Annotated in this window: 44 protein-coding genes and 1 pseudogene; 4 read left to right on the top strand and 41 right to left on the bottom strand. The window is 29.6% G+C overall.

What is annotated here, in order from left to right:
• From ACRDBA_RS07855 to ACRDBA_RS07835, 5 genes are all read right to left on the bottom strand, one after another.
• Nucleotides 1-111: 30S ribosomal protein S2 (locus tag ACRDBA_RS07855; protein ID WP_368260081.1), on the bottom strand; the 111-nt coding region annotated here is incomplete at its 3' end.
• A gap of 651 nt (nt 112-762) precedes the next feature.
• Entirely contained in the window at nt 763-1539 is a 777-nt protein-coding gene (gene codY, locus ACRDBA_RS07850; RefSeq protein ID WP_438572370.1) for a GTP-sensing pleiotropic transcriptional regulator CodY, read from the bottom strand.
• A gap of 182 nt (nt 1540-1721) precedes the next feature.
• A complete protein-coding gene (gene topA, locus ACRDBA_RS07845) occupies nt 1722-3836 on the bottom strand; it encodes a type I DNA topoisomerase (RefSeq protein WP_438572369.1) in 2115 nt (704 codons plus the stop codon).
• 45 nt (nt 3837-3881) lie between these two features.
• Entirely contained in the window at nt 3882-4937 is a 1056-nt protein-coding gene (gene dprA / locus ACRDBA_RS07840; RefSeq protein ID WP_438572368.1) for a DNA-processing protein DprA, read from the bottom strand.
• 13 nt (nt 4938-4950) lie between these two features.
• Nucleotides 4951-6480: a YifB family Mg chelatase-like AAA ATPase gene (locus ACRDBA_RS07835; protein WP_438572367.1), complete on the bottom strand. Its 1530-nt coding sequence runs from the start codon at nt 6478-6480 to the stop codon at nt 4951-4953.
• 128 nt (nt 6481-6608) lie between these two features.
• Here ACRDBA_RS07835 and ACRDBA_RS07830 point away from each other — a divergent pair, with 128 nt between their 5' ends.
• Entirely contained in the window at nt 6609-6980 is a 372-nt protein-coding gene (locus ACRDBA_RS07830) for a YraN family protein (RefSeq protein ID WP_438572366.1), read from the top strand.
• Here the strand turns inward: ACRDBA_RS07830 and ACRDBA_RS07825 are convergent, their stop codons facing one another.
• The 19 genes from ACRDBA_RS07825 to pta all read right to left on the bottom strand — a co-directional run bounded on the left by ACRDBA_RS07825 (nt 6981) and on the right by pta (nt 24171).
• Nucleotides 6981-7793, bottom strand: a complete 813-nt coding sequence (locus ACRDBA_RS07825; RefSeq protein WP_438572365.1) for a ribonuclease HII — start codon at nt 7791-7793, stop codon at nt 6981-6983.
• Entirely contained in the window at nt 7793-8677 is an 885-nt protein-coding gene (ylqF, locus tag ACRDBA_RS07820; protein WP_438572364.1) for a ribosome biogenesis GTPase YlqF, read from the bottom strand. The genes ACRDBA_RS07825 and ylqF overlap by 1 nt, the downstream gene beginning before the upstream one ends.
• A 193-nt stretch (nt 8678-8870) precedes the next feature.
• Complete coding sequence (rplS, locus tag ACRDBA_RS07815) at nt 8871-9221, bottom strand: 50S ribosomal protein L19 (RefSeq protein WP_438572363.1); 351 nt, start codon at nt 9219-9221, stop codon at nt 8871-8873.
• Between the two features lie 121 nt (nt 9222-9342).
• Nucleotides 9343-10056, bottom strand: coding sequence for a tRNA (guanosine(37)-N1)-methyltransferase TrmD (trmD, locus tag ACRDBA_RS07810; RefSeq protein ID WP_438572362.1), 714 nt, complete (start codon nt 10054-10056; stop codon nt 9343-9345).
• Entirely contained in the window at nt 10046-10543 is a 498-nt protein-coding gene (rimM, locus tag ACRDBA_RS07805; protein WP_438572361.1) for a ribosome maturation factor RimM, read from the bottom strand. The genes trmD and rimM overlap by 11 nt, the downstream gene beginning before the upstream one ends.
• A gap of 96 nt (nt 10544-10639) precedes the next feature.
• Complete coding sequence (locus ACRDBA_RS07800) at nt 10640-10879, bottom strand: KH domain-containing protein (protein WP_438572360.1); 240 nt, start codon at nt 10877-10879, stop codon at nt 10640-10642.
• Nucleotides 10880-10924: 45 nt separating this feature from the next.
• Nucleotides 10925-11170 (bottom strand): 30S ribosomal protein S16, encoded by a 246-nt coding sequence (gene rpsP / locus ACRDBA_RS07795; protein ID WP_438572359.1) that lies wholly within the window; start codon nt 11168-11170, stop codon nt 10925-10927.
• Nucleotides 11171-11208: 38 nt separating this feature from the next.
• A complete protein-coding gene (gene ffh / locus ACRDBA_RS07790; RefSeq protein WP_438572358.1) occupies nt 11209-12561 on the bottom strand; it encodes a signal recognition particle protein in 1353 nt (450 codons plus the stop codon).
• A gap of 16 nt (nt 12562-12577) precedes the next feature.
• A complete protein-coding gene (locus ACRDBA_RS07785) occupies nt 12578-12907 on the bottom strand; it encodes a putative DNA-binding protein (protein WP_438572357.1) in 330 nt (109 codons plus the stop codon).
• Nucleotides 12908-13146: 239 nt separating this feature from the next.
• Complete coding sequence (ftsY, locus tag ACRDBA_RS07780; protein WP_438572356.1) at nt 13147-14058, bottom strand: signal recognition particle-docking protein FtsY; 912 nt, start codon at nt 14056-14058, stop codon at nt 13147-13149.
• 13 nt (nt 14059-14071) lie between these two features.
• Nucleotides 14072-17635: a chromosome segregation protein SMC gene (gene smc / locus ACRDBA_RS07775; RefSeq protein ID WP_438572355.1), complete on the bottom strand. Its 3564-nt coding sequence runs from the start codon at nt 17633-17635 to the stop codon at nt 14072-14074.
• A 184-nt stretch (nt 17636-17819) separates the two neighbouring features.
• On the bottom strand, nt 17820-18857 hold the full coding sequence (locus ACRDBA_RS07770; RefSeq protein WP_438572354.1) for an elongator complex protein 3: 1038 nt from the start codon (nt 18855-18857) through the stop codon (nt 17820-17822).
• On the bottom strand, nt 18850-19548 hold the full coding sequence (gene rnc / locus ACRDBA_RS07765; protein ID WP_438572353.1) for a ribonuclease III: 699 nt from the start codon (nt 19546-19548) through the stop codon (nt 18850-18852). Before rnc ends, ACRDBA_RS07770 begins: the two co-directional genes overlap by 8 nt.
• Before the next feature lie 121 nt (nt 19549-19669).
• Entirely contained in the window at nt 19670-19900 is a 231-nt protein-coding gene (gene acpP, locus ACRDBA_RS07760; protein WP_438572352.1) for an acyl carrier protein, read from the bottom strand.
• Nucleotides 19901-19976: 76 nt separating this feature from the next.
• Entirely contained in the window at nt 19977-20978 is a 1002-nt protein-coding gene (plsX, locus tag ACRDBA_RS07755; protein ID WP_438572351.1) for a phosphate acyltransferase PlsX, read from the bottom strand.
• A gap of 56 nt (nt 20979-21034) precedes the next feature.
• Nucleotides 21035-21220 (bottom strand): 50S ribosomal protein L32, encoded by a 186-nt coding sequence (gene rpmF / locus ACRDBA_RS07750; RefSeq protein WP_021875537.1) that lies wholly within the window; start codon nt 21218-21220, stop codon nt 21035-21037.
• A gap of 2 nt (nt 21221-21222) precedes the next feature.
• The gene (locus ACRDBA_RS07745) at nt 21223-21732 is read right to left on the bottom strand and encodes a YceD family protein (protein WP_438572350.1); all 510 of its coding nucleotides are present in this window, start codon (nt 21730-21732) and stop codon (nt 21223-21225) included.
• A gap of 210 nt (nt 21733-21942) precedes the next feature.
• Nucleotides 21943-23142, bottom strand: coding sequence for an acetate kinase (locus ACRDBA_RS07740; RefSeq protein ID WP_438572349.1), 1200 nt, complete (start codon nt 23140-23142; stop codon nt 21943-21945).
• A 27-nt stretch (nt 23143-23169) separates the two neighbouring features.
• Entirely contained in the window at nt 23170-24171 is a 1002-nt protein-coding gene (gene pta / locus ACRDBA_RS07735) for a phosphate acetyltransferase (protein ID WP_438572348.1), read from the bottom strand.
• Between the two features lie 224 nt (nt 24172-24395).
• Between pta and ACRDBA_RS07730 the strand changes: the two genes are divergently transcribed.
• Together ACRDBA_RS07730 and ylbJ are read left to right on the top strand one after the other, a co-directional pair.
• Nucleotides 24396-25607 carry a nucleotidyltransferase gene (locus ACRDBA_RS07730; RefSeq protein ID WP_438572347.1) on the top strand — a complete coding sequence of 404 codons (1212 nt, stop codon included), beginning with the start codon at nt 24396-24398 and terminating at the stop codon, nt 25605-25607.
• 51 nt (nt 25608-25658) lie between these two features.
• Nucleotides 25659-26843 carry a sporulation integral membrane protein YlbJ gene (gene ylbJ / locus ACRDBA_RS07725; protein ID WP_438572346.1) on the top strand — a complete coding sequence of 395 codons (1185 nt, stop codon included), beginning with the start codon at nt 25659-25661 and terminating at the stop codon, nt 26841-26843.
• Here ylbJ and ACRDBA_RS07720 read toward each other — a convergent pair.
• From ACRDBA_RS07720 to ACRDBA_RS07695, 6 genes are all read right to left on the bottom strand, one after another.
• Entirely contained in the window at nt 26829-27365 is a 537-nt protein-coding gene (locus tag ACRDBA_RS07720) for an ATPase (RefSeq protein ID WP_438572345.1), read from the bottom strand. The genes ylbJ and ACRDBA_RS07720 overlap by 15 nt on opposite strands.
• A 12-nt stretch (nt 27366-27377) precedes the next feature.
• On the bottom strand, nt 27378-27857 hold the full coding sequence (coaD, locus tag ACRDBA_RS07715) for a pantetheine-phosphate adenylyltransferase (protein WP_438572344.1): 480 nt from the start codon (nt 27855-27857) through the stop codon (nt 27378-27380).
• Nucleotides 27858-27878: 21 nt separating this feature from the next.
• Nucleotides 27879-28430, bottom strand: a complete 552-nt coding sequence (gene rsmD, locus ACRDBA_RS07710; RefSeq protein ID WP_438572343.1) for a 16S rRNA (guanine(966)-N(2))-methyltransferase RsmD — start codon at nt 28428-28430, stop codon at nt 27879-27881.
• 65 nt (nt 28431-28495) lie between these two features.
• On the bottom strand, nt 28496-30526 hold the full coding sequence (gene recG, locus ACRDBA_RS07705; RefSeq protein ID WP_438572342.1) for an ATP-dependent DNA helicase RecG: 2031 nt from the start codon (nt 30524-30526) through the stop codon (nt 28496-28498).
• 85 nt (nt 30527-30611) lie between these two features.
• The gene (locus ACRDBA_RS07700; RefSeq protein ID WP_438572341.1) at nt 30612-32246 is read right to left on the bottom strand and encodes a DAK2 domain-containing protein; all 1635 of its coding nucleotides are present in this window, start codon (nt 32244-32246) and stop codon (nt 30612-30614) included.
• Between the two features lie 11 nt (nt 32247-32257).
• Nucleotides 32258-32608: an Asp23/Gls24 family envelope stress response protein gene (locus ACRDBA_RS07695; RefSeq protein WP_438572340.1), complete on the bottom strand. Its 351-nt coding sequence runs from the start codon at nt 32606-32608 to the stop codon at nt 32258-32260.
• A gap of 240 nt (nt 32609-32848) precedes the next feature.
• On the opposite strand from ACRDBA_RS07695, the gene rpmB reads away from it, so the two are divergent.
• A complete protein-coding gene (gene rpmB / locus ACRDBA_RS07690; RefSeq protein WP_008678335.1) occupies nt 32849-33040 on the top strand; it encodes a 50S ribosomal protein L28 in 192 nt (63 codons plus the stop codon).
• 260 nt (nt 33041-33300) lie between these two features.
• On the opposite strand, the gene ACRDBA_RS07685 is transcribed toward rpmB, so the two are convergent.
• From ACRDBA_RS07685 to priA, 11 genes and pseudogenes are all read right to left on the bottom strand, one after another.
• Nucleotides 33301-33936, bottom strand: a complete 636-nt coding sequence (locus ACRDBA_RS07685) for a thiamine diphosphokinase (protein WP_438572339.1) — start codon at nt 33934-33936, stop codon at nt 33301-33303.
• A gap of 4 nt (nt 33937-33940) precedes the next feature.
• A complete protein-coding gene (rpe, locus tag ACRDBA_RS07680) occupies nt 33941-34585 on the bottom strand; it encodes a ribulose-phosphate 3-epimerase (RefSeq protein WP_438572338.1) in 645 nt (214 codons plus the stop codon).
• Nucleotides 34579-35448, bottom strand: coding sequence for a ribosome small subunit-dependent GTPase A (gene rsgA / locus ACRDBA_RS07675; protein WP_438572337.1), 870 nt, complete (start codon nt 35446-35448; stop codon nt 34579-34581). The genes rpe and rsgA overlap by 7 nt, the downstream gene beginning before the upstream one ends.
• A gap of 144 nt (nt 35449-35592) precedes the next feature.
• Nucleotides 35593-37602 (bottom strand): Stk1 family PASTA domain-containing Ser/Thr kinase, encoded by a 2010-nt coding sequence (pknB, locus tag ACRDBA_RS07670; RefSeq protein ID WP_438572336.1) that lies wholly within the window; start codon nt 37600-37602, stop codon nt 35593-35595.
• Between the two features lies 1 nt (nt 37603).
• The gene (locus tag ACRDBA_RS07665; RefSeq protein WP_438572335.1) at nt 37604-38320 is read right to left on the bottom strand and encodes a Stp1/IreP family PP2C-type Ser/Thr phosphatase; all 717 of its coding nucleotides are present in this window, start codon (nt 38318-38320) and stop codon (nt 37604-37606) included.
• Nucleotides 38321-38333: 13 nt separating this feature from the next.
• A complete protein-coding gene (gene rlmN, locus ACRDBA_RS07660; protein WP_438572334.1) occupies nt 38334-39365 on the bottom strand; it encodes a 23S rRNA (adenine(2503)-C(2))-methyltransferase RlmN in 1032 nt (343 codons plus the stop codon).
• Between the two features lie 8 nt (nt 39366-39373).
• Complete coding sequence (gene rsmB / locus ACRDBA_RS07655) at nt 39374-40693, bottom strand: 16S rRNA (cytosine(967)-C(5))-methyltransferase RsmB (protein WP_438572333.1); 1320 nt, start codon at nt 40691-40693, stop codon at nt 39374-39376.
• A gap of 12 nt (nt 40694-40705) precedes the next feature.
• Nucleotides 40706-41392 (bottom strand): zinc metallopeptidase, encoded by a 687-nt coding sequence (locus ACRDBA_RS07650; RefSeq protein WP_438572371.1) that lies wholly within the window; start codon nt 41390-41392, stop codon nt 40706-40708.
• A gap of 28 nt (nt 41393-41420) precedes the next feature.
• Nucleotides 41421-42347, bottom strand: a complete 927-nt coding sequence (gene fmt / locus ACRDBA_RS07645) for a methionyl-tRNA formyltransferase (protein WP_438572332.1) — start codon at nt 42345-42347, stop codon at nt 41421-41423.
• Between the two features lie 16 nt (nt 42348-42363).
• Nucleotides 42364-42807: a peptide deformylase gene (def, locus tag ACRDBA_RS07640; protein WP_438572331.1), complete on the bottom strand. Its 444-nt coding sequence runs from the start codon at nt 42805-42807 to the stop codon at nt 42364-42366.
• Nucleotides 42808-42820: 13 nt separating this feature from the next.
• Nucleotides 42821-44556 (bottom strand): annotated as a pseudogene (priA, locus tag ACRDBA_RS07635) (primosomal protein N'); the annotation flags it as partial.

The following is a 44556-nucleotide window of genomic DNA, read 5'->3' as shown; positions in this document are numbered from 1 at the left end:
TCCGTTTCTTTCAGTGAATATATAAGGAGCCATCTTAGGGTTCCATCTTCTAGTTTGGTGACCAAAGTGTACACCTGCTTCTAATAATTGTTTCATTGATATTACTGACATTTTGTTACCTCCTGGTTTTTCCTCCACTATCTTTATCGCAAAAAGTTTCCTATTAAAGGCACCATCTTTTCACACAAGATAATGTGTGTATTTATTTACCTAGGTTAGTATAACATAAGGTTATTATCCTAGCAACATTTTTTTATATTTTTTTCTTACTTATTTTTATATTTTTATTTGCAATATTTTAATTTTTTTAAAAATACTTCATTATAATATTGATTTTAAAAACATTTATCTTTTTTATATTATGTATTAATTTATATTAAATCATTATTCAACAAGAATATATTAATCTCATATATATATTGAAAATAAAAAACATATTTTCACAAATATATCCTACTCTTTTTCTCATATTTCAACATGTTTTATTTATTACATTAATAAAACAACTTCTGAACTACTTTTAATTCTAATCAAAATACTCTTTGACGTATTTTTAGTATTATTAAATAACTTAATCATCTTTTAAATTCAAATCTCGTTTTATATAAAAATTATATCTCTCATATTAAATCTATTTTATACGTGCAATTATAACTTGCCCGTAATTTGAACAATTAAATTTTATATAAACTTACTTATAAAATTAAAACAAAAAAAATACACAATATATCCTTATAGAATATATTGTGTACAATTTTACATTTATTTAATCTTTTTTAATTCGTCTAGTAATTTTTCATTTAAAATTTTAATATGAGTTCCCTTCATTCCAAGAGATCTTGACTCAATTACTCCAGCACTTTCAAACTTTCTTAATGCATTTACTATTACACTTCTAGTTATTCCAACTTTATCTGCTATTTTAGATGCAACTAATAATCCTTCACTTCCATCTAATTCGTCAAAAATATGTTCAACAGCTTCTAGTTCTGAATATGATAAAGTTCCTATTGCTAATTGTACCACTGCTTTTTTTCTTGCTTCTTCTTCTATTTCATCTTGTTTAGCTCTTAAAACTTCCATTCCAACTATTGTTGCACTATATTCAGCTATAACTAAATCTTCATCAGTAAACTCTTGTCCAAATCTTGCTAATATAAGAGTTCCTAATCTTTCTCTATTTCCTATTATAGGTACAATTGTAGTGATTTTATCTTCCATCATGCAATCACCTTCACCATCGAAAACACATAATCCTTGATTATTTAAATTTGCAATAGTGTCTTGTACATTTAATAATCTTTCATTATATTCAGTTGGAAATCTTTTTTCACCTATTACATGTTTTCTCATTACATCGCATTCAAAGTTTTTTGAAAATGTATGTCCTAATATTTTTCCTCTTCTACTAGCGACATAAACATTACAAGAAAGAACATCACTTAATAATGAGCATACATCTTCAAACGCAACCGGGTCCGTTCCAGATTTTTGTAAAATTTTATTTAACATTCTTGTTTTATTTAATAATGATGACATATAATCATCCTCCTTGTTCAAACCTATGATAATTATTCTTATTTTTAGAATATTCACAATCAATTTAATTTTCCGAACTATCTGTACTACTTAATAAGTCTAACATAGAGTAAATTTATTTTCAATAAATTTTTTACGATTTTCGACATTTTATTTAACAAGAAGTTTTATTTATATTTTTATTAATTTGTAATTGGTTTCTGTGATTCATTTTCTGATTCTTCTGTCTTAATTTCTATCTTGTTCTTACATTCTGAGTTAGAACATTCTGCATAATTCCCCTTTGTTTTGCTATATTTTAGAAGCATGTAAGCTCCACATTCAGGACACTTTTCTTTTGCCGGTTCATTCCAACTTACAAAATCACATTCTGGATATCCAGAACAACCAAAGAATTTTTTACCCTTTTTGCTCTTTTTAACTACTATCTTTTTCCCACATTTAGGACAAGGAGTATCTATTTCCTCTACTATTGGTTTAGCGTTTTTACATTCTGGATATCCAGGACAAGCCAAGAAGTTTCCATATCGTCCATGTTTAATTACCATCATCTTTCCACATTTATCACAAGGAACATCACTAACCTTATCTTCTATAACCACTTTAGATATTTCTTTTTCTGCTTTTTCAATAGCAATCTGTAATGGCTTAAAGAATTCACCGACTACTCCTCTCCATTCTTCACTACCTTCTTCAATATGGTCTAAATTTCTTTCCATATCAGCAGTAAAGTCAACATCTACAATTTGTTTGAAGTATTCACTAACAATATTATTCACAATAAACCCAAGTTCTGTAGGTATTAGATTTTTCTTTTCTCTGTTAACATAATCCCTACTTAATAATGTTGAAATAGTCGGAACATAAGTACTTGGTCTTCCTATTCCCTTTTCTTCAAGCAATTTTACAAAAGAAGCTTCTGTATATCTAGCTGGTGGCTGAGTGAAATGTTGACTTCCTTCTATAGAAGCTGGTTCTAATATTTCATTTTCTTCTATCTTAGGTAAAGTAACATCTTCCGCATCCTCTTCCGTTGCATACTCATATAATTTCATAAATCCATCAAATTCTATAGTCGAACCACTTGCTCTTAACTTATAATCACCATTAAGTATTTCTATGCTATTAGTATTTAGCTCACATGATTCCATTTGACTAGCTACGAACCTCTTCCAAATTAATGAATATAATTTATATTGTTCTGGAGTTAATGAACCTTTTGCAACTTCTGGAGTTATTTCTACGACCGATGGCCTTATTGCTTCATGGGCATCTTGAATATTTTTCTTACCTTTATATACTCTAGGAGTAGATGGTATATATTTATCTCCATAGTTATCTTTTATAAATTCTAATGCCTTTCCTTGAGCTTCATCGGAAATTCTTACAGAGTCAGTTCTCATATAAGTAATTAACCCTACAGTTCCATGTCCTTTAACTTCCACACCTTCATAAAGTGCTTGAGCAATAGACATTGTTCTTTTAGTCATAAAGTTAAGCTTTTTAGATGCATCTTGTTGAAGAGTACTTGTTGTAAAAGGTGCTAAAGGCTTTCTAGTTTTTTTACCTTTTTTAACCTTAGAGACTCTAAATTCTCCTTTTTCTAAATCATCTATTATTTTATCAGCTTCTTCTTTTGATGTTAATTCGACTTTTTTTCCTTTGTAAGTCGATAATTTTATGTCAAATTTTTTTCTTTCTTTTTTTATTTTACAGTCTACAGTCCAATATTCTTTTGGAATAAAAGCTTTAACTTCAAGCTCCTTATCACAAATTAACTTTAATGCCGCTGATTGTACTCTACCTGCACTTAATCCCCACTTTACATTTTTCCATAAAATAGGACTTATTTCATATCCAACTAATCTGTCTAAAATTCTTCTAGCTTGTTGAGCATCAACTAAATTTTGATTTATAGTTCTTGCTTCCTTTATAGAAGATTTTACTGCTGTTTTAGTTATTTCATTAAAAACAATTCTACAATTATCATCTTCAGCTATTTTTAAAATATTAGCTAAATGCCATGATATTGCTTCGCCTTCACGATCGGGGTCGGTTGCAAGATATATTTTATCAGCTTTTTTTGCTGCTTTTTTTAACTTATCTAATAATTCACCTTTACCTCTAATTGTTATGTATTTAGGATTAAAATTATCTTCTATATCTACTCCTAATTTACTTTTAGGCAAGTCTCTTACATGCCCCATTGATGCTTCTACAATATAGTTTTTCCCTAGATACTTCCCAATAGTTTTAGCTTTAGCCGGTGACTCGACTATTACAAGTTTTTGTCCCATATATAAAACTCCAGCTTTTATTCTGGAGTCTACACCCCCTTAAATTCATGATAATTTCGCATAATAATTGCCTGATAGGCAAATAATCTCATTTCTATTTTGCATTTCAAATAATAACTCAAACAATACCTGTCTGTCAACATTTACACTTTTTATAATATCATCTAAATGAATTGGTTCCCTACTAATTAGGTTTAACAACAACACTTTATTTGAATTAATTCCCTTATTTTTTTTATATATTTTATTTAAATTAAAGTAAAACGTCAAATCTTCAAGTTCCGTAAAAACTTCTGCACCATCTTTAATAAGTTTATTACATCCAATGCTATATCTTTGAATTACAGAACCAGGTACTGCCATTATCTTTTTCCCTTGATCTAAAGCGTATGAAACTGTAATTAATGATCCACTTTTCAAAGATGCCTCTGAAACTATCACCCCTTCACTAATTCCACTAATAATTCTATTTCTCCTTGGAAAATTATAAGCAAATGGTGCTGTGTCAGGCATAAACTCTGATATTAAAAGACCGTTTTTTATAATTTCCCTATATAAATTTGCATTTATTTTTGGATAAACAATATTTATACCACACCCTAGTACCCCTATAGTTTTTCCACCTTCTTCTAATGCTATCTTATGAGAAACTGAATCTATACCACTTGCGACTCCACTTATTACTACAATATCACTTTCACACAATTCCTTTGTAATCACTTTAGTTACTTCTCTTCCATAATTAGTGCAATTTCTAGATCCCACTATTCCAATAGCTCTTTTATGTATTAAGCTTAAATCCCCTTTATAAAAAAGTACATACGGTGGTTCCTCTATTTTTGTTAAGCTTTCTGGATACTCACTAGAATTTAAAGTAATATATTTTATTCCTTCTCTTTGTAGGTATTTTTCAAAAATAATTATCTCATCATTTGAAATACTTTTAATCTCTTCTTTTTCCTTTATCGACAACATAAATCCATTCTTTATATCATCAATATTATTATATATACTTTTTTCATTCTTATACTTTTGTAATAAATAAACTTTACTTTTATTGCTGATTTTCAACATAATATACCATAAAATAAAATTTTTCATATTTTTTTACTCCTTATATTATTTCTCCATTAACATTTTTTCTATATCCAATAGCTTCAAAAACGTGATGCCCTTGAACTTCTTTAGATTGGTCTAAATCAGCAATAGTTCTAGCCACTTTAATTATCTTATTATATCCCCTCATAGAAAGGTTAAATTTATTATAATATACTTCTAGCATCTTTATACTACCCTTAGTTATATTAAATAAATCACTAATGTTATTTCCATTTACTTCTGAGTTATAACTATAATCTACATTCTTGTATCTCTCCTTTTGTATTAATCTTGCATTTAAAACTCTTTCTCTCATAACCTTGGAATTAACACCATTTTCCCTTTTACCAATATCATCGTATTGTAGTCTTGGAACAAAATTCAATAAATCAATTCTATCTAACAAAGCTCTAGATAGTTTATTTAAATATTTTCGCCTTTCTGCTTCTGTACAAATACAATTATCCTCTTCAAAATTACCTACATACAATCCACATGGACAAGGATTAAATGATCCTACTAATAAGAAATTCGATGGTAATTTATAATTACCTTTAAGTCTGTTAATATTTATTACTTTTTCTTCCAAAGGTTCCCTTAATATTTCTAAAACATCTCTTTTAAATTCTAGTATTTCATCTAAAAATAATATTCCATTGTGAGCTAATGTTATTTCTCCTGCCGCAACCTCTTTTCCCCCTCCAGCTAAAGCTGTTTTGGTAATTGTGTGATGTGGCGTCCTAAATGGCCTTGTTACTCCAGTTGAATTTTTAAACAAACCAGAAATACTATATATTTTTGCAATTTCCTTTTTCTCTTCATCCGTTAATGGTGGTAATATTGAAGGTAACGCCTTTGCAAGCATAGTTTTCCCTGCTCCTGGCGAACCGTATAATAGTATGTTATGTCTACCTGCTGCTGCAATTTCCATAGCCCTTTTTGAAGTAGTTTGACCTACTATTTCTCCATAATCTAAAAATTCACTATATGAATCATATACCAAATCTTCTTCTTCATTTGCATAAGGAAGTAAATCATTATTATTTATAAATGATATAACTTGCTTTAAGGTTTTAAATGGGTAGAAATTACCTAAATTAAAACATCTAATTTCTGTCAAATTTTCAAAAGGAAAAATAAAATTTATTTTTTTCTCTTTATCACCCTCAAATATAATAGGCAACGCTCCTTTAACTGCCTTCAATTCTCCTCCTAGAGATAGTTCTCCAAATACAACAAAATCTTTTAAATCCTTTGCCTTAACTTGATTAGATGCCATTAATATCCCTATTGCAATTGGTAAATCAAGTAATGATCCAATTTTCCTTCTATCTGCTGGAGCCAAATTAACAGTGATTCTTCCTAAAGGAAACTCATAACCACTATTTATTATTGCCGATCTAACTCTTTCTTTAGCTTCTCTTACTGAAGCATCTGCAAGGCCAACTATTGAAAAACTTGGTAAGCCTTTAATTATATCTACTTCTACATTTACTAAAATTCCGTCTAATCCATTATGGGTCGCACTTATTATTTCTATTGACATATAAATCACCCCTTAAGATTATTGACAAATATAAATATATAATAATCACTTTTTATAAAAATCCTTTTATTTATAATTAATTATGTCAATATTTATAATAAAGTTTATTTTTTATAAAGGAGTTTATTATGAAAGGTTTTAATAAGGATATTGGTAATTATGGTGAAACATTAGCTTTTAATTATTTAAGAAAAAATGGGTATTATATTTTAAAGAGAAATTTCAGAAATAGATTTGGCGAGATAGATTTGATTTGCAAAAAGAATGATATTATTATTTTTGTGGAAGTAAAAAGTAGGTATAGTTCTCTATATGGTACACCATTAGAGTCTATTACCTACTCAAAACAAAAACAAATAATTAATTTATGTAATTTTTACATTACCTTAAATAAACTTTATCAATATAACTGTCAATTTGACGTAATTGAAGTATTTCTAAATAAAGACAATAATTTATTTTTAATAAATCATATTCAAGATGCTTTTAGAGTATCTTAATTATAATATATTTCTTAAAAAAGATAATCTATGTATATCGCAAGGACCTACTGTTTTTAATCCTTCTATATGCTTATTAGTTCCATACCCTGCATTTTCCTCAAAAGCATAATCTGGATATTTTTTAGCATATTCCTTCATTAGTTTATCTCTATATACTTTAGCAACTATTGATGCCGCTGCTATTGCTGCAGACTTAGTATCACCTTTTATAACTGACTTATTTTCAATTCTAATATTTTTCACTAAATACCCATCTGAAAGTATTAAATCAGGAGTAATTCCTAGTGATGTACATGATTTAATGAAAATTTCATTATTGCAAAAAGCTATTCCCTTTGAATCAATCTCTTCACTTGAACACTCTGCAATGTGATAGGCTATAGCTTTTCTCTTTATTATTTCTGCTAATTCTTCTCTTTTTTTCTCTGATATTTTCTTCGAATCATTTAACCCTAAAATTAAATCATCATCTAAAACATCTCTATCAAGAATAACAGCACAAGCTACTATTGGTCCTGCTAAAGGTCCCCTTCCTACTTCATCTACTCCTGCTACATATTTATAATCTCCAAATGATTCATCAAAAGTATACATAGCCCTTACTCTTAAAATCTCTTTTTCCAACTTTTCCTTTTCTTTAAAAAGTTTACTTCCTAATGAAGAAACATTTTTTCTAGAATCAGAATTTAACTTTTCAATAACTTGAGGTAATTCATTAGATTTAAAATAATCTTTAACTATTATTTTATCTACTTTTTCTTTTATATCCTTATAGCTTAGAGTTTTTAAATCTATATCTAAAATAGACATTACTCTTCACCTTCTACAGTTTCATCCTCAAAAACATCATCTGGTCTTTCTAATGCTATATTTCCAATTTTTCCGCCTCTAAATTCATCTAATAAAATAACAGCTATTCTATTGTAATCAATTTCTCCACCTTTTACTAAACAGCCTCTTTTTCTTGCTATTGCATTTAAAGTTTCAAGTGGATCTTCGCTTATTTCTGTTATCTTATATCTCTCCATTAGCTTTTCACCATAATGACCTTGTAGTCTTTTAATTAGATTAAAAGCTAACTCTTCTATATCCATTATTTCATCCTTTATAGCTCCTGTAAATGCAAGACTTAATGCAGTGTTCTCATCTTCAAACTTTGGCCATAAAACTCCTGGAGTGTCCATCATCTCTATATCCATTTTAGTTTTAATCCATTGCTTACTCTTAGTAACACCAGGTCTATCCCCCGTCTTAGCAATATTATTTCTTGCCATCTTATTTATAAATGTTGATTTACCAACGTTAGGTATTCCTACAACCATTACTCTTATAGGAATCTTTACAAGACCTTTTGACTTTAATCTATCATGCTTTTCTTTTAATAAAGTCTCTAATGTCGGTCTTATTTGATTTAACCCCTTACCCGTTAAGCAATTTACTTCAATTACTTTTACTATATCCTCAGTTAAGTGATTAACCCAAGTTTTCATCACTCTTCCATCTATTAAATCACTTTTGTTTAATAAGATTATTCTTGGCTTTCCAGCACAAAGTTTGTCTATATCAGGGTTTGCAGAACTTCTAGGTATTCTTGCATCTCTAATTTCTATAACAGCATCTACTAACTTTAAGTTTTCTTTTATTTCCCTTTGTGTTTTTTTCATATGACCAGGGAACCAGTTTATTGCAGCCATTAATATTCCTCCTTTTAATCTATATGTAAATTTATTTTAATATTCATAGCTTATATTATATCCACTTTTTATACTATATATATAAATAATTCTTTTATCATTAATATAAAAATGTATTTTTATTTATTTTAATTTTCTAATACATAAAGAAAAAGGGACTTAAAAAAGCCCCTTAATATCAAGTAGATATATACTATCTAGTCTTTAATTCTTTAACCTTTGCAGCCTTACCAACTCTATCTCTTAAGTAGAATAACTTAGCTCTTCTTACTTTACCTCTTCTAGTTATTTCCATCTTTTCGATGATTGGTGAGTTAACTGGGAATGTTCTTTCTACTCCAGTTCCTAAAGCAACTCTTCTTACAGTGAAAGTTTCTCTTAATCCACCGTTTTGTTTCTTTATAACTGTTCCTTCGAACATTTGAACTCTTTCTCTGTTACCTTCTTTAATTTTCACGTAAACTTTAACAGTATCTCCTACGTGGAAGTTTGGAAGATCTTTTCTAATTTGTTCTGCTTCAATAGCTCTTAATATTTCGTTCATTGTGTAAGTCCCTCCTTGAATAATAAATTTTGACGTTCTTAACAAATCTTCTTTGACAGAGGACCGCCCGTACTAACACAAAAATTATTCTAACATAACTTATATTATAATGCAAGTTATCTTACTTTTTTTCTTTTAACAATTTTATATCCTCTTTTGTTAAATTTATCTTTTTAAACAAATCATTTCTTCTTTCCTTAGTAATTACTAAGGATTGTAGCCTTCTCCATTTACGGATATTTTCATGATGTCCAGATAAAAGTACATCTGGTACTCTTTCTCCTTCAAAAACCTCAGGTCTTGTATACTGAGGGTATTCTAATAATCCATCAGAAAATGATTCATCCATATGACTTTCTTCCTTACCTAGTACCCCTGGAACTAATCTAAGTATAGAATCAATTATAGGAATAGCAGCCATCTCTCCACCTGTTAAAATGAAGTCACCTAAAGATATTTCCATATCTATATGCTTATATACTCTATGGTCTATTCCTTCATAATGACCACAAATAAAAGTAACCTCTTCTTCTCTAGAAAGCTTACTTGCTAACTTTTGATTAAATTTTACCCCTCTAGGACCTAAGAAGATAACCTTACCCTTACTAGTTTCCTTGCATGACTTAATTGCATCTACTAGTGGTTGTGGCGTCATAACCATTCCAGCTCCACCACCATATGGATAATCGTCAACCTTTTTATGCTTATTCAATGTAAAATCTCTTATATTTATAGCCTTTACGTCTATAAGATTCTTTTCCTTTGCCTTTCCCATTATGCTATGATTAAAAATATCAAACATTTCAGGAAATAAGGTAAGAATATTAATCTTCATCTTGCCATTCTCCTACTGGTTTAATTGTTATCTTTCTATTTTCCATATCAATATCAAGAACAATCTCTAACAATACTGGTATTAGCAATTCTTTAGGCTCTCTTATCCAATAAACATCATTATTTTTAGTTTGAAGAACTTCATATATTTTACCTAAGTTTTTTCCTTCAGTATCTACAACTTCACAGCCTATTAAATCTGCAATAAAGTAGCAATCTTCCTCAAGCTCAACTGCATCTTCTCTATGTATTTCCATATATTTATTTTTATATCTTTCTGCTTCTTCTATAGAATCTACACCTTCTATTTTAACTATTACTCTATCCTTTTGGAATTTACATCCTAATATCTTTCTTTCAACTCCATCAATTAAGACAAACTCTAATTCTTTATATCTTTTAGGATCATCTGTTAGTGGAATTACTTTCATTTCACCTTTTAAACCATGAGTGTTTACTATTTTTCCTACTTTTAAAACATCTACCATTTTTTCACCTCATAATGTAATTCATCTATATTTATCAACTAAAATATATTTAGTTGCTATTAACTTTATATATGTGTAAAAAGAGTTAGGAATATCCTAACTCTTTACATCAATAATTTCTACTACTACTTTTTTATCTACTTTAACTGCTGCTGCTTTGATAACAGTTCTAATTGCCTTAGCAATTCTTCCCTGTTTACCAATGACTTTTCCCATATCCGCAGGAGCAACCTTTAGTTCCAGAATAATTGATTGCTCTCCATGAATTTCATTTACATAAACTTCGTTTGGATTATCCACAAGGGATTTCGCTATAGTTTCAATTAATTCCTTCATAAACAACTGTAATTATGTAAAACTACAGAGTTCACCTCCTAAAAATTACTTGTTTAATCCTGCTTGAACAAAAAGTCTCTTAACTACATCTGTAGGTTGAGCACCGTTTTGTACCCATTTAGTAGCTTTTTCTTCATTGATTTTGATTTCAGCTGGTTCTGTTAATGGGTTGTAGTAACCTATTTCTTCGATGAATCTACCATCTCTTGGTGATCTTGAATCTGCAACTACTACTCTGTAGAAAGGAGATTTCTTTGATCCCATTCTTCTTAATCTAATCTTTACTGCCATGTTAATTTCACCTCCTTTAAAGGATAAGTTAATTTATATTAACTCATAAAAGGTAATTTCCCTAAGAATCCTTTTTTAGACTTCTTTTGTAATGATTTTACTTGTTTCATTTGCTTTCTCATCATATCAAAGCCTTTAATGAGTTTGTTAACTTCTTGTAATGACGTTCCTGACCCTTTAGCTATTCTCTTCTTTCTTGAAGATGAACCAGATAATAACTTTGGATTTTTTCTTTCCTTTGGAGTCATTGAATATATAATAGATTTAGTTCTACCCAGTTGCTTTTCACCAGCATCAAAGTCTATATCCTTTAATTCTTTAGGCATACCAGGCATCATTTCCATTATTTTGCTAAGAGAACCTAGCTTTTTCATTTGCTCCATAGCACTTAAATAATCATCAAAGTTAAAGTCATTTTCTAACATCTTTGCACTTAACTCTTGAGTTTCTTTTTCATCAAAAGCTTCTTGTGCTTTTTCTATTAATGAAAGTACATCTCCCATTCCTAGAATTCTTGAAGACATTCTATCTGGATAGAATACTTCAAAATCATTCATTTTTTCTCCTACCCCAATAAACTTAATTGGCTTTTCAGTCATATGTCTAATGGATAGTGCAGCTCCACCTCTAGTATCACCGTCTAGCTTTGTTAAAACTACACCTGTAACATCTAATGAATTATTAAAGGTTTCTGCTACATTTACTGCATCTTGCCCCGTCATTGAATCAACTACAAGTAATATTTCTTGTGGCTTAACAGCCTCTTTTACATCTTGTAATTCTCCCATTAAGGCTTCATCTATATGAAGTCTACCTGCAGTATCTATAATTATTACATTATTACCATTTTCTCTTGCATGATTAATACCTGCTTTTGCTATATCCACAGGATTTACTTTATCACCCATTTGGAATACTGGAATATCAATTTGCTTACCAACAACTTCTAATTGTTTTATTGCTGCTGGTCTATATATATCACAAGCCACTAATAACGGCTTTTTATTTTGCTTTCTTAATTGAAGTGCTAGCTTACCACTCATTGTAGTTTTACCAGCCCCTTGTAGCCCTACCATCATAATAATTGTAGGTCCTACAGAAGAAAAGTTTATTTTACTTTCACTTCCACCCATAAGTTCAGTTAATTCGTCGTTAACGATTTTTATTACTTGCTGAGCTGGTGTTAAGCTTTCTAAAACATCACTACCAACACATTTTTCACTAACTCGTGAAATGAAGCTCTTAACTACTTTAAAGTTAACGTCTGCTTCTAATAATGCAAGCTTTACTTCCCTCATAGCTTCCTTTATATCTTTTTCAGTTAGCCTTCCTTTACCCTTAAGTTTTTTGAAAGCTTCTTGTAACTTATCTGCTAAACCTTCAAAAGCCATGTTAACCCTCCTATGATTACAAATCTTCTAATATGTTTTTATAAGAGTTATAGTCCTCTTCAGATAAAGAATACTTACTCTTTATATCACATAAAAGATCTTTAAGAATTTTTTCTTTTTCTAAACTTCTTTTAAGCAAGTTAAGCTTACTTTCATAGGATAGAAATTGTTTATAGCATCTCTTTATCAGATCGTGGATTGCTTGGCGGCTTGTGTTATTTAATTCTGCAATTTCGCCTAAAGAAAAATCCTCATTATAATAAAGTTGCATAATGTTATGTTGTTTTTCTGTTAACAAGGCACCGTAGAGATCCATCAAAATTGAAATCTCAACTCTATCTTCCATAAATATCACCTTACCCACAACATAGATTTTATCAAAACAATTTATACCTGTCAAGTATTTTTACTTAACACTTAAAATTTTATTTTATTTTGTCGAAATCTGCTTAAGGTCACAGTTTTTTTAAGGTTCATTCAAAGTCTACAACCTATTTTAATCTTTACCTTAATATAATTTCAACAAGTAATATTTTACTTTATTAATTTATATTGCTTTTTTTATAATTTATCTATACTTAATTTTTAGAATAATGCTTCAGCAAAGCTTGCAGCATCAAATTCTTGAAGGTCATCTATCCCTTCTCCAACCCCTATATATCTTACAGGAATCTTTAATGTATTTTTAATAGAAATAACTACTCCACCTTTTGCTGTTCCATCAAGCTTAGTAAGAATTATACCATCTATAGGACACACTTCCATAAACTGCTTTGCTTGTATTACAGCATTTTGTCCTGTTGTAGCATCTAAAACTAATAATGTTTCTTTAGAAGCCTCTCCATATTCTTTATCTATTATTCTTCCTATTTTCCCTAGTTCATCCATAAGATTTTTCTTATTATGAAGTCTTCCTGCAGTATCACATATTAATAAATCTGCCTTTCTTGCCTTTGCTGCTGTTACTGCATCAAAAACTACTGCCGCTGGATCTGAACCTTCTTGATGTTTTACTATATCTACTCCAGCTCTTTCACTCCATACTACAAGCTGATCTATTGCTGCCGCTCTAAATGTATCTGCTGCTGCTAATAAAACCTTTCTTCCTTCAGCCTTATTTTTAGCAGCTAATTTTCCTATAGATGTAGTTTTACCTACTCCATTAACTCCAATAACTAACATAATGTCCTTAGGCTCATTTGTTACTGCTTCTTCTGTTCCTTCTACAAGCATTTCTTTTATAACAGATTTTAAAGCTGGGTAAACTTCACTTGTATCATTTATTTTTTCTTTTCTTATTTTAGCCTTTAATCTATCTATTATTTCCATAGTAGTATCCATACCTATATCTGACATTATAAGTATTTCCTCTAACTCTTCATATAAATCCTCATCAATAGTTATAGCTAACTTTAAGGTTTCATTAATTTTATCTGTTAGTGCATCTCTTGTTTTTGTTAACCCTGATTTTAAATTATCGAAAAATTTTCCAAACATTATTTTTTTCCTCCTAATTGTTTTTTGTTAAATCAACTGAAACTACTTTAGATATTCCTTTTTCCTCCATAGTTACTCCATACATTACATCACTTGCTTCCATAGTTCCCTTTCTATGAGTGATTACTATAAACTGTATGTTTTCTGAGAACTTCTTTAAAAACTCTGCATATCTATAAACATTAGCATCATCTAGTGCTGCCTCTATTTCATCCAAAATACAAAACGGTGTAGGTTTCATTTTTAATATACCAAATAATAAAGCTATTGCTGAAAGCACCTTTTCTCCACCTGACATAAGATTTATATTTTGAAGTTTCTTACCTGGCGGCTGAACTTGTATATCTATATTAGCTGTTAATTCATCACCCTCTGATAAAATAAGTTCAGCATTTCCACCTTTAAATAACTCCTTAAAGGTTTCATTAAAGTTCTCATTTAGTATTTTAAAGTTTTCTATAAATAATTTTTGCATCTTACTTGTCATTTCAGTTATTACACTCATAAGTTCAGCTTTTGCTTTATTTAAATCTTCTTCTTGCGTAGACATGAATTCATATTTTTCACATACTTCTTCATATTCTACTATAGAGGCTAAATTTACTGTACCTAAAGCTGTAATTCTTGACTTTAATTTAAATATCTCATCTTTTATTTTAGATATACTTTCAATTTCTATTGAAATTTCAATTGCTTCAGCTAAAGTTAAGTTTAATTCTTCATTTAACTTCTTATAATATCCTTCAACTTCACTTTCTGATTTAGCCCTTTGAATTTCCCTTTTATTAAGTTCCATTTCTGCTAATCTTATTATTTCAACAAGCTCATTTGTTAATCCTTCTCTGATTTTAAGCTTATCCTTTAATGAAATTCTTTTAACTTCATCTGTTTTAAATATTTGCTCTAGCTTAAGTATTCTCTCTTCCTTTTGTGATATTAAATTTTCTTTTTCTTTTATTTGATTTTCTAAATAAATAATATTTTCGCTTTTTTCACTACTTTCCTCTTTTAGCATATTTATTTTTTCTTCTTTTTCTAATATATCCTTAGCTTTTCTTTTAATATCAGAATGCTTGCTTTGAAGAATTTCATCTAAGCTTGCCTTATTTATTTTTATTTTTACTATATGTTCCTTTAACTCTTCAATAGATTTCTTTTCAGATTCTAAATATCTACTAATTTCACTAATCCTATTTTTATTCTGCTGATTTTTTTCTTCTATTGAAGTTAAAATATTTTTTTTATTTATTAACTCTTCTTTATATTTCTTTAACACATCTCTATTATAAACCAATTGGCTTCTAGAAACATCTAAAGAATTTCTTAGTTTTTGCCCTTCACTTTCTAAAGCTCTAACTTCACTTTCAAATTTAGTAATATCAATATTTTTACTATGAATATCATCACTTTTATTTAAGTTTTCTTCATCTAGTATCTTAATATCCTTTTTTAAATTTTCTAAGTTTAAAACTTCTTCTTTATAATCGTTTTTCTTTTTATTTATAGAAACTTCTAATTCTTGAAGCTCTCTTCTTCTCCCCAAAATACTTGAATTATTCTTTTTGTAAAAGCTTCCCCCTGTTAATGCTCCTCCAGGACTTATAACTTCTCCATCAATTGTAACTATTCTAAGCTTATAATTTCCAAGCTTAGATATTTTTAACGCAGCATCCATATCCCTTGCTATTATAGTCTTACCTAATGAATAATCCATAATATTTTTTAAAACCTCTGGATACTTAATTAAATCTGATGCAATACCTAAAAACCCATCTACATTTTGTATTTCTTTTTGAAGATTAACTCTATTGCCCTTAATTATATTTAAAGGTAAAAATGTTGCTCTACCTAAATTATTTTGTTTTAAATACTGAATTAAAAACTTTGCAATATTTTCATCCTTAGTGATTATATTAGAGATAGCTCCACCTAATGCAATTTCTATAGCTGTTTCATATCTTTTTTCTACTGTAAAGGTTTCTCCTAATACTTTAGTTCCATTAGCATCCTTTATAGCACCTTTTTCAATTCTCTCCATCAGCCTTTTAACAGACATTTGATACCCTTCATAACTTTTTTCTAAGTCATTTAATGTAGTCAGTTTACCTTCTAGGGTATTTATTTCTCTAGTTATTTGCTTTACTATATTTTCTTTCTTAAATGCACTACTATTTAAAGATGAAATTTCTCTTTTATTTTCTGCTATTTCTTTTTTAATTTCTTCTCTATATTTTTTAGTTTCTGAAATCTTATTGTTTAAACCAGTTATAGTACCTAAATTAATACTAATATTACCTTCAATAGTTTCAATATTGCTTTGTCCTGTCTTTTCAAGTTCTTCTTTACTCAATATATCCTTATTTAATACAGCAATATTATTTTTTATTTCTGATGACTTTCTTAGTAATTCAAATTCATCATCCTTTAACTTTACTAATTCTTCTTCTAAGTCCTTAATTTCATCTGTTAATCCTTTAACTTTTTTCTCTAAATCCCTTAATTCTTCCTCTTTTCCACTTTGATCTTTAGTCTTTTTTTCAAGTTCTTCTTCTATAACAGACTTTTCATTTGTTAAAACATTAACTTCATTTTCTAATACACTGATTTCTTCAGTGTTCTTTTTTATAATTCCTCTTATATTATTTATTCTTTCTTTAAAAATTTGAATATCATTTTTACTTTTAACAACTTCTTCTTTGCTACCATAATATTCTCTTTTTTCTTCCTCATTTTTCTTTTCTAATTCTTCAATGCTTTTTTCTAAATCTTTAATAATACTCTTATCTTTATCTAACTTATTTCTTTTTTCATTAATTTCATTTTTTCTATTTTGTATATCAATATTTAATTCTTTTATTTCTTCTTCTATTTTACTTATATAGTTAACTAATATAGATACTTCTTTTATTTTTAATTCTTCAGCTAATGTTCTATACTCTAAAGCCTTTTCTCTCTCTTCCTTTAAAGGTCCTATTCTTTCTTCATATGTAGCAATAATATCTCTAATTCTAACTAAATTATTTTCTGTATTAGAAAGTTTTTTTTCAGCTTCTTCTTTTCTTGACTTAAACTTTACAATACCAGCTGCTTCCTCTAATAAGTTTCTTCTTTCCTCAGGTTTACCACTTAATATTGCTTCAATCTTTCCCTGACCTATTAAAGAATATCCTTCCTTACCTATTCCAGTATCCATAAATAAATTGTTTATATCTTTTAATCTACACTTTTGATTATTTATTAAATATTCCGTTTCTCCAGATCTAAAAATTCTTCTAGTAATTGTTACTTCAGAATAATCAGTATCTAATTGGTTATTAGTATTATCTAGGGTTAATGATACTTGTGCAAGCCCTACTGGTTTTCTAAATTGAGTTCCAGCAAAAATTACATCATCCATTTTCCCCCCTCTTAAAGTTTTTACACTTTGTTCACCTAAGACCCATCTAACAGAATCTGATATATTACTTTTTCCACTTCCATTTGGTCCAACTACTGCAGTTACTCCTGTTTTAAACTTTAACTGAGTCTTATCTGCAAAAGATTTGAACCCCCTAATCTCTAGAGATTTTAAAAACATAGGTCCACCCCTTATCTATAAAAAAGCTACTAATATACTCATACAAAACATAACTATTAAAATTATTGTAATGGTATATATCATTTTTTCTTTTGTTTTCTTTCTCATAATAACACTCCTATTTACATTTAGTTTATAGTAAACTTAATAAAATATCAATATAAGGTAGACTTTATTGCCTACCTTATATTATTATCTCTTCTATTTTTTCAACTATTATAACTTTAAATGTTCCTCTTTTAAGTTTATCATAAGTTTTAACTACTATTTTTCCATTATGACTTTCTTTAAGCTTATTAAAATATACTTTTTTATTTGCATATAACTTACTTAAATCCTTAGAGTTTATTTCAATTATAATATCATTTTCAAATCCATCTATTTTAGCCTTAATTTCATCGCAAATCAAGCTTCCTTCAACTAATTCTCTAAAAGCTGGGTGGAATGGTCCATCTACAATATCCTTTCCCCATGTAATAGTTTCTGTTGGTTGAAGTCCAACTCTAATTATTTGAACCTTATTATTTGTGTATAACTTATACATCTTTTTTGAAATATGTACTGCCTCTTCTAATGTATAAGGCTTATAATCACCTCTTTTATACATTTCCTCCATTGGTGTATCCTTTATTACTAACGAAGGATATATTCTACAAATATCAGGTTTCATTTTTATTGACTCCATAGTAGTCTTTATATCCCTTTCAAATGTATCACCTGGAAGTCCCGGCATTATTTGATGTCCTAATGTAAAACCGTATTCCTTAATTAAATTAGAAGCAACTCTAACATCTTCTACACTATGTCCTCTACCAGAAAGCTTAAGCACCTCATCATCTAGTGATTGAACCCCTAATTCAATAATATCAGCCTTATATTCCTTTAAATAATCTAATATGTATCTATTTATAGCATCTGGACGAGTAGACATTCTCACCTTGTTTATTAAACCTTTTTCTTTGTATTCCCTTGATACAGATAAGAGTTCCTTTTGCTTATTTACGTCAATGGCTGTAAATGTTCCTCCAAAGAATGAAACTTCTACAGTTGCATTTTTATAATCTATAGTTTCTAAATACTCATCTATAGTATTTCTTACATCTTCTGCTGTAACTTCCTTTTCAACAACCTTAGCTATTCTATCCTGATTACAAAATACGCATTGATGAGGACATCCTTGATGTGAAATGAATATAGGAATAATATAATGTTTATTACTCATTTGATCCCTCCATTTTTTTTAATGCTTCCTTTGCTGCATTTTGCTCTGATTCCTTTTTACTATAACCTTCTCCTTGACCAAATTCCTTATTATCAATTATTACTGCTGTAAAGAATTTTCTTCTATGAGGAGGTCCTTCATGCTTTATAAGTTCATATACTATTGAAACTTCTCCTGATTTTTGAAGTTCTTCTTGTAACTTAGTTTTATAATCTAAAACAATATCATTATTAATTGCCATTTTTATAACTGTTTCAAAATGACCTATAATAAAGTCCTTTACAAATTCTAATCCCTTGTCAAGATATATCCCTGCTAATAAGGCTTCTACAGCATCTGCAATTATAGATGTTCTTTCTCTTCCACCTGTTAGCTCTTCACCTCTACTTATTCTTATAAAAGATCCTAGGTCTAATTTCCTACCTATTTCATAAAGAGAGTTTTCACAAACAATTAAACTTCTTATTTTTGTTAATTCCCCTTCACTTTTGTCCTTATAATTTAAAAACAAATATTCTGTTATACATAACTGTAAAATAGAATCTCCTAAAAACTCAAATCTTTCGTTATATTCTTGATCTTTATGCTGATTAGCATATGAACTATGAGTTAAAGCAGTCTTTAATAATTTTGACTCATTAAACTTAAACCCTAGTATTTCTTCAACTTCTTTAATATTAAATTTACTCATTTTAATACACTCCTTGAAGTTTATTCTTCAACTTGCTCCTTAAAACAAATTCAAGAATAAACCAATTTATATATAGATTTTATCTAATTAAATATAAAATCCCGCTAATAGCGGGATTTTACTATTCTTCAACGTTAGCTTTTAAATACTTAACTACGTCTCCAACTGTTTTAAAGTTTTCTGCTTCTTCGTCTGGAATTTCCATATCTAATTCATCTTCTAAAGCCATCATAAGTTCAACTAAATCTAATGAATCTGCATTTAAATCCTCTAGGAATGAAGCTTCCATAGTTATATCATCTTCGCTAATGCTTAATTTTTCAGCTATTATATCTCTTATCTTTTCGAACATCAATTTCACCTCCTAAATACATCCACCTAGATAATATTATATAATAATTATCTAGTCAATATACTTAAACAATAAATTAAAGATTATTTTGAAGTTCCTGTTTAATTTTTTCTAATACACCATTGTCGTAAAATGTTTTAGTTTGTCTAATAGCATTTTTAAATGCTTTACCATCTGAACTACCATGAGCCTTTATACAAATACCATCAACACCAAGAAATGGTGCTCCACCATATTCCTTGTAATCAAACTTCTTTTTTAAACTTGCAAAAACAGGAGATAATAATTTAGCCCCGATTTTACTTATAATATTTGAAGACATGATTTCTTCTTTTATCATTTTTAATAACGTTGATGCGACACCCTCATACATTTTAAGTAACGTGTTTCCAACAAAACCATCACAAACTAAAACATTTACATCACCTGTTGATGTTTCTCTTGGCTCTACATTACCAACAAAGTTTAAATTACGTTCTTCTTTTAAAAGCTTATGGGCAGCTTTAGTAAGCTCATTTCCTTTTTCCTCTTCAGCTCCTATATTTACAAGTCCTATACTTGGATTTTCATTTCCAAGAACACCTTGATAATATATTTTTCCCATATGGGCAAATTGAGTTAAATAACTTGGCTTACAATCAACATTTGCTCCTGCATCTACTATCATAAAGTTTCCGTTTTTTCCAGGCATAATAGGCGCTAATGCAGGTCTTTCAATCCCCTTAATTCTTCCTACTAACAAAGTACATCCAGCTAAGAAAGCCCCTGTACTTCCACCTGAGATTATAGCATCACATTCCTTGTCCTTAACTAACTTTAAAGCCTTACACATACTTGAGTCCTTTTTCTTTTTTAAAGCCATAACAGGATGCTCATTAGGTGTAATAACTTCTCTTGCATCTATAATCTTAATTAAATTTTCATCATAGTCATACTTTTCTAATTCTTCTTCTATTTTTTCTTTAGGTCCAGTTATATAATATTCTATACCTTGGTACTCTCTTAGTGCTTGGATAACCCCTTCTACAACTGCTTTAGGTGCATGATCTCCACCCATACCATCTATAGCTATTTTCATAATACTACTCGCCCCTTATTTTTATATATAAAGAAAAGAAAGTCTAATGACTTTCTTTATTCTTCTGATGAAGCAACTACTTCTTTACCTTTATAGAATCCACAGTTCTTGCAGACTCTGTGAGCTAATTTCATTTCGTGACATTGTGGACACTCAACTATTCCAGGTAAGCTTAACTTGAAAGTTTGAGCTCTTCTTGAATCTCTCTTTGCTCTATATGTTTTTCTAGCAGGATTTCCCATTATTACACCTCCTTATTTCCAAACAGTTTTCTAAGCTCTGCCAGTCTTAAGTCTACATCATTTGTCGCACATTGACAAGTATCAACATTAAGATTTTTACCACACTGGTGACAAAGTCCTTTACAACTGTCTACACACAATCTCTTAATAGGTAAGGTTGAAATAATAATATTTTCAACTATTTCGGTGATATCAAAAGAATCACCTTCTACAAACATAATTTCTTCATTAGTTAGAAGGTCTTTATTGTTTGTAAACCTTTCTTCTATATCAATATCTATTGGATAGATAAAGGCCTCTTGGCATCTTGAACATACTAGTTCAAGTTTTGTTTTTATAGAAGCTTGTAAAACTAAAATTCCTTCTCTTGAAAGTAATTCACCTTTTACAGTTACAGCTTCTACAGCTTGGATTTTTTCTCCATCAAAATACAGTGGAGCCAAATCGTATGTTACATTGATTTCTTTTTTTCTCTGTTTATAAGATATTAAATCTGAAAATTGTATAATCATATGTAATACTCTGGCTTAGTGCCTCATGTCCTTCAGGACACATTGTGTACATCTTTTAACTTATGTTACACAGCTTGAGCAAAGCTACTTTTCACTCCTTAGATTTATTTATTGTATAAACAAACACAACTTATTATATAAAGTGCATCATTAAAAGTCAAGAAATTTATAAGAAATTACTATTATAATAATTCTGCACCTTATAAATAATTACTTTTGTACTAACTCAACAGTATCTTTTGCAATCATTAATTCTTCATTAGTTGGAATAACAAAAGCTTTTACTTTGCATCCTTCTTTTGATATTTCTCTAACTTTTCCTCTTACAGCATTTCTTTCCTTATCTAATTCAACACCTAAGAATTCTAATCCCTTTAACACTTCTTCTCTAGTTTCAGGACCATTTTCTCCTACACCTGCTGTAAATACAATTACGTCAACTCCACCCATTATAGCAGCGTATGAACCAATTGTAGCTCTTATTTTATATTCGAATATCTTTAATGCTAATTTAGCTCTATGCACATCATTTTTAAATGCAGCATCCTCAATATCTCTGAAGTCTGAACTTATTCCTGAAATTCCTAAAGCACCTGATTTCTTGTTTAATAAATCATTTACTTCATCAATTGATAATCCTTCTTCTTTCATTAAGAAAGTAACTATAGCAGGATCTATGCTTCCTGATCTAGTTCCCATCGCAAGACCTTCAAGCGGTGTGAATCCCATTGAAGTATCTACTGAAACTCCACCTTTAACTGCACAGCAGCTTGAACCGTTCCCTAAGTGACAAGTAACTATTTTTAAATCTTTAACGTCTTTACCCATAACTTCTGCTACTTTTTGTGAAACATATTTATGAGAAGTACCATGGAATCCGTATTTTCTAATTCCATGCTTTTCATATAATTCATATGGTAAAGCATAAAGGTATGATTCTTCTGGCATTGTTCCGTGGAAAGCAGTATCAAATACAGCAACCATTGGTGTATTTGGCATTAATTCTTCACATGCTTCTATACCTATCATGTTTGCTGGGTTATGTAATGGAGCAAGCTTAAAGCACTCTTTTATGTAGTCTTTAACAGCTTTATCGATTATAACTGATTCGTTATATTTTTCTCCTCCGTGAACTACTCTATGACCTACTGCAGCAATTTCATCCATTGATGAGATAACTCCATTTTCTTTGTTAACTAAAGCTTCTAAAACTAAACCTATAGCAACTTTATGGTCTGCCATTGGTTGTTTTACTATATATTTATCTCTTCCTTCAACCTTTTGAGTTAAAACAGAACCTTCAATTCCTATTCTTTCTACTAAACCTTGAGCTAATGATTCTTCATTAGCCATGTCGATTAATTGATATTTAAGTGATGAACTACCACAGTTAATTACTAATACTTTCATTTATTTTACCCCTTTCTGGATATATAATTATTTTTGTGCTTGTGCTTGAACTGCTGTTAATGCAACAACATTTACTATATCATCTGAGCTACATCCTCTTGATAAATCATTTATTGGTTTTGCAAAACCTTGACACATTGGTCCTATAGCTTCTGCATTAGCAAATCTTTGAACTAATTTATAACCAATATTACCACTTTGTAGATCAGGGAATATTAATACATTTGCTTTTCCAGCAACTTTACTATTTGGTGCCTTTTGAGCTGCAACCTTTTCAACTATAGCTGCATCTAATTGTAATTCACCATCTATTAAAAGGTCTGGTCTTAATTCCTTAGCTAACTCAGTAGCTTTTCTAACTTTATCTACCATTTCATGGTCAGCGCTTCCCATTGTTGAGAATGATAACATTGCCACTCTTGGTTCTACCTTACATAGAGCCTTAGCAGTATCTGCTGTAGCTATTGCTATAGCTGCTAATTGCTCATAATTTGGATTTGGGTTTACTGCACAGTCTGAGAATAATAACATACCTTCTTCACCATATTGTGATCCTGGCACCATCATTATAAAGAAACTTGATACTACCGAAACTCCTGGTGCAGTTTTTATTATTTGTAAACCTGGTCTTAATAAATCACCAGTTGTATGTACTGCTCCTGAAACCATCCCATCCGCATCGTCAAGTTTAACCATCATAGTTCCAAAATATAATGGATCTCTTACTATTTTGTCAGCTTTTTCAATAGTCATTCCCTTGCTTTTTCTTGCTTCATAAAAAGCTTCTATATATGCTTCTAGTCTATCTGACTTATCTGGATTAACTATTTCAACTCCAGTTAAATCAACTCCTAGTTTTTCAGCCTTTTCTAGAATTTTCACTTCATCTCCAACTAAAACTGGATATGCAAGACCTAATTCTTGTATTCTTTGTGCTGCAACTACAGTTCTTTCTTCGTCTCCCTCTGGAAGAACTATTCTTCTTTTGTCAGCCTTAGCTGCATTCCATAACTTTTCCATAAGTTCCATATTCATTGCTCCTTTCAACAAGACGCGGATGCATCTTCATATACTAATATACTCCTAAGTAACTATAATTTTCAACACTAAAATACCCCAAATATTTAATTCTTTATATTAAAAATTTTCAGAAATATCGCAATAATAGCTTCTAAGTGAGTAACTATGTTTTTCTTCACCTCTTTCTATATTATGTTATAATACTTTTATATTTCCCATTAAGGAGTGTAAATATGAATATAACAGGTATAATAACAGAATATAACCCTTTCCATAAAGGGCATTTTTATCATCTTACCTCAGCTAAAGAATCTACTAAGGCTGATGGTATAGTATGTATAATGAGTGGTAATTTTATTCAAAGAGGCGGACCAGCAATACTAGACAAATGGAAAAGAGCTGAAATGGCAATTGATAACGGAGTTGACTTAGTTATAGAATTACCTACTTTTTACGCATTATCTTCAGCTGAATATTTTGCAAAGGGTGCTATTTCTATTTTAGACAAATTAGGAGTAGTTAATACTATCTTTTTTGGAAGTGAAAGTGGTAATATAAGTGATTTAAAAAATATATCTTCACTTCTTTCTAATGAGCCAGATGATTATAAAAATCTTCTAAAAGATAATCTCTCTAAGGGATTAACTTTTGCAAAGGCTAGAGAATTATCTTTAAAAGAATATTTTTCAATCAACTCTTCATTTGAAGTAGATGATATTTTAAATAATTCAAATAATATTTTAGGAATAGAGTACATAAAAGCACTTTTAACTTTAAATAGTAAAATTGAGCCTTTAACCTTAAAACGTGAAGGATCTAACTATAATGACAAAAGCTTAAATAACACCTTTTCATCAGCAACTAGCATTAGAGAAACTTTAAAAAATAATTCAGAGTTAGAATCTATTTATAAAGATCTTCCTGAAAACTCATTTAAAATATTCAAAAAATTATATGATAATAATTATGAGTTTATTTTTGAAAATCACATGTTTAATATGATTAAATATAAGTTAGTAGTAAATTGCGTAAATTTTAACAATCTTTCCGAGGTATCAGAAGGACTTGATAATAAGCTTTTAAAAGAAATATATAGAAGTACTTCCTTTGAAGATTTAGTTTTTAGAGTAAAAAGTAAACGCTATACTTACACAAAAATTTCTCGTATTCTTACTCAAATTTTTATTGGATTTGATTTATATAATAAAGATGACCTTATAAATCCTGACAACTTATACTGTCGTGTTTTAGGATTTAATTCTAAAGGAAAGGATATACTTAAAGAAATCAAAAAACGATCAAGTATTCCATTGATTACAAAGATTCCAAAACATATAAATAACGATTTGCTAAAGCTTGACATTCAAGCTACAAAATGCTACTCATTGCTTAATAATTCAGTAGATCCATTTTCAGATCACTTACTTAAACCTATAATAAAATAATAATATATTTTAGCCATTAGCATATAAATAACTATAGATGGGGGTGTTTTCATGTATAGTCTTTTATTTCTATGGCTTTTTATTTTTATTTTAATTGCCATACTCTTAAAATTATTAAATATTAAAAAACATTATATTATGTGTTTTTGCATTACATTTTTAATTATTTTATTTACTCTTAATATGGAAAGTTGCATTAAGGCTGCTATAGAAGGTAGTGAGCTTGTAGTAAAAGCAATTTTACCTACTATTTTTCCTTTTAGTGTTATTTGTAATCTTCTTATTTCATATGATGGAATAAGTCTTTATTCAAAATTTATGGGACCTTTGTTTTGTAAACCTCTAGGATTGTCTAAAAATTGTTCCTTCCCGCTAGCTGCTAGCTTTTTATGCGGTTATCCTTTAGGTGCAAAATATTCTTCTGATATATATTCTTTAGGATATATAAATAAAAATGAATATGAACGCTTATTAAACATTGCTTCAAATGCAGGACCCATTTTTTTAATTGGCTCAGTTGGTGCTGCTATGCTTGGAAGTACAAAATATGGTTATATATTATTGATTGGAAACTATTTATCTGCAATCATTGTCGGATTTTTAACAAAGTATAAAAGTAGAAATTCCTCATTTTCACCATTAGTAACTCCAAAATTTAAATCAGTAAATTTTGGTACATCATTAAAATCAGCTATCGAAAATGCTATTTCTACTACATTAAATATATCAGCCTTTGTTATAATTTTTTCTATTATTATTAGCATAATAAAAAACAATGCTTTTATAAGCATTGCTTTTAGAGATATTGAACAAGCTATTAATTTACCTAATAGCTCCTTATATAACTTTTTTCTTGCTAATATAGAGTTTACTAATGGATGCAACCTAATAGCAAATTCTACTTTATCTATAAACTTAAAATTAAGTCTAATTAGCTTTGTTTGTTCATTTTCAAGCTTGTCTATTTTAGCTCAAGTAAGCTCAGTAGTAAGCAAGAATTCGCCACCAATGAAAAAATATGTATTCTGGAAATTTATTCAGGGAATCATTAGTTTTTGTATTACCTTTATATCTTCTAAAATACTTTTAGTTTCAACACCAACTACAAATATACAAGCAGTAGGTAATGTTTTTATAAACTATTATAAGTTTACCTTACCTATTATATTAATATTGTCTTTTACTTTAATTTTAAAAATATTATCTAATGAAATAAGAAAATTACATACTTCTTAATTCAGTTATATTTTCCTTTATTACTTCAGAAGTATTACTAAGATTTTCATCAATATCCTTAGCTACTTTTTCAAAAGCTTCTTGCATATTTTCAATTAGAGCATTTTTCTTTAATTCTATTTCTTTGTCTAATTGAGATAGTATTTCTGTTGAATATTCTCTAGAACCACCCCTAATTGCCTTGGCATCTCTTTGAGCTAAGGCAATTATTTCATTTGCTCTAATTTTAGCTTCCTTCACTATATCATGACTTTCAACATTTAGCTTCATTATTTCAATAGTTTCTTTTTTTACTGATTCATACTCTTTTTGAGCATTTCCTAGTATTCTATCTTTTTCATTCATTACCCATTCAGCTCTTTTTAATTGATCTGGAAGGCAATTTATTATTTGATCAATAATTTCAATAATTTCTCCTTTGTCAACCATAGTTTTTCCTGTTATAGGAACCTTAGGAGATGATTCTATAACATCTTGTAAATACTCTAAAAGTTCTATAATATTTGATTCTGCTTTATCCACTGCAATCACCCTTTATTCATTAATTCTTTTTATTATATCAGGAATAATTTCCTCTGGCACTAACCCCTTAATACATCCCCCAAATTTAGCAACTTGTTTTACCGAAGAAGAGCTTAAGTATGAATAATGTAAAGAAGTCATCATAAATACTGTTTCAATTTCTGAATCTAACTTAGAATTCATAAGTGCCATTTGAAACTCATATTCAAAATCTGAAACTGTTCTTAATCCCTTTAAAATTACATTAGAGTTATTCATTTTTGCAAAATCTACTAATAATCCATTAAAGCATTTAACTTCAACATTAGGAAGATGCCCTGTAACTCTTTCTATAAGTTCTACTCTTTCTTTAATATCAAATAATCCTTTTTTATCAACATTAACTAATATCGCAACTATAAGCTTATCAAAAACTTTTGCCCCTCTAGTTATAATATCTAAATGCCCATTTGTTATAGGATCAAAACTCCCAGGATAAATGGCAATTTTCATTTTTCTCCCCCTCTTATGCCTCTACTGACGCTTATATAAGCATACAGTAGTATTACCATATCTTCTACTTTGTGTAAGCTTTATATTTTCATTACCCTCATAAATTTCTTCAATTGAATCTATTTTAGTAACAATAACTCCATTTTCACTTAATAGGTTATTTTCTTTTATTATCTTCATAGCTTCTGGAATCATTTCCTTACAATATGGTGGATCAATAAATATAAGATCAAAGACTTTATTTTTTCTTCCAAAGTCCCTTAATACTTCATATGAATCCTTATTTAAAGCTGTACAAAAATCTGTAAACTTTAAATTTTCAACATTTTGCTTTAAAAGTGGAAATGTAACTGAGCTTTTATCTATAAGATAAACTTCTTTTGCCCCTCTACTTGCTGCTTCTAAACCTAGACTTCCTGTTCCTGCAAATACATCTATTACAACTGCATCCGGTACATACCCTTGGATAATACTAAACATAGCTTCCTTCACTCTGTCTAATGTTGGTCTCGTCTCCATTGTTGCAGGAGGTATTAACTTACGCCCTCTAGCTTTCCCTGCTATTATTCTCATCTATATTTCCTCCTTAGGTATTATTATAATAATTTTAACATAATATTTTTTTATATACAATTTTTTTAATTAAAACAAATATAACGACTCCATCTTTCTAAGGATTTAGCTATTTCATTGCAAACTCTTAATGCAACAGCTTCATTTGATGATAATAATACATGTGCCTCATGTCTTGCACATTTTAAAATATCTATATCCTCATATATATCAGCTAAAATTAATCCTTCATCTCCACTTTGCCTATGTCCAAACATCTCACCTGAACCTCTAAGCTTTAAATCTTGTTCAGATATATAAAAACCATCTGTAGACTCTGTCATTATTTCCATTCTTTTTTTTGTATTATTACTTTTTGCATTCCCTATAAGAACACAATACGATTCATATTGACCTCTTCCAACCCTACCTCTTAATTGATGTAATTGAGCTAACCCAAACCTCTCCGCATTTTCTATTATCATTACAGATGCATTAGGAACATTAACTCCTACTTCAATTACTGTTGTAGATATTATGACCTTTGTTATATCATTCTTAAAGTCATTAATAATATCATCCTTTTCCCTCGGCTTCATTTTACCATGTAATATTTCCACCTTTATTCCACTAAAAATCCCATCCCTTAACTCATTATATAACTTTTCCACAGAATTAAGCTGCATTTTTTCATCATCATCTATTAATGGACATACAATATATACCTGCCTACCTTTTTTGATTTCACTAACTGCTAAATGATATGCTTCATTTCTTTCATCACCTTGATAAAATCTAGTATCTATCTTTTTTCTTCCTGGTGGAAGTTTATCTATAACAGACACATCTAAATCCGAATAAATGCATAACGCTAAGGTTCTTGGTATAGGTGTTGCCGTCATCACTAAAACATCTGGACGCCTTCCCTTATTAATTAATCTACTTCTTTGCTCAACTCCAAATCTATGTTGCTCATCTGTTACTACTAGTCCTAAATTACTAAATTGAACATCTTCTTGTATTAGAGCATGAGTTCCTATAACTAAAATTTCATCCTTAGAAGCTATCCTTTCTTTTATCCTTCTCTTTTCCTTTGCACTTGTACTTCCAGTAAGCAATTCAACCTCTATATTAAATTTTTCAAATAATTTCTTAGCTTCATTATAATGCTGATTAGCTAATATTTCTGTCGGTACCATTAATGATGCTTGAAAGCCATTTTTTATTACATTAAATATAGCTATAAGAGCAACTATTGTCTTACCGCTTCCTACATCTCCTTGAACTAATCTATTCATAGGAAAATGACTTTTTTGGTCTCTAAGTATTTCTCTTACTACATTTGTTTGAGCTTCTGTAAGATCAAATGGTAATGATTCTTTTAAATCCTTTAATTCATTAGCCCAATTAAACACTATTCCATCTTTACTTCTTAACTTATTCTTTAATAGTAATAACTTCATAGAATATGTAAATAATTCTTGAAACTTCAATCTTGTAATCGCTTTTTCAAGATGATCTTTTCCAAAAGGAAAGTGAATGCTTCTTATAGCTGAATCTAAATCTATAAGCTTGTATTTTTCTAATAATTCCTTTGGCAAATTATCTGTTATTTGTACTGAATCTAATACTTGATTAACTAATTTTGAAAGTATTTTATCTGTTAAATCTCCCTTTAAAGGATATTTGGGAATTATCTCACTTTTTTTTGCATCCCTACATCCTAAAATTGGATTCACAATCTCAAGCTTATTTCCTATTCTTTTAAACTTACCTACCAAGTCATAGCTTTCCCCTATTCTATAGGAGTTCCTAATAAACCTTTGATTAAACCATTTTCCCTCAACTATATGACCATTATAATCAAACTTTATAGTTGAAATATATTTTCCCGTTTTAGTTTTAACATCTCTGTCATAACCTATAACCTTACATGTTAATATTTGCTTTTCTTCTCCATCTATTTCGTTTACTGAGATATTTCCTCTAATAAATTCATAATCTCTTGGAAAGTATAAAAGAAGATCCATTACTGTAAATATCCCACATCTATTTAGCCTTTCAGTAAGCTTTGGACCAACACCTTTAACAGCTGATATATCTGCTGTTACATTCATTTGAGCACCTCCAAATAAACAAATTATTAAAGCACAAGAAGACTACATATATACGTAGTAACCTCTCGTGCTTTATTTATACTTACTATTCTACTGACATTATAAAGTAGTAAAGTGGTTGTTCACCATTATATGCTTGAATATCAAAATCACTATATTTATCTTCTAATTTTGATACTAATTCATTAACTTTTTCTTCATCAGCATCTTTACCATAGAATATAGTAATTAATTCACTATCTTCATCTATCATTTGCTCTAGAATTTCTTCTGCTGTTTCGCAATAATCGCTTCCAACTTTCTTTATCTTACCTTCAACAAGTCCTAGCATATTGCCTTCTTTTATCTCTATTCCATCTATTTCTGTATCTCTAACAGCATATGTTACAGAGCCTGTCTTTACCATTTCCATAGCTTCTTTAAGAGCTTCTTCATTTGAATCAACATCACCTTCGTGGTTAAACATTGTTATACATGTTATTCCTTGAGGTATTGTTGTAGTTGGTATTACCCTAACATCCTTATCTGATATTTCTGCTGCTTGATTAGCTGACATAATTATATTTTTGTTATTTGGTAATATAAATATATGTTCAGCATTTACCTTAGATATACATTCCATAATATCTTGAGTTGATGGATTCATTGTTTGACCACCTTCAATTACATAGTCAACACCTAAGTCTTTAAATATATTAGTAATACCATGACCCATTGCTACTGAAACAAATGCATATTTCTTTTCTTCTTCTTCAACTACAGTTTCTTCAGTACTATTTACATTAACTTCTTTTTCAAGTAGTTCTCTATGCTCTTCTCTCATATTATCAATTTTTATTTTTGATAATTCTCCTACTTGAACTGCTTTAGCTAAAACTGTTCCAGGATCATTTGTATGAATATGTACTTTTATTACATCTTCATATCCAACAACTATTACTGAATCTCCTAAAGTTTCAATATCACTTTGGAATTTATTTGCCTTAGCTGCATCTCCTAAAATTATAAACTCTGTACAGTAACCAAACTTAATATCTATTTCTTCAGTTCCTTGTGCTCCAGCTCCGCCTGCACTTGATGGGCTTATATCTTTTATTTCAGCTTTTATATCATTTTTTAAAGCATCATACATTCCCTTTAAGATAATGTATAATCCCATACCACCTGAATCTACTACCTTAGCCTTTTTAAGTGCTGGTAATAATTCTGGAGTTTTATCAAGCATCTTTTTTGATTCTATTACTACTACATCCATAAGCTCAACTACATCTTTAACATCAGCTTCTATAGCAGCTTCAGCAGCAGCTCTTATAACTGATAATATAGTTCCCTCTGTAGGTCTCATAACAGCCTTATATGCAGCATTACTTCCTTCCTTAAAGGCAATAGCTAGCTCTATAGCATTTACTTCTGTTTTATCTTCAAGTCCTTTAGAGATACCTCTTAATATTTGAGATAAAATTACCCCTGAGTTTCCTCTTGCTCCCATAAGAGCTCCCTTAGCTAATTTCTTTGAAGTTTCTCCTATAGACTCAGAGTTCAATCCTTCTATTTCCTTTACTGCTGCTTTAAATGTTGCAGACATATTTGTTCCTGTATCTCCATCTGGAACAGGAAATACATTTAAAGCATTAACAAAAGCACTTTCTTCTAATAATCTATTGCTAGCATTAACCACCATGTTATAGAAATCAAGGCCATTTATTTTTTCATAGTTCATTTCTTTACCTCCTAGACTCTAACAGCTTGAACGTTTACTGTAACAGAAGATACTTTTAACCCTGTAAAGTTCTCTACGCTGTAACGTACCTTTTGTATAATATTATTTGCTATAACTGATATTTTTGTTCCATACTCAACCATAACAAATAACTCTATTACTAATTTATTATCTTCATTAAAGTTTAATTTTACGCCTTTGCTTAAGTTTTCTATCCTCATAAGTTCCCAGAAACCTTCTGTAGCATTCTTAGAAACCATACCAACTACTCCATAGCATTCCATTGTTGATAATCCAACTATTTTCGCAAGTACCTCTTCTGAGTAATGTATATTTCCAAGTTCGTTTGAATATCCTACCATGTAGACTCCTCCTTATAAATATCCTTATACTATATATTATATCACTTACATTCATTATTCAAGTAAATATTATATACCTTATTATATGGATATAATATAATTTATATTAAAGTTTATCATATTTTATATATTTTTAAACTTTTTTCATTTTTCTATTGCATTCTTGATGGTTTATGTGATAAAATCTAATCTGTCCTATTGAAGAGAAATTATCTTCACAACATAAGGAGGTGTTTTCAAGTGGCAAGAAGATGCGAAGTATGTAACAAAGGTGTAGTATCAGGTACACAATACTCACACTCACATCGTCAATCAAAGAGAACTTGGGCTCCTAACATAAAGAGAGTAAAGGCTTTAGTTAATGGAACACCAAAGACGGTTCATGTATGTACAAGATGCCTTAGATCCGGTAAGGTTCAAAGAGCAATATAAGTTAAAATAAAAAATGCAATTGATTAAATCAATTGCATTTTTTATTTATAAAGGAAACTTCCTTACATTCTTTTATTTTTTTCCTATGTACTATTTTCCTCTTCTAAAAAACTTAATAAAATTTGATAAAAACTTTGGTAATTTTATTGCTATAATTCTCATATATAATTCCCCCTTAAATAAAAAAGAATAATCACTCATCCCTTTATACTTATTCTATGCAGCATAACCTAAATGAGTGATTATTTTTTTATCTTTTTTTAATCTTTTGTATGTAAAACCATTAATATCCCATAATCAAATGAAATATTTATGTTATTTAAGTTAAATTCATTTGATATTGTAAGGGAATCCCCTATATGTAAATCATAATTTTCTAACTCATACTTGGCACCTATAATTGACAATCCCTTAACAACTTCAGAGTAAGCTTGAAAAGAAACTATATCTCCTTTATTACCTTTAAGAGTTATGTTCTTATCTATCATATAAATTCTATTATTATCATCTAATATCTCACAATCTATCCCAAGCTTCAATGCCTTTTTTAGCAATCCTATATTACCCAATGCATGATCATAACGAGTCCCCGTTACTCCAAGCATAAATATTTTAGTTGCACCCTTTTCTAATGCTAAATTAAAAGCACTTTCGGTATCAGTAAAATCTTTTTCAGCTTTAAACTTAATTTTATTAACTCCTAAACTTTCTATTTTTGAAATAGTTTCTTTAGATGCAGAATCAAAATCACCTAATATATAATGTGGCTGAATTTTATATTTATATAAAGTTTCACATCCCCTATCAGCCCCTATAATTATGTCAACCTTATCTAATAGGCTTTTTAAAAGTTCTTCTGACGGCTCTTTCCCACCTGATATAATTAACGCATTCAATTTATTATCCTCTTAAACTGCTTATATTCTCTTCTAGCTTGCCATTACCAAATACAGCTGATCCCGCAACTAATACATTAGCCCCAGCTTCTATAAGAGCATTAGCATTATTTTTATCTACTCCGCCATCTACTTGAATTAATAAAGATTCATTTATACCTTTACTCATTTCTTTTACTTCTTTTATTTTATCTATAGAATAAGAAATAAATTTTTGTCCTCCAAACCCAGGGTTAACAGACATAATTAAAACCATATCTAATTCTTTTATGATATCCTTTAAAACATATGTAGGAGTCCCAGGATTAAGCGCAACAGCTGCCTTTACACCTTTACTCTTAATATATTGTATCGCCCTATCTATGTGCCTTTCTGCTTCATAGTGAATAGTTATTATATCTGCCCCTGCTAAAATAAAATCATCTATATAATTTGATGGATTATCTATCATTAAATGTACATCAAATACCTTTTCAGTTTTATTCCTTATTGACTTTATAACTGGCATACCAAAGGTTATATTAGGTACAAAAGATCCATCCATTACATCTATATGAATAAAATCTGCTCCTGCTCTATCTACATTTTGAACTTCCTCACCTAGTTTCGAAAAATCTGCTGATAAAATTGACGGTGCTATTTTTACCATTTATTATTCCTCCCATCCATTATTTCCTCTAATGTTCTTATATAAAATTTATATCTATATTCATTAATCTTTCCCTCTTCTACAGCTTGCTTTACTGCGCATTGAGGTTCTTTATTATGAACACATCCTCTGTATTTACATTTATGATTATATTCTTCAAACTCTGGAAAACAATATCTTAGCTCTTCCTTATCCATAAAGTTAACTTCTAAAGTTGAAAAACCAGGCGTATCTACAAGATATCCATTTGCTATATCTATTAACTCACTATGTCTTGTAGTATGCTTACCTCTACCTATTTTTTCTGAAACTACTCCTGTTTCCATATGTGCTCTTTCTATTAAAGTATTAATAAGTGTAGATTTACCTGCTCCTGATGGACCACATAAAACAGTTTCATTATCTTTTAATCTTTCCTTAAGAAGCTCTATCCCTAAGCCTTTTTTTGCATTAATATATAGAACATCATATCCTATATCATTAATTTTTTTCTTTACTTCTTCTCTTTCTTCATCTGTTACTAGATCTACTTTATTTAAACAAACAATAGCTTCTATATTGTTATGTTCACAAAGAACAAGAAACCTGTTTAAAAGATCAAAATTAATATCTGGATTTTTAATTGCAAAAACAACAAAGGCTTGTGTAACATTTGCAACAGTAGGTCTTATTAATTCTGATGTTCTTTCTAAAATATCCTCTATTACACCTTTTCCACCATCGACTTTTATATCAACGTTATCCCCTACCATAGGCTTCATATCTTTATGTCTAAACTTCCCTCTTGCCCTACATTCAATAAGCCCTTCGCTAGTTTTAACGTAATAAAATCCACCAATTCCTTTTATTATTTTTCCTATCATAATACCTCCGTATATTTTATTCTTTCTATTTATAATAAACAGATTTCCCTAAAAAATGCAAATAAAATTTATTAATTTTTATAATTAAATTTATAAAAATAAAAGAAACCAGAAAATCTGGTTTCTTTATAAAATAATATATGCTTAATTTAAACTTCCAGTTTGTGCTGATTGCTCTTCATCACCAGATTCTGTTGGAGGTTCTACTGACGGCTTAGATTCTTTTGTAGTTAAAGTAACAGTTCCACCTTCTTTAACAGTTTGAGTAAATGAAGTTACAATATCATTATCTCCTTGTGGCCCACTATAAACTACACCTAATCCCGCACCCTTTAATATAGACTTAGCTTCTAGCACTGTCATTCCTTCTCTTAATCCTAAGTCAGCTACATCTATAATTTTTTCCTCAAATTGAGCAACATAAATCTTAACCGGAGTTCCTTCCTCTACCTTACTTCCAACTATTGATTGATCAATAATTCTTCCATCTTGGTTTTTATCATTAGTAGTTCTTTTTTCAACTTCTACAACTAGTTTTAAGCTTTCAAGATTTCCTTTTCCCTCTAGCTCTTTCATTCCTATAACATTCGGAACTTCCACTAACTTAACTTCTGGTCCCTTGCTTATAATAATCTCAATCTTACTGTCTTTCTTTACTTCTGTTTTTGCAGCAGGATTTTGAGTTATTAAATATCCATAAGGAACATTATCATTATATTCTTCTAAAATTGTAAAATTAGTAAACTCCTGAAGTTCTAAATATTGTCTTATATTATTAACTTCATAATCTCTAAAATCAGGCATTTTAATTTTTTCTTCTCCACCTGAAATAATTACTTTAATTTTAGAGTTAATTTTAACAGTACTTCCAACCTTAGGATTAACCTCAATAATTGTTCCTTCAGGCTTATCACTTTTTGTTGTACCAATTTCTTCTAACTCTAATTTTAATTTTTCTAATTCTTTTTTAGCTTCTTCAACTTTTTTCCCTTCAATATTGGGTACCTTTACTTCTTTAGTGATATTACTAGTTGCAAAGAAATATCCAACTCCTCCTAAAATAAGAAGTAAAATAGTCGAAAGAATAATAGTTACAATTTTTTTATTTTTTCTTTTACCTTCTTTAGGTTCAGATTTATTTTTACGCTTAAAGAATCCCTCTTCTTCATCTTCTTCATCTTCATCGTAATCATCATCTTCTTCATCGTCATAATCTTCAAAATCATCATCTTGTAATTTTGAAATAAATGTAGTTTTCTCCATATCATCACTTATAGCACTCATTACAATAGTATGCTGATCATCAAAACTTTCACTTTGTCCTATTATAACATCTGGATTTTCCTGTATCTTTTGCAAATCAAGAATTATTTCTTTTGCACTTTGATACCTTTTAATAGGCTCTTTTTCAACACATTTAAGTATAAGCTTATTTAAACTATCTGGTAAAGATAAGTTTAACTCCTTTGGAGGCTTTGGAGTTTCCTGTAAATGCTTAAGAGCTATAGTTACCGGAGAATCACCTTCAAAAGGAAGTCTTCCCGTTACCATTTCATATAAAACTATCCCAAAGGAATAAATATCTGCACGGCAATCAATATAAGTTCCCTTAGCTTGCTCTGGAGATAAATAATGTGCAGATCCAATTATACTAGTTGTATTAGTAATTGTAGAAGAATCTGCTGATTTAGCTATCCCAAAGTCTGTTACCTTTATTTCTCCTGATTCTGTAACTAATATGTTTTGTGGTTTTATATCCCTATGGATAATATTGTTTTTATGTGCACATTCTAATGCTTTAGCTACTTGCAAAGCTATTTTTATTGATGTATTATAACTAAGCTTCCCATTAAATTTAATAACGTCCTTTAACGTCTTTCCATTTATATATTCCATTACTATATAATCAATGTCATCTTGAGTTCCTACATCTAAAACATTTACTATATTAGCATCTGATAAATTTGCAATAGCAGTAGCTTCACGCTTGAACTTTTGAGAAATCTCTTCATTATTTGCTAATTCTTTTTTAAGTATTTTTACTGCAACAAATCTATTTAATTTATTACACTTAGCTTTAAATACTTCTGACATTCCTCCCTCTCCAATTTTTTCAAGGAGTTCATATCTATTACCTAATATAATTCCATTCATATTACACCTCTCCTCCAAATAACATCACTGTTATGTTGTCTCTTCCTCCTCTAGACTTAGCTAAATCTACAAGCTTTTCACATACGCTTTGTAAGTCTACTTTACCTTCTAGAATCGAAGTAACATCCTCATTATTAACTTCATTAGTTAAACCATCAGAACATAACATAAACAATCCAAACCTACCTATAGGTAATTTGAATATATCTATATCTACCCATTTTTTAGTTCCAATTGCTCGTGTTATTATATTTCTTTGCGGGTGTTTTTGTGCTTCTTGTTCTGTAATTGTGCCTAAATCTACAAGTTCTTGGACTAACGAATGGTCAATTGTTAACTTTTTTACTATACCTTCTCTTATTCCAAAGCAAGAACTATCCCCTACATTTGCAATATGAATAAATTCCTTAGTAATAAGACACGCTGTTAATGTAGTCCCCATCCCATTGTATTCGTCTTTACTATGTCCAAAGTCATAAACTTTAGAGTTTGCATACTCTACAGCTTTCTTAAGAATATTTATATCATTTGTATCAAAATTCTTATCTATATAATCAATAACACTGTTTACAGCCATTTCACTAGCTACTTCACCGGCATTATGACCTCCCATTCCATCTGCTACTACAAATACTTTATAAGTTTCCCTTTGTATATAATGTGCGTAATCTTCATTTAATTTTCTTACATTCCCCACATCACTTTTTATACCAATCATGATACCCTCTCCCTTATACTTGGGTTTCTATAAAATCTCTTCTTAACTGTCCACAGGCGGCATTAATATCGCTTCCCATTTCTCTTCTAACTGTTACTTCAAGCCCTTGAGCCTTAAGTATCTCTTCAAAATCTTCAATAGTTTTTTTTGATGGTCTCTTTAATGTATTTTCTTTTATTTCATTTACAGGAATTAAGTTAATATGACATAACATCCCCTTCAATAACTTGCCTAAAGATTTTGCATCTTCTTTTCCATCATTAACCCCTGAAACTAGCGAGTATTCAAATGTTATTCTTCTTCCTGTTTTATCTATGTAATATTTACATGATTCTAATATTTCCTTTATAGAATATTTATTAGCAACAGGCATAATTTCTCTTCTTTTTTCATCACTAAAAGCATGTAATGAAATAGCTAATGTTATGCTAAGGCCTCTATCAGCAAGATCGTAAATCTTCGGAACTAAGCCACAAGTTGATAACGTAATATGCCTTTGACCTATGTTTAAACCATAGTCAGCATTTACAAGTTCTAAGAATTTTGTAACATTCTCATAATTATCAAGTGGTTCTCCACTTCCCATTAACACAACATTTGAAATTCTATCACCTAATAACTTTTGAGCCATAATTATTTGAGCTAATATCTCTCCTGCTGTTAAATCTCTTATTCTACCATCTAAAGTTGAGGCGCAGAATTTACATCCCATTCTGCACCCAACTTGAGTAGAAATACATATAGAGTTACCATGTTTATATTTCATTATTACACTTTCAATAATATTTCCATCATCAAAAGCTAAAAGTAATTTTTGTGTTCCATCTAATTGTGATTCAAACTTATTAATTACTTTTGGAATACCAATATAAAAGTTTTCTTTAAGCTTACTCTTTAACGAAGAAGGAATATTTTTCATATCATTAAAATCCCATACTTCCTTGTATATCCATGAAATAACTTGCTTTGCTCTAAAAGCACTTTCCCCATTTTCCTTCATCCACATTGAAAGTTCTTCTAGAGTGTAATCTAATATGTTTTTCATTTTATCACCTATATTGTTTTAGTAATCTTAGCTATATAGAAACCATCCATATATTCATTTGGTAATATAGTTAAGCTTCCATCTTTATTATAGATAAAGTTGCTATTGTTACCTACATAGATTTTTTCTATTTTCGCATCCTTATGCTTTCCTAAGAACCACTCTATATTTTCTTCATTTTCTTCTTTGTTTAATGTGCAAGTTGAATAAACTAAAGTTCCTGCTGGCTTTAAGTACTGCCAAGCATTTTCCATTATTTCTCTTTGAATTGGAACTAAATCCTTTAATTGTTGTCTAGTTTTATTCCATTTTATTTCTGGCTTCTTTCTTATTATTCCTAATCCTGAGCAAGGAACGTCTATTAAAACTCTATCTGCTGAACATACATATTCTGAATTCAACTTAGTTGCATCCATTTCTGCATATTTAACATTAGTTAATCCTAATCTTTCAACATTTTGCTTAATTAATGATAACTTGTTTTCATGTAAATCAAATGCTAATACTTCTCCAGTATTATCTAAAAGTTCAGCAATATGTGTAGTTTTTCCACCTGGAGCTGCACATAAATCTAAAACTTTATCACCTTCATTTGCATCTAAAACAGGAGCTACAAGCATTGCACTTTCATCTTGAACTGTAATAAGCCCTTCATTGAAAAGTTCATTACTTTCAAGTCCTCTTCCACCTTTAATTGCTATAGCTTCTGGACATGCATATCCTTCTTCAACTTCATATCCTAATTCTTCTAATTTTTCAAAAACATCATCGTAATCTGCTTTAACACCATTAATTCTTACAGTTACCTTTGGAGTTTCATTTAAACCTGCCATAAGCTTTAAAGTTCTTTCTTCTCCATATTGCTTTATGAATAATCTTATCATCCAAGGTTGAAGTGAGAATTTGTAAGCTAATTCATCTATTCTATTTCCTGGTACAGTTAATTCTTTTTCATCTTTTATATAGTTTCTTAATATACCATTTACAAGCTTTGATGCTTCTAAAGAAACTTCTTTAGCTTCCTCTACAGCTTCATTACATGCTGCATATTCAGGAACCTTATCTAAGAAGTGAATTTGATATATTGCTACTCTTAAAATGTTTAAAACTGTTTCATCCATTAATTTTATATCTTTTACGAAGTTACCTATAATAACATCTAAAGTTTTCTTTCTTCTTAATGTTCCATATACTATTTCTGTTATTAAACCTTTGTCTTTTTCTGAAATGTCGTTATTATTTAGCTCATTAGAAAGAACTAATGTTGAGTAAGCCCCTTCTTCTAAAACTCTTTGAACTATTTGTCTTGCTAGTTTTCTACTATTCATCTTTATACCTCTTTAATTATCATTAAATCTATTGTTTAGTGCTATTAATCTAATTAATTGAGAAATAGCCATTAATGTTGCTGCTACATATGTCATTGCTGCAGCACTTAGAACTTTTCGTGCCCCATTCACTTCATCACCAATTAAAAACCCTCTAGTTTCTAAAATTGATAAAGCTCTACTAGATGCATTAAATTCTACCGGAAGTGTTACTAGCTGATAAATTACTGCTGCACTAAAAAACACTATCCCTAGTTTTGCTAACATAGGAAAACTAAATAGTAATCCTATCATAAATAAAAACACTGAAAGCTTACTTCCTATATTTACAACTGGTGCAATTGTTGTTCTTAAAACTAGTGGTTTATAACTAGTTTGGTGCTGTATCGCATGCCCACATTCGTGAGCTGCAATTCCTGCTGCTGATATAGTTGTGCCATCATAAACTTCTGGTGATAATCTAACTACCCTAGAAGTAGGATCATAATGATCACCTAAGTGGTTATTTACTCTTTCAAGTCTTACATCAAAAAGGCCTGCTGCATCTAAAATATTTCTAGCAATTTCACTTCCAGTATTTCCATTCCTAGTATGAATATCACTATATTTCTTATAGGTGCTATCAATTTTTACTTGAGCCCAAAGTGCAATTAAAACCGCTGGTAATAATATAAAATAAGTTGGATCAAAATAAAACATTGGCATAAAACCCTCTCCTTATAAATTATTAACCTAATTTAACATTAGTCATAATTTCATTTCCATTTATATACTGTTCTATAGTTAAAGGCTTTCCATTTGGGAATTGTACTTTTTCAATTAAAATAACTCCTTCACCTGTAGCTATCTTCATCCCATCTTTTGCAACACTTAAAATTGTTCCAGGCTCTTTACTACTTTTTTCATTTAAAACACTACTTTTATAAATTTTCATTGTCTGCTCATTATAAATAGTATGTGCAATAGGCCATGGATTCAATCCTCTTATTAAATTATGAATATTTATAGCTGATTCTGACCAGTTAATTTTTCCAGTGTCCTTATTTAACATTTTAGCATAAAAGGTTTCTCCTTCTTGCTTTTCTGGAGTTATTTTTCCTTCAACCATTCCATTTATAGTTTTTACTAATAAGTCTCCACCTGAAGACATTAATAAATCATGAAGGTCTCCTGCAGTCATATTATCATCTATTTTCACTTCATCCTTTAATAACATATCACCAGTATCTAAACCTACATCCATTAACATTGTAGTGTTACCTGATACTTTTTCACCCTTTATAATTGCCCAATTTAATGGTGCAGCCCCTCTATACATAGGTAAAATAGATGCATGAAGGTTTATACATCCATATTTAGGAATATCTAAAACCTCTTTTGTTAATATTTGACCAAAAGCTACTACAATAATAAAGTCTGGTTTTAATTCCTTTAAGTAATCTATACATTCTTTATCATCTTTTAACTTAATTGGTTGATATACAGGAATGTTATTTTCTAATGCTACTTCTTTTACAGCTGAATATGCCATTTTCTTTCCTCTACCCTTTGGTTTATCAGGCTGAGTAAAGACAGATTCTACTCCAAAAGTTTCTATAAGCTTCTTTAATGATGGTACAGAAAATTCTGGCGTCCCCATAAATACTATTTTCATATCCATTCCTCCTTAGTTATTTAACGTGATCAATAAATAATACTCCATTTAAATGATCATTTTCATGTTGAATTGCTCTTGCTAAAAGCTCTGTTGCTTCTAAAACAAATTCTTCCCCATGTTCATTAAATGCTTTTACCTTAACGTAATTAGCTCTATCAACATCAGCTAATTCTCCTGGTATACTTAAGCATCCTTCTTCTCCTAATTGAGAACCACTCATTTCTAATATTTCAGGATTTATAAATACTCTTAATCCTTCATCATCATATACATCAATTACAAATATTCTTTGAAGAATTCCTATTTGTGGAGCTGCTAATCCTACTCCATCAGCTTCATACATTGTTTCTGCCATATCTTTTAATAGTGTTAATGTTCTATTTGTTATTTCTTCAACTGGTTTACAAGTTTTTCTTAATGCTTCATCGCCATTTCTTCTAATACTTCTTATTCCCATTTTATTATGCCTCCTATATTAAATTGTTTGGGTTAATATCTATAGTTACTCTTATTTCATTATATACATTCTTATTCAACTCATAAAGCCTATCCTTAATTTTTTTACAAAAATCTAAAGAAATTTCTCCTTTAAATACAATTTGCCATCTATAACTTTCTTTTATTTTAGTAATTATACATGGTGTAGGCCCTAGCATTTGTATTTCATTATAGGCCTTTACAATGTTTTCTAACTCAAAAGAAACTTTTTTCATAAAGTTTTTTAAAGCATCTTCATTTTTAGAAAGTCCATTTATTAATAGTATTTTACCAAAGGGAGGATAATACATCAAAGCTCTAGCTTTTCATTCTTCATCAAAAAAACCTTCGAAATTATAGTTTTTTGCATATTGCAAGCTATAATGCTCCGGAGTATATGTTTGAACTAAAACCTTTCCCTTTTTTTCTCCTCTTCCAGCTCTTCCTCCAACTTGAGTTATTATTTGAAATGTTCTTTCTGCTGATCTATAATCTGGAATATTAATTGAAATATCTGCCGCTAAAACACCTACTAAAGTAACATTTGGAAAATCTAATCCTTTTGAAATCATTTGAGTTCCAATTAAAATATCTCCCTCGCCACTTTTAAATTTATTATAAATAGATTCATAAGATTCCTTACTTCTTGTAGTATCCACATCCATTCTTAAAATTTTTGCTTCACTAAAATATTTAAAAACCTCTTCCTCTACCCTTTGTGTTCCTGCACCAAAATATTTCACATACTTACTTTCACATTTCGGACATACCTTCTTACCTTTTTCAGCCCTTCCACAATAATGACAAACTAAAAAACCATTTTTATGATACGTCATAGATACATCACACTCTGGACATTTAAATACATAACCACAGCTTCTACAAGAAACAAAAGTTGACAAACCTCTTCTATTTAAAAATAAAATAACTTGTTCTTTTCTTTTTAATGCCTCTTTAACTTCGCTATATAGTCTTCTACTAAATAAGGACATATTACCTACTTTTAGTTCATTTCTCATATCAACTAATTCCATAGTTGGCATAGGCTTAGAGTCTACTCTGTTTTTTAATTCTACTAGCTCAATTTCTCCTGTTACAGCCCTATAATATGTTTCTATAGATGGTGTAGCTGAACCTAAAATCACCTTGCAGCCTTTTGTTTTACTTAAAAACTCTGCTACCTCTTTTGCTTGATATTTGGGGTTTTTATCTGACTTATATGTATTTTCATGTTCTTCATCTATTATTATAACTCCAATATTCTTAGCAGGTGAAAATAATGCACTACGAGCCCCAACTATAACATTTGCTTTTCCTTCATTTATTCTATGCCACTCATCAAACCTTTCACCATCTGAAAGCTTGCTATGAAAAACGGCCACATCTTTTCCAAATCTCCCCTTGAATCTTTCTATCATTTGAGGAGTTAAGGATATTTCAGGAACTAAAATTATAGCGCTCTTTCCTTTTGATATTTCTTTTTCAACTAGTCTCATATACACTTCTGTTTTCCCTGAACCTGTTACACCCTTTAATAAAACAATATTTTTATCTGTATTTAATATTTTATTAATTGCATATTCTTGCTCAATTGTTAGGTTTTCTTCTTTAAATTCTCTATATTCTCTACTATTATATCTATATACTATCTCTTCTTGAGAATTAAGATAACCTTCTTCTATTAACTTATTTAATTTATATATACCTATTGAGTGTTCCTTAGTTAATT

The sequence above is a fragment of the Clostridium sp. genome (assembly GCF_051654825.1).
Taxonomy (GTDB): domain Bacteria; phylum Bacillota; class Clostridia; order Clostridiales; family Clostridiaceae; genus Clostridium.
The sequence above is the reverse complement of the archived record's forward strand: the minus strand, read 5'-3'. Positions and strand labels throughout refer to the sequence as shown.

Bases quoted from the DNA above. Each gene is read 5' to 3' on its own strand.
- rlmN (WP_438572334.1), bottom strand. From the start codon at position 39,365: ATGAAAAACATATTAGATTACACTCTAGAAGAACTTTCAATGTGGATG.
- trmD (WP_438572362.1), bottom strand. From the start codon at position 10,056: ATGAAGATTAATATTCTTACCTTATTTCCTGAAATGTTTGATATTTTT.
- fmt (WP_438572332.1), bottom strand. From the start codon at position 42,347: ATGAAAATAGTATTTATGGGGACGCCAGAATTTTCTGTACCATCATTA.
- ACRDBA_RS07830 (WP_438572366.1), top strand. From the start codon at position 6,609: ATGAAAGGTTTTAATAAGGATATTGGTAATTATGGTGAAACATTAGCT.
- codY (WP_438572370.1), bottom strand. From the start codon at position 1,539: ATGTCATCATTATTAAATAAAACAAGAATGTTAAATAAAATTTTACAA.
- ACRDBA_RS07700 (WP_438572341.1), bottom strand. From the start codon at position 32,246: ATGAACTATGAAAAAATAAATGGCCTTGATTTCTATAACATGGTGGTT.
- acpP (WP_438572352.1), bottom strand. From the start codon at position 19,900: ATGTTCGAAAAGATAAGAGATATAATAGCTGAAAAATTAAGCATTAGC.
- rsmD (WP_438572343.1), bottom strand. From the start codon at position 28,430: ATGAGAATAATAGCAGGGAAAGCTAGAGGGCGTAAGTTAATACCTCCT.
- ACRDBA_RS07665 (WP_438572335.1), bottom strand. From the start codon at position 38,320: ATGATTGGTATAAAAAGTGATGTGGGGAATGTAAGAAAATTAAATGAA.
- ylbJ (WP_438572346.1), top strand. From the start codon at position 25,659: ATGTATAGTCTTTTATTTCTATGGCTTTTTATTTTTATTTTAATTGCC.
- ftsY (WP_438572356.1), bottom strand. From the start codon at position 14,058: ATGTTTGGAAAATTTTTCGATAATTTAAAATCAGGGTTAACAAAAACA.
- rplS (WP_438572363.1), bottom strand. From the start codon at position 9,221: ATGAACGAAATATTAAGAGCTATTGAAGCAGAACAAATTAGAAAAGAT.
- rnc (WP_438572353.1), bottom strand. From the start codon at position 19,548: ATGAGTAAATTTAATATTAAAGAAGTTGAAGAAATACTAGGGTTTAAG.
- topA (WP_438572369.1), bottom strand. From the start codon at position 3,836: ATGGGACAAAAACTTGTAATAGTCGAGTCACCGGCTAAAGCTAAAACT.
- rsmB (WP_438572333.1), bottom strand. From the start codon at position 40,693: ATGAATAGTAGAAAACTAGCAAGACAAATAGTTCAAAGAGTTTTAGAA.
- rpe (WP_438572338.1), bottom strand. From the start codon at position 34,585: ATGGTAAAAATAGCACCGTCAATTTTATCAGCAGATTTTTCGAAACTA.
- rpsP (WP_438572359.1), bottom strand. From the start codon at position 11,170: ATGGCAGTAAAGATTAGATTAAGAAGAATGGGATCAAAGAAATCTCCT.
- plsX (WP_438572351.1), bottom strand. From the start codon at position 20,978: ATGAAAATAGCTATAGATGGTATGGGTGGAGATCATGCACCTAAAGCA.
- ffh (WP_438572358.1), bottom strand. From the start codon at position 12,561: ATGGCTTTTGAAGGTTTAGCAGATAAGTTACAAGAAGCTTTCAAAAAA.
- smc (WP_438572355.1), bottom strand. From the start codon at position 17,635: ATGTTTTTAAAATCTCTAGAGATTAGGGGGTTCAAATCTTTTGCAGAT.
- ACRDBA_RS07800 (WP_438572360.1), bottom strand. From the start codon at position 10,879: ATGAAGGAATTAATTGAAACTATAGCGAAATCCCTTGTGGATAATCCA.
- ACRDBA_RS07695 (WP_438572340.1), bottom strand. From the start codon at position 32,608: ATGGTAGGATATTCAAACGAACTTGGAAATATACATTACTCAGAAGAG.
- rpmF (WP_021875537.1), bottom strand. From the start codon at position 21,220: ATGGGAAATCCTGCTAGAAAAACATATAGAGCAAAGAGAGATTCAAGA.
- dprA (WP_438572368.1), bottom strand. From the start codon at position 4,937: ATGAAAAATTTTATTTTATGGTATATTATGTTGAAAATCAGCAATAAA.
- pknB (WP_438572336.1), bottom strand. From the start codon at position 37,602: ATGAATGGAATTATATTAGGTAATAGATATGAACTCCTTGAAAAAATT.
- ACRDBA_RS07745 (WP_438572350.1), bottom strand. From the start codon at position 21,732: ATGATTATACAATTTTCAGATTTAATATCTTATAAACAGAGAAAAAAA.
- ACRDBA_RS07825 (WP_438572365.1), bottom strand. From the start codon at position 7,793: ATGTCTATTTTAGATATAGATTTAAAAACTCTAAGCTATAAGGATATA.
- ACRDBA_RS07785 (WP_438572357.1), bottom strand. From the start codon at position 12,907: ATGGAAGATAGAGTTGAGATTTCAATTTTGATGGATCTCTACGGTGCC.
- ACRDBA_RS07730 (WP_438572347.1), top strand. From the start codon at position 24,396: ATGAATATAACAGGTATAATAACAGAATATAACCCTTTCCATAAAGGG.
- coaD (WP_438572344.1), bottom strand. From the start codon at position 27,857: ATGAAAATTGCCATTTATCCTGGGAGTTTTGATCCTATAACAAATGGG.
- rimM (WP_438572361.1), bottom strand. From the start codon at position 10,543: ATGGTAGATGTTTTAAAAGTAGGAAAAATAGTAAACACTCATGGTTTA.
- ACRDBA_RS07650 (WP_438572371.1), bottom strand. From the start codon at position 41,392: ATGTTTTATTTTGATCCAACTTATTTTATATTATTACCAGCGGTTTTA.
- rsgA (WP_438572337.1), bottom strand. From the start codon at position 35,448: ATGATAGGAAAAATAATAAAAGGAATTGGTGGATTTTATTACGTTAAA.
- recG (WP_438572342.1), bottom strand. From the start codon at position 30,526: ATGAATGTAACAGCAGATATATCAGCTGTTAAAGGTGTTGGTCCAAAG.
- ACRDBA_RS07835 (WP_438572367.1), bottom strand. From the start codon at position 6,480: ATGTCAATAGAAATAATAAGTGCGACCCATAATGGATTAGACGGAATT.
- def (WP_438572331.1), bottom strand. From the start codon at position 42,807: ATGGGAATAAGAAGTATTAGAAGAAATGGCGATGAAGCATTAAGAAAA.
- ylqF (WP_438572364.1), bottom strand. From the start codon at position 8,677: ATGGCTGCAATAAACTGGTTCCCTGGTCATATGAAAAAAACACAAAGG.
- ACRDBA_RS07740 (WP_438572349.1), bottom strand. From the start codon at position 23,142: ATGAAAGTATTAGTAATTAACTGTGGTAGTTCATCACTTAAATATCAA.
- pta (WP_438572348.1), bottom strand. From the start codon at position 24,171: ATGGAACTTATGGAAAAGTTATGGAATGCAGCTAAGGCTGACAAAAGA.
- ACRDBA_RS07770 (WP_438572354.1), bottom strand. From the start codon at position 18,857: ATGAGTAATAAACATTATATTATTCCTATATTCATTTCACATCAAGGA.